Origin of the sequence: Nocardia crassostreae (genome assembly GCF_001613405.1) — a bacterium.
GTDB lineage: Bacteria > Actinomycetota > Actinomycetes > Mycobacteriales > Mycobacteriaceae > Nocardia > Nocardia crassostreae.
Genome location: NZ_BDCH01000012.1, coordinates 339,378 through 397,048 on the forward strand (window position 1 = coordinate 339,378; position 57,671 = coordinate 397,048).

At 68.0% G+C, this 57,671-nt stretch carries 42 protein-coding genes and 4 pseudogenes (2 of these 46 cut by a window edge); 24 read left to right on the forward strand and 22 right to left on the reverse strand.

What is annotated here, in order from left to right:
* The 3 genes from NC4_RS08405 to NC4_RS08415 form a co-directional block, all read left to right on the forward strand.
* A protein-coding gene (locus tag NC4_RS08405; RefSeq protein ID WP_067534652.1) for an alpha/beta hydrolase crosses the window boundary here: on the forward strand, positions 1 to 48 show its final stretch. 867 nt of this gene lie to the left of the window's left edge; the window shows 48 of its 915 coding nt (coding positions 868-915); its start codon lies beyond the left edge, outside the window; its stop codon occupies positions 46 to 48.
* A 173-nt stretch (positions 49 to 221) separates the two neighbouring features.
* Positions 222 to 2,012 (forward strand): AMP-dependent synthetase/ligase, encoded by a 1,791-nt coding sequence (locus NC4_RS08410; protein WP_067534654.1) that lies wholly within the window; start codon positions 222 to 224, stop codon positions 2,010 to 2,012.
* A 96-nt stretch (positions 2,013 to 2,108) separates the two neighbouring features.
* Positions 2,109 to 2,528 (forward strand): VOC family protein, encoded by a 420-nt coding sequence (locus tag NC4_RS08415; RefSeq protein WP_067534657.1) that lies wholly within the window; start codon positions 2,109 to 2,111, stop codon positions 2,526 to 2,528.
* Between the two features lie 218 nt (positions 2,529 to 2,746).
* On the opposite strand, the gene NC4_RS08420 is transcribed toward NC4_RS08415, so the two are convergent.
* Positions 2,747 to 3,406: an alpha/beta fold hydrolase gene (locus tag NC4_RS08420; protein ID WP_369690703.1), complete on the reverse strand. Its 660-nt coding sequence runs from the start codon at positions 3,404 to 3,406 to the stop codon at positions 2,747 to 2,749.
* A gap of 87 nt (positions 3,407 to 3,493) precedes the next feature.
* Between NC4_RS08420 and NC4_RS08425 the strand changes: the two genes are divergently transcribed.
* The 3 genes from NC4_RS08425 to NC4_RS08435 all read left to right on the forward strand — a co-directional run bounded on the left by NC4_RS08425 (position 3,494) and on the right by NC4_RS08435 (position 6,833).
* Positions 3,494 to 4,057, forward strand: coding sequence for a CGNR zinc finger domain-containing protein (locus NC4_RS08425; protein ID WP_067534660.1), 564 nt, complete (start codon positions 3,494 to 3,496; stop codon positions 4,055 to 4,057).
* 314 nt (positions 4,058 to 4,371) lie between these two features.
* Positions 4,372 to 5,967, forward strand: coding sequence for a molybdopterin-dependent oxidoreductase (locus NC4_RS08430; protein ID WP_245721564.1), 1,596 nt, complete (start codon positions 4,372 to 4,374; stop codon positions 5,965 to 5,967).
* Positions 5,968 to 6,212: 245 nt separating this feature from the next.
* Entirely contained in the window at positions 6,213 to 6,833 is a 621-nt protein-coding gene (locus NC4_RS08435) for a Uma2 family endonuclease (RefSeq protein ID WP_067534663.1), read from the forward strand.
* A gap of 20 nt (positions 6,834 to 6,853) precedes the next feature.
* Here NC4_RS08435 and NC4_RS08440 read toward each other — a convergent pair.
* Both NC4_RS08440 and NC4_RS08445 read right to left on the reverse strand, forming a co-directional pair.
* Positions 6,854 to 8,328: pseudogene (locus tag NC4_RS08440) on the reverse strand (DHA2 family efflux MFS transporter permease subunit).
* 7 nt (positions 8,329 to 8,335) lie between these two features.
* Positions 8,336 to 8,944, reverse strand: a complete 609-nt coding sequence (locus NC4_RS08445) for a PadR family transcriptional regulator (RefSeq protein ID WP_067535976.1) — start codon at positions 8,942 to 8,944, stop codon at positions 8,336 to 8,338.
* 263 nt (positions 8,945 to 9,207) lie between these two features.
* Between NC4_RS08445 and NC4_RS43850 the strand changes: the two genes are divergently transcribed.
* Positions 9,208 to 9,333: a hypothetical protein gene (locus tag NC4_RS43850; RefSeq protein WP_281186259.1), complete on the forward strand. Its 126-nt coding sequence runs from the start codon at positions 9,208 to 9,210 to the stop codon at positions 9,331 to 9,333.
* Positions 9,334 to 9,399: 66 nt separating this feature from the next.
* Here the strand turns inward: NC4_RS43850 and NC4_RS08450 are convergent, their stop codons facing one another.
* The 5 genes from NC4_RS08450 to NC4_RS08470 all read right to left on the reverse strand — a co-directional run bounded on the left by NC4_RS08450 (position 9,400) and on the right by NC4_RS08470 (position 19,683).
* Entirely contained in the window at positions 9,400 to 13,170 is a 3,771-nt protein-coding gene (locus NC4_RS08450) for a multifunctional oxoglutarate decarboxylase/oxoglutarate dehydrogenase thiamine pyrophosphate-binding subunit/dihydrolipoyllysine-residue succinyltransferase subunit (RefSeq protein WP_084528690.1), read from the reverse strand.
* 113 nt (positions 13,171 to 13,283) lie between these two features.
* Complete coding sequence (locus tag NC4_RS08455; protein WP_245721565.1) at positions 13,284 to 17,018, reverse strand: ABC transporter ATP-binding protein; 3,735 nt, start codon at positions 17,016 to 17,018, stop codon at positions 13,284 to 13,286.
* Positions 17,019 to 17,146: 128 nt separating this feature from the next.
* The gene (locus NC4_RS08460; protein WP_067534672.1) at positions 17,147 to 17,935 is read right to left on the reverse strand and encodes an ABC transporter permease; all 789 of its coding nucleotides are present in this window, start codon (positions 17,933 to 17,935) and stop codon (positions 17,147 to 17,149) included.
* 16 nt (positions 17,936 to 17,951) lie between these two features.
* Positions 17,952 to 18,896: an ATP-binding cassette domain-containing protein gene (locus NC4_RS08465; RefSeq protein ID WP_067534675.1), complete on the reverse strand. Its 945-nt coding sequence runs from the start codon at positions 18,894 to 18,896 to the stop codon at positions 17,952 to 17,954.
* Positions 18,897 to 18,966: 70 nt separating this feature from the next.
* On the reverse strand, positions 18,967 to 19,683 hold the full coding sequence (locus NC4_RS08470; protein ID WP_067534678.1) for a hypothetical protein: 717 nt from the start codon (positions 19,681 to 19,683) through the stop codon (positions 18,967 to 18,969).
* A 126-nt stretch (positions 19,684 to 19,809) separates the two neighbouring features.
* On the opposite strand from NC4_RS08470, the gene NC4_RS08475 reads away from it, so the two are divergent.
* Positions 19,810 to 20,646, forward strand: coding sequence for a helix-turn-helix domain-containing protein (locus tag NC4_RS08475; RefSeq protein WP_157554390.1), 837 nt, complete (start codon positions 19,810 to 19,812; stop codon positions 20,644 to 20,646).
* Between the two features lie 4 nt (positions 20,647 to 20,650).
* Positions 20,651 to 21,067: a VOC family protein gene (locus NC4_RS08480; RefSeq protein ID WP_067534684.1), complete on the forward strand. Its 417-nt coding sequence runs from the start codon at positions 20,651 to 20,653 to the stop codon at positions 21,065 to 21,067.
* Between the two features lies 1 nt (position 21,068).
* On the opposite strand, the gene NC4_RS08485 is transcribed toward NC4_RS08480, so the two are convergent.
* Complete coding sequence (locus NC4_RS08485; protein WP_245721566.1) at positions 21,069 to 22,094, reverse strand: glutathione S-transferase family protein; 1,026 nt, start codon at positions 22,092 to 22,094, stop codon at positions 21,069 to 21,071.
* Positions 22,095 to 22,135: 41 nt separating this feature from the next.
* Between NC4_RS08485 and NC4_RS08490 the strand changes: the two genes are divergently transcribed.
* Together NC4_RS08490 and NC4_RS08495 are read left to right on the forward strand one after the other, a co-directional pair.
* A complete protein-coding gene (locus NC4_RS08490; protein WP_067534690.1) occupies positions 22,136 to 22,741 on the forward strand; it encodes an enoyl-CoA hydratase/isomerase family protein in 606 nt (201 codons plus the stop codon).
* Between the two features lie 116 nt (positions 22,742 to 22,857).
* Positions 22,858 to 24,071: pseudogene (locus tag NC4_RS08495) on the forward strand (class I adenylate-forming enzyme family protein).
* A 9-nt stretch (positions 24,072 to 24,080) separates the two neighbouring features.
* Here the strand turns inward: NC4_RS08495 and NC4_RS08500 are convergent.
* Positions 24,081 to 24,815 (reverse strand): tyrosine-protein phosphatase, encoded by a 735-nt coding sequence (locus tag NC4_RS08500; RefSeq protein WP_067534693.1) that lies wholly within the window; start codon positions 24,813 to 24,815, stop codon positions 24,081 to 24,083.
* A 358-nt stretch (positions 24,816 to 25,173) separates the two neighbouring features.
* Here NC4_RS08500 and NC4_RS08505 point away from each other — a divergent pair, with 358 nt between their 5' ends.
* Positions 25,174 to 25,653 carry a TetR family transcriptional regulator gene (locus NC4_RS08505; protein WP_245721567.1) on the forward strand — a complete coding sequence of 160 codons (480 nt, stop codon included), beginning with the start codon at positions 25,174 to 25,176 and terminating at the stop codon, positions 25,651 to 25,653.
* 97 nt (positions 25,654 to 25,750) lie between these two features.
* Positions 25,751 to 26,926, forward strand: a complete 1,176-nt coding sequence (locus NC4_RS08510) for an amino acid deaminase/aldolase (RefSeq protein ID WP_067534699.1) — start codon at positions 25,751 to 25,753, stop codon at positions 26,924 to 26,926.
* A 37-nt stretch (positions 26,927 to 26,963) separates the two neighbouring features.
* Here NC4_RS08510 and NC4_RS08515 read toward each other — a convergent pair whose 3' ends face one another.
* Positions 26,964 to 30,206 carry a DEAD/DEAH box helicase gene (locus tag NC4_RS08515; protein WP_245721568.1) on the reverse strand — a complete coding sequence of 1,081 codons (3,243 nt, stop codon included), beginning with the start codon at positions 30,204 to 30,206 and terminating at the stop codon, positions 26,964 to 26,966.
* A 392-nt stretch (positions 30,207 to 30,598) separates the two neighbouring features.
* Here NC4_RS08515 and NC4_RS08520 point away from each other — a divergent pair, with 392 nt between their 5' ends.
* Complete coding sequence (locus tag NC4_RS08520; RefSeq protein WP_067534705.1) at positions 30,599 to 31,321, forward strand: alpha/beta hydrolase; 723 nt, start codon at positions 30,599 to 30,601, stop codon at positions 31,319 to 31,321.
* A gap of 121 nt (positions 31,322 to 31,442) precedes the next feature.
* A complete protein-coding gene (locus tag NC4_RS08525) occupies positions 31,443 to 31,970 on the forward strand; it encodes a gamma carbonic anhydrase family protein (protein WP_067535977.1) in 528 nt (175 codons plus the stop codon).
* On the opposite strand, the gene NC4_RS08530 is transcribed toward NC4_RS08525, so the two are convergent.
* Positions 31,954 to 32,586, reverse strand: coding sequence for a phosphoribosyltransferase (locus tag NC4_RS08530; RefSeq protein ID WP_067534708.1), 633 nt, complete (start codon positions 32,584 to 32,586; stop codon positions 31,954 to 31,956). The genes NC4_RS08525 and NC4_RS08530 overlap by 17 nt on opposite strands.
* Positions 32,587 to 32,706: 120 nt before the next feature.
* Positions 32,707 to 33,510, reverse strand: a complete 804-nt coding sequence (locus NC4_RS08535; RefSeq protein ID WP_067535980.1) for a carbon-nitrogen hydrolase family protein — start codon at positions 33,508 to 33,510, stop codon at positions 32,707 to 32,709.
* 236 nt (positions 33,511 to 33,746) lie between these two features.
* On the opposite strand from NC4_RS08535, the gene NC4_RS08540 reads away from it, so the two are divergent.
* On the forward strand, positions 33,747 to 35,540 hold the full coding sequence (locus NC4_RS08540) for a DEAD/DEAH box helicase (RefSeq protein ID WP_067534711.1): 1,794 nt from the start codon (positions 33,747 to 33,749) through the stop codon (positions 35,538 to 35,540).
* 65 nt (positions 35,541 to 35,605) lie between these two features.
* Here the strand turns inward: NC4_RS08540 and NC4_RS08545 are convergent, their stop codons facing one another.
* A complete protein-coding gene (locus NC4_RS08545; RefSeq protein WP_067534714.1) occupies positions 35,606 to 36,304 on the reverse strand; it encodes a hypothetical protein in 699 nt (232 codons plus the stop codon).
* A gap of 194 nt (positions 36,305 to 36,498) precedes the next feature.
* On the opposite strand from NC4_RS08545, the gene NC4_RS08550 reads away from it, so the two are divergent.
* Positions 36,499 to 37,668 (forward strand): acyl-CoA dehydrogenase family protein, encoded by a 1,170-nt coding sequence (locus NC4_RS08550; protein ID WP_067534717.1) that lies wholly within the window; start codon positions 36,499 to 36,501, stop codon positions 37,666 to 37,668.
* Positions 37,669 to 37,677: 9 nt separating this feature from the next.
* Positions 37,678 to 38,649 (forward strand): annotated as a pseudogene (locus NC4_RS08555) (acyl-CoA dehydrogenase family protein).
* 27 nt (positions 38,650 to 38,676) lie between these two features.
* On the opposite strand, the gene NC4_RS08560 reads toward NC4_RS08555, so the two are convergent.
* The 5 genes and pseudogenes from NC4_RS08560 to NC4_RS08585 form a co-directional block, all read right to left on the reverse strand.
* On the reverse strand, positions 38,677 to 39,192 hold the full coding sequence (locus NC4_RS08560; protein WP_067534720.1) for a hypothetical protein: 516 nt from the start codon (positions 39,190 to 39,192) through the stop codon (positions 38,677 to 38,679).
* A 601-nt stretch (positions 39,193 to 39,793) separates the two neighbouring features.
* The gene (locus tag NC4_RS08570; RefSeq protein WP_067534723.1) at positions 39,794 to 40,747 is read right to left on the reverse strand and encodes a hydroxymethylglutaryl-CoA lyase-like TIM-barrel protein; all 954 of its coding nucleotides are present in this window, start codon (positions 40,745 to 40,747) and stop codon (positions 39,794 to 39,796) included.
* Positions 40,744 to 41,961 (reverse strand): annotated as a pseudogene (locus NC4_RS08575) (CaiB/BaiF CoA transferase family protein). The gene NC4_RS08570 and the pseudogene NC4_RS08575 overlap by 4 nt, the downstream one beginning before the upstream one ends.
* A gap of 112 nt (positions 41,962 to 42,073) precedes the next feature.
* On the reverse strand, positions 42,074 to 42,997 hold the full coding sequence (locus tag NC4_RS08580; protein WP_067534726.1) for a TauD/TfdA dioxygenase family protein: 924 nt from the start codon (positions 42,995 to 42,997) through the stop codon (positions 42,074 to 42,076).
* Between the two features lie 91 nt (positions 42,998 to 43,088).
* Positions 43,089 to 43,859 carry a deoxyribonuclease IV gene (locus NC4_RS08585; protein ID WP_067534729.1) on the reverse strand — a complete coding sequence of 257 codons (771 nt, stop codon included), beginning with the start codon at positions 43,857 to 43,859 and terminating at the stop codon, positions 43,089 to 43,091.
* Positions 43,860 to 44,196: 337 nt separating this feature from the next.
* Between NC4_RS08585 and NC4_RS08590 the strand changes: the two genes are divergently transcribed.
* The 5 genes from NC4_RS08590 (at position 44,197) to NC4_RS08605 (ending at position 51,141) form a co-directional block, all read left to right on the forward strand.
* Positions 44,197 to 46,020 carry a serine/threonine-protein kinase gene (locus NC4_RS08590; protein ID WP_067534732.1) on the forward strand — a complete coding sequence of 608 codons (1,824 nt, stop codon included), beginning with the start codon at positions 44,197 to 44,199 and terminating at the stop codon, positions 46,018 to 46,020.
* 7 nt (positions 46,021 to 46,027) lie between these two features.
* Entirely contained in the window at positions 46,028 to 46,576 is a 549-nt protein-coding gene (locus tag NC4_RS42280) for a serine/threonine-protein kinase (RefSeq protein WP_245721569.1), read from the forward strand.
* A 78-nt stretch (positions 46,577 to 46,654) separates the two neighbouring features.
* Positions 46,655 to 47,755 (forward strand): serine/threonine-protein kinase, encoded by a 1,101-nt coding sequence (locus NC4_RS42285; protein WP_245721570.1) that lies wholly within the window; start codon positions 46,655 to 46,657, stop codon positions 47,753 to 47,755.
* Positions 47,756 to 47,842: 87 nt separating this feature from the next.
* Entirely contained in the window at positions 47,843 to 48,616 is a 774-nt protein-coding gene (locus NC4_RS08600) for an ABC transporter ATP-binding protein (protein ID WP_067534735.1), read from the forward strand.
* Positions 48,616 to 51,141: an ABC transporter permease gene (locus NC4_RS08605; protein WP_067534738.1), complete on the forward strand. Its 2,526-nt coding sequence runs from the start codon at positions 48,616 to 48,618 to the stop codon at positions 51,139 to 51,141. Before NC4_RS08600 ends, NC4_RS08605 begins: the two co-directional genes overlap by 1 nt.
* A 694-nt stretch (positions 51,142 to 51,835) precedes the next feature.
* On the opposite strand, the gene NC4_RS08615 is transcribed toward NC4_RS08605, so the two are convergent.
* From NC4_RS08615 to NC4_RS08625, 3 genes are all read right to left on the reverse strand, one after another.
* The gene (locus NC4_RS08615) at positions 51,836 to 54,142 is read right to left on the reverse strand and encodes a TPR repeat domain-containing protein (RefSeq protein ID WP_157554392.1); all 2,307 of its coding nucleotides are present in this window, start codon (positions 54,140 to 54,142) and stop codon (positions 51,836 to 51,838) included.
* On the reverse strand, positions 54,139 to 54,468 hold the full coding sequence (locus tag NC4_RS08620; protein WP_067535986.1) for a hypothetical protein: 330 nt from the start codon (positions 54,466 to 54,468) through the stop codon (positions 54,139 to 54,141). The genes NC4_RS08615 and NC4_RS08620 overlap by 4 nt, the downstream gene beginning before the upstream one ends.
* Positions 54,469 to 54,579: 111 nt before the next feature.
* Positions 54,580 to 54,888 carry an Rdx family protein gene (locus tag NC4_RS08625; RefSeq protein ID WP_067534747.1) on the reverse strand — a complete coding sequence of 103 codons (309 nt, stop codon included), beginning with the start codon at positions 54,886 to 54,888 and terminating at the stop codon, positions 54,580 to 54,582.
* Positions 54,889 to 55,300: 412 nt separating this feature from the next.
* Between NC4_RS08625 and NC4_RS43855 the strand changes: the two genes are divergently transcribed.
* Positions 55,301 to 57,671: the 5' portion of an SWIM zinc finger family protein gene (locus tag NC4_RS43855; RefSeq protein ID WP_067534750.1), read on the forward strand. The gene runs 647 nt beyond the window's last position; 2,371 of the gene's 3,018 nt are visible here — the first part of the coding sequence; its start codon is at positions 55,301 to 55,303; its stop codon lies beyond the right edge, outside the window.

Here is a 57,671-nt window from a genome sequence, read left to right on the forward strand (position 1 = left end):
TTCCTGCGCCAAGCGCTGCGACCTGCGCAAACCAGGTCGGTGGGATAGGTCGTCGAGTGTCGGCCCGCACACGGACGACCCCGCGCCGTCCGTAGGATCAGGGCCTGATTCGCCGCGACGGTGCGGTCATGCGTCCCGAGGCCCGAGTGTGCCCTCCGCCGGACGTTGCCGTGGAGCGTGGCGTACATTACTTGCCAGTAACGCACTGTGGAAGGGCAACGATGCGAGAGTTCGAAGTCCCGGCTTCTTACACCATCCCGGAGAGCGCCAACATGTCGGACGGGGCGTTCCGACACGCTGAGCAGACGCCGAATCTGGTTGTTTTCAATACTCCGAACGGCAGCGGCGGCTGGAACGACGTCACCGCCGCGGAATTCGCGAAGACGGTGACGAGCGTGGCCAAGGGCCTCGTCGCCTCCGGTGTCGAACTCGGCGACCGCGTCGCCATCATGGCCGCCACCAGCTACGACTGGGTCGTGCTCGACTTCGTCATCTGGGCGGCGGGCGGCTGCACCGTGGCCATCTTCGACAGCTCCTCGGCCGAGCAGTGCCGGTGGATCCTCTCCGACTCCGCCACCAAGATCACGGTGGTCGAGAACGCCAAGCACCGCGCCACCATTGCCGAGATCGAGGGCGGACTGGGTGAGCTGAAGGAGGTGCTGCAGCTCGACAAGAGCGCCATCGACGATCTCATCGCCCGCGGCGCCGACCTCGACGATGCCGTGGTGCACGAGCGCCGCGCCCAGGTGCGGGCCGCCTCCCCGGCCACCCTGATCTACACCTCCGGCACCACCGGGCGGCCCAAGGGCGTCATGCTCTCGCACGCCAACCTGTACGCCGAATCGGCCGCCGATCGCGCGGCTATGAGCGAATTCCTGCGGCCGGGCCGCAAGTCGCTGCTGTTCCTGCCGCTGGCCCACGTCTTCGCCCGCGCCGTCGCGCTGGCCGCCTTCGACGCCGGCGTCACCGTGGCGCACACCTCCGACTGGACCACGCTGGTCGAGCAATTCGGCCAGTACAAGCCGGATTTCATCCTCTCGGTGCCGCGCGTATTCGAGAAGGTCTTCAATGGCGCCAAGCAGAAGGCGCACGACGGCGGCAAGGGCAAGATCTTCGACTACGCCGCCGAGGTCGCCATCGCGTACAGCGAATCGCTGCAGAACGGCGGGCCGGGCCTGGTGCTCAAGGCCAAGCACGCGCTGTTCGACAAGCTGGTGTTCAGCAAGCTGCGCGAGGCCATGGGCGGGCAGTGCAGCTCCGCGGTCTCCGGCGGCGGTCCGCTGGGCGCGCGACTGGGCCACTACTTCCGCGGCGCGGGCGTCACGATCTACGAGGGCTACGGTCTGACCGAATCCACCGCGGCCGTCAGCGTGAACACCCCGCAGTGGATCAAGGTCGGCTCGGTCGGCCGCCCGCTGCCGGGGCATGCCGCCAAGGTCGCCGAGGACGGCGAACTGCTCATCAAGGGCCCGGTCGTATTCAGCGGCTACTGGAACAACCCGGAGGCCAGCGCCGACGCCTTCGCGGACGGCTGGTTCAAGACCGGTGATCTGGGCGCCATCGACGAGAACGGCTTCATCTCCATCGTCGGGCGCAAGAAGGAAATCATTGTCACCGCGGGCGGTAAGAACGTCTTCCCGGCCATGCTCGAGGACTCCCTGCGCCAGCACCCGCTGATCAGCCAGGTCATGGTGGTCGGCGACGGCCAGCCGTTCATCGGCGCGCTCATCACCCTGGATCAGGAAGCGCTGCCGGGCTGGAAGGAGCGCAACGGCATCTCCGCCGACACCACCATCGAGCATCTGATCGAGAACCCGGCGCTGGTGGCCGAGATCAACGAGGCGGTGGCCACCACCAACAAGCTGGTCTCCCATGCCGAGGCCATCAAGAAGATCCGCATCCTGCCGATCGACTGGACCCAGGAGGGTGGCGAGCTCACCCCGAAGATGTCGCTCAAGCGCAATGTCGTCATGAAGCAGTACGCCGCGGACGTGGACGCGATCTACGGCTGACAGCGATGAATTCCGGCGGCGGCCGTCGTCCCCATTACGGGGGCGGCGGCCGCTGTCGTTTCCCGGACGTTCGACAACCGCGAGGAGAGGAACACCGTGAATCTGAATCCGTATCTGTTCTTCAACGGCAATGCCGAGGAGGCGTTGACCTTCTACCAGAGCGTCTTCGGTGGCGAGCCGCAACTCACTCGCTTCGGCGAGATGGGTGACGGCGCAAGCCTTCCGGCGGAGGCCAAGAACCTGGTCGCGCATGTCGCGCTGCCGCTGCGCGGCACCGCCCATGTGCTCATGGGCTCGGATTGCCCGCCCGGCCAGACGGTCAATACCGCCAATCCGGCCTACTCTGTCTCGGTCGATCTGGACGATCGGGAGGAGGCCGAACGCGTATTCGCCGAGCTCGCGGCGGGCGGCGAGGTCTCGCTGCCCTTCGGAAAGACCGAATGGGCCGAGGGATTCGGCATGCTGACCGACAAGTTCTCGGTGCCGTGGATGGTCGGTTACACCCCGACCGCGTAACCGGTCCGGGCCGCGGGGAGGCGGTCCAGGAAATCGGCGATGAGACCGGCGATTTCGCGCAGATGGGTTTCCAGCGCGAAATGGCCGGTGTCGAACAGGTGCAGGTCGGCGTCGGGGACGTCGGCCAGGTAGGCGTGCGCACCGGGCGCGGGGAAGAACGGATCGTTCGCGCCCCACGCGATCAGCGTCGGGGGCCGGTGCGTGCGCAGCCAGGACTGCTACTCCGGGTAGCGGGCCACATTCGAGTGGTAGTCGAAGGCGAGGGCGACCTGGGCCTCCTTGCGACCGGGTAGGTCGAGGTAGTGCTGATCCAGGGTCCAGCTGTCGGGGGACAGCAGGGCCGGATCGGCGACGCCGTGCTCGTATTGGCCGCGAGTGCCCTCCAGGGTGAGCAGCCCGCGGATGGTGTCCTCCGCGCCGTCCTGGTCCGGCCGCAGGGCGACGAAATCCTTTGCGCCATCGGACAGCCCGGCCTCGTAGGCATTGCCGTTCTGGACGACGAGGCCGGTAATCCACTCCGGGTGGCGGGTGGCGATCCGGAAGCCGACAGGTGCGCCGAAATCGAAGACGTAGACGGCGAACCGGGTCAGACCCAGGCGCTGGACGAAGCCCTCGGTGATATCGGCCAACCGGTCGAAGGAGTAGTCGAAATCCGCAGGGGCGACGGTGTTTCCGAAGCCCGGGTAGTCGGGGGCGATGAGGCGGTACCGGTCGCCGAGGGTGTCGATGAGGCGGCGGAACTGGTGCGAGCCCGAGGGAAAACCGTGCAGCAGCAACAGGACCGGGGCGTCGGGCCGGGTGGGAACGGATTCGCGATAGAAGACCTCGACCCCGTCCACGTCGATGCTCTGATGCCGGACCACGGGCAGCTCACTCATGATTCACATGCTTTCTCGATGCGATGTTGCATTAGTTCTAGCCTATTCGCTTCTAATGAGTCAACACCTCGAGTTAGCATTAGTGCCGTGAGCGATCTCGAACCCTTGATCGGCGAACCGCTGGCCCTCGACCTGGTCAACACCAGGCCGGTCGACGCCGACCTGCTCGCGACCCCCGACCAACTGGCCGCCTGGGTGACGCGGCAATCCGACCGCCTGGCCGAGCCGCCGCCGACCCTGTTCGACGAGGCGGATCTGGCCGCCGTCCACGCGGTACGGGATCACACCGCGGCTGCCCTCGCCGCTCTCCTACACGGTCGCCGCCCGCCCGCCACCGCCGTCGACGGACTGGTGGCAGCCCAATCGGTGGCCCCCGCCATCCGGGTACTGGATTGGGACGGAACAGCATTCGTCGCCACCTCGACCCGGGTCGGCCCCGCCGGTGTCCGACTGGCCGCGGCCCTCGCCGAAGCAGCCGTCGACCTCCTGACCGACCCGGCCATCACCAAACTGAAATGCTGCGCCGCCGACGACTGCGTCATGCTCTTCCTCCCCGCCCACCCCCGCCGCCAATGGTGCTCCCCCGCCCGCTGCGGCAACCGCGCCCGCGTAGCCCGCTACTACCAGCGCCACAAACCCGCCACCAACTAGCCCCGCCCGACCCAACCATTCCCCGCAGTGCCCGATCAGCGTCGGACCGCCGCCGCGAGTGCTTGGCGACTACGGGTCCACCACCTTCACACGCCGGGCGAGCATAGGTCCGCCGTCTGTGGGTGCCGGGCGAGTGCAAGGTCCGGCTTCGGCTGGCACGGTTCGGCACCGGCGAGTGCCGAGCGGGGGTGAGGGGCTGTCTGGAACCGGCGCGTTGGGTTCTCAACCGGCGGGGACCAGCTGTGCGGGGTCGTCACCGTTCCGTCACACCTGGAGTGGGTGCATCGGGCGAATCCGGCAGTAGGGTTCGGTTCGTGACCAATCGCGGGCTGCGAGTAGCGAGTGGAATTGTGGCGGCCGGTGTGATTCTCGGGGTCGCCGAACTGGTGTCCGTGCTGATCAGCCCGGACAGCACGCCCTTGCAGGCGGTGGGGGACTGGGTTGTCGACAACACGCCGGATGGGGTGCGTGAGTGGGCGATCGATCTGTTCGGGACCAGTGACAAGCTGGTGCTGTTCGTCTCGATGGGTGCGGTGGCACTGGGGGTCGCGGCGCTGGCGGGGCTGCTTGAACGGGTGCGGCGGCCGATCGGTTCGGGGATCTTCGTGCTTTTCGGGCTGGCCGCCACGGTCGCCGCGCTGACCCGGCCGCCTGCCGCGTGGACGTGGGCGGTGCCGTCGGTGCTCGGCGTGTGGGCGGGAATCGCGGTGCTGCGCATGGCCGCTCGGCGGATCGCCACCTATGCAGAGGTCGCGTCCGGGGTCGGGGGCGACTCCGGGACCGAACCGGTCGACGGCGTGAAATCCGGCGGGGCGCAGGCGGTGACGGCGGCCGATGTCGAGCTGGAACGGCGGCAGGTGGTGCGCGCGATCGCCATTGCCGCCGCGGCCGGGGTCGGCGCGGGGCTCGCGGGGCGGTTGTTCGGGTTGCAGTCGCGGGACGTGTCGGGGGAGCGGGCGGGGGTGCAGTTGCCTTCGCCGTCGGGGCCCATGACGGGTGTGGATCCGGCGGCGGATCTGCGGATTCCGGGGCTGGCCTCCTATGTCACGCCGAATGCGGACTTCTATCGGATCGATACCGCGCTGACGGTGCCGCAGGTCAGCAAGGAGAGCTGGTCGCTGCGCATTCACGGCATGGTGGATCGCGAAATCACGCTCACCTACGCCGATCTCGCCGCCCGCACCCCGGTCGAACGGCTCGTCACCCTCGCGTGCGTCTCCAATCCGATCGGCGGGGATCTCGTCGGCAATGCTAAATGGCTGGGGTATCGGCTCGATGAGCTGCTCGCCGAGGCGGGACCGCATCCCGACGCCGATATGGTGTTGTCCCGCAGCATCGACGGCTGGACGGCGGGCAGCCCGCTCGCGGTCATGACCGACGGCCGTGACGCCCTGCTCGCAGTCGGCATGAACGGTGAGCCGCTGCCGGTCGCGCACGGCTATCCGGCGCGGCTGGTGGTGCCGGGACTGTACGGCTATGTCTCCGCCACCAAATGGGTGACCGAGCTGGAGATCACCAGATTCGATCGCGCCGAAGCGTATTGGACCAAGCGCGGCTGGTCGGAACGCGGGCCGATCAAAACCGCCTCGCGCATCGACGCGCCCGCTGCGCGCAGCCGCCTCGATGCCGGACGGATCACCATCGCCGGGGTGGCGTGGGCGCAGCATCGCGGCATCAGCGCGGTCGAGGTGCGCATCGACGACGGCGCCTGGCAGCCCGCGCGGCTCGCCGCCGAACCGACCATCGACTCCTGGCGACAGTGGGTCTACGACTGGGACGCCACGCCCGGCGAGCACACCATCTGGGCGCGCGCCACCGATGGCACCGGAGCGGTGCAGACGGACCAGCGCCGGGATGTGGTGCCGGACGGGGCAACCGGACACCCGTCGGTCACCGTGCGAATCAGCTGAATCATGCCTGTGCCGCCGCTCCGCGAATTCAGCGCACGGCCTGGGTGCCGTCGAGCGTTGCGCACGCGTGCCGCCGGTTGGTTGCCACCATTATTTCGGGCGTACCCGGTGAGTTACCCCGACCTCACGAGATCAGGTGTCACGTTTGCGCACGAACATCGTGGCGAAAGTTCCGAACGGCCGTTTTCATAGCGCTTGCGGTTTAGGATCGGCGCGGCCAGTCGTCGCCCACCAAGGGGGAACGCATGTCTGGAGTTATCGAATGGGCGCGGGCGGAAAACCTGCAGCCCGAACCGATCACGCTCGATGTCTGGAAGAAGTTGCCCCGCGACTTCTGCCGGTTGGTCGAGGTGGTGAACGGTGATGTGGTGCGGGCCGAGGCGCCCGCCCAACCGCATCGGAATGCCGCACAGCGGATCGCCTCCATGCTGGAGGCCGCCGCCGAAACGCATATGAGCCGCTACAACGACGGCTGGCTGTATGTCGGCCTCGATCAGGATGTGCTCCTGTGGGAGCTACCGCGAGTCACGGTGCGGCGTCCGGATATCGCGCTGTTCTCCTGCTCGCCCACCGATTCCGGGCTGCTGTCCGCCGCCCGGGTCAAGATCGCCATCGAAGTGGTGTCGCCGGTGACCGAACGGATCGACACGGCGGATAAACAGGCCGAGTACGCGCTGGCCGGAATCCCCTGGTACTGGCTGGTTTATATGGATCGGGACCGGGTGAGCGCCATCCAGACCCATGTGCTGGTGCTCGGCCACTATCGACCGCACCGGCGGCTCACGCACATTGCGGGGGAGACCGTCCTCGATATGCCGATCGAGATCCGCATCGACTGGACCCGGCTGTTCGGGCTCGTCTACTGACGGTCTCACCCCGCGTCGGCTTAGTTCGCCAGATCCGCCTTGGCGGGTGCGGGCGGCTGCTTCCGATCGCCATCGGGATGCCCGATGAACAGCGCGGAGGCCACCACCCCGAGCAGCAGGATCACCGCGGGCAGATACATGGACTGGCTCAGCGCCGTGCTGACCTTGTCGAGAATCTGCTCGGGCATCGTGGTCGCGCCCGCGCCGCCCTCGCCGATGGGTCCGCTCGCCAGCCCCTGCGCCGCGAACCGGGACGACATGAGCGCGGCCACCGCGGCCGATCCGAGCACCGAACCGACCTGGGGGTCGTGTTGTAGATGCCCGCGCCCGCACCGGCCTGCTGCACCGGCAGATTGTGCGTCGCGGTGGTGGCCAGGGGCGCCCAGATGCAGGCATTGGCAATACCGGCGACGCCGCCGATGACCAGGAAGACGGCGATCGACGAATCCGGTGTCATGAGCCCCGCGAAACCGAAGACCGTGGCCGCGAAACCCGCGAACCCGATGGTCGGAATCACGCGCGGCGGCATGCGATCCGAGAGCTTGCCGATGATCGGTGCGAAGACGCCGGTCAGAATGGCCATGGGCGCGAGCACCAGGGCCGACCTGGTGGGGCTCAGATCCCGGACCGCCTGCAGATAGAAGTAGAACGGCACGAAAATGGCCGTCACCGCCGCACCCATGGCCGCGATGGCCAGGTTCGACAGCGCGAAGTTGCGATCCTTGAACAGGCTCAGCGGCACTAGCGGTTCACCGGTATTGCGGGACTGGTTGACCACGAACAGCGCCAGCACCACCAGGCCGCCGATGATCAATGCCCAGATGAGGCCGTCCCAATCCCGGTTATTGCCTTCCTGAATGCCGAAGACCAGCAGGAACAGGCCGATACCGCTGAGCGCCACGCCGACCAGATCGAACTTGTGCTCATGCGTCGGCAGCGCGGGCACCAGCCAGACCGCCAGCGCGAAGGCGATAATGCCGACCGGGACGTTCACGTAGAAGATCCACTCCCAGCCGTGACTGTCCACCAGGAACCCGCCCAGGATGGGGCCGACCAGGGGGGCCAGCCCGGCCACGCCGCCCCACAGGCCCATGGCCGCGCCGCGCTTGTCCGGCGGGAAGGTGCGGGTGATGACGGCCATGGTCTGCGGTGTCATGAGCACAGCGCCCAGGCCCTGTACGGCGCGCGCCGCGATGAGCATGTCGATGCTGTCGGATCGTGCGCACCACAGCGAGGCGAGGGTGAACACCGCTAGGCCGATGAGGTAGATGTTCTTGGGCCCGAAGCGATCTCCGAGCCGCCCGGTCACCAGCAGCGGTACCGCATAGGTGAGCAGATACGCGCTGGTCACCCAGATGACGCTGTTGATATCGGCGTGCAGGTCCCGCATGATCGCCGGATTGGCCACCGCGACGATGGTCATGTCCAGCAGGATCATGAAGAACCCGACGACCAGCGCGTACAGCGCCAGCCACGGATTGCGTTGTGTGGACATGGGTTTCCTAACTGGGTCGGGTGGTCGGGGCCGGATCGGTCGGGTCCCAGGGCAATTCGCCGCTCTCCAGCTCGGCGATGAACGCGCGCAACCAGTCGGCCTCGGTGCAGGCCCGCGATCGCAGGAATTCGAGCACCACCCAGAACCGGCGCGGCACTTCCCGTTTCGCTGCCCAGTCCCGCATGGCCTCCAGTTCGGTCTTCCGGCCTTCGAGCCAGGTGATGCGCTCGTTGAGCAGCGTGCTCACCTCGTCGGCGGGCAGGGTGTGTGATTCGGCGAGGGCGACCGGAAAGATCGGGTATTCCTGGACGGGGCGGCGCAGGATGCCGGTGATCCGTTCCCGCAGCGCCACCCGCCCGGCCTCGGTGATCCGATAGGTGGTGCGCTCCGGCCGATTCCCGGCCCGGTCGGTGCCCTCGGCCACCACCAGTCCGCTGTCCGCCAGCCGCCCCACCCCGTGATACAGCGATCCGGGTTTGACCTTGATCAGTTCGTCCTCGTGCCGATTCATCAGCAGTTGGTACATCTCATAGGGGTGCATCGGCTTCTCCTCCAGCAGCGCGAGCACCGCGATCGCCAATGGCGTCAGCCCCGCTCCCGCCTGCTTCTCACCCACCGCCGAACCTCCCTTTCCGCCCGGAGGCCCGGTGTCACCCACCCACCGATTCCTCCGCACCAAATATTCCATGTGGAATATACGACATCGAAATACCCCGGGCAACCCCCGCCTCACTGGACTACGGGCCGACTCACTGCACTGTGAGTCGGCCCACTGGATACACGAAATCCCTTGTCGCGGAGCATTTCACGGCGAGCCCCCACCAAAAGCCCCCAGTACCATCACCTTCCGCAAGGGAAGTAACAGAAGGAGATTTCGCTATGTCGGACCAGGAAAACTCGACCCAGGAAGTGACCGCCGCCGAAGGCATGGCCGCCATGATGGCCGCCTGGAACATCCAGTCCCCGGCCGATGCCGCGGAGACCAAGGACGTCGAGGACAAGTAGTCCCGAAAACGGCGCGGGGCCGGATCTCTCGGGAGAGATCCGGCCCCGCACTGGGATTCGGGGAGGCTACACCGTGGGTGCGAAGGCTTCCTCGACGATTTCCTGCTGTTCGACGGCATGGACCTTGGAGGAACCCGAGGACGGGGCCGACATGGCGCGCCGGGAGATGCGGCGCAGTTTCCCGAAGCGGGCCGGGAGGATCTCGGGAAGATTGAGGCCGAAGAAGGGCCAGGCGCCCTGGTTGGCCGGTTCTTCCTGGACCCAGACGAGGTCGGTGGCATTGGGGTAGCCCTCGAGCGCCTCGTTCAGGCGGAACTTCGGAATCGGGTAGAGCTGCTCGACGCGGACGATGGCCACATCGTCGCGGTTGTTCTTGTTCTTCTCCGCCACCAGCTCGTAGTACAGCTTGCCGGAGGTGAGCAGCACGCGCTTGACCTTCGCGCGGTCGCCGTCGCCCGACTCGTAGGTCGGCTCCTCGAGGACGGTGCGGAACTTGTTGTCCGTGAAGTCCTCGACATCCGAGACGGCGGCCTTGTTGCGCAGCATGGACTTCGGGGTGAAGACCACCAGCGGGCGGCGGATGCCGTCCAAGGCGTGGCGGCGCAGCAGGTGGAAGTAGTTCGACGGCGTGGACGGGACCGCCACGGTCATCGAACCCTCCGCGCAGAGCTGGAGGAAACGTTCGATACGACCGGAGGTGTGGTCCGGACCCTGGCCCTCGTGACCGTGCGGCAGCAGCAGCACGACCTCGGAGAGCTGGCCCCACTTGGCCTCACCGGAGGAGATGAACTCGTCGATGATGGTCTGCGCGCCATTGACGAAGTCGCCGAACTGCGCCTCCCACAGCACGAGCGCGTCCGGGTTGCCCAGCGAGTAGCCGTATTCGAAGCCGACGGCGGCGTACTCCGACAGCGCCGAATCGTGCACCGCGAACCAGCCCGGGTTTTTGGAGCCGATGTTGTGCAGCGGGGTGTACTCGCCACCGGTCTTGCGGTCGATGATGACCGAGTGCCGCTGGGTGAAGGTGCCGCGGCGGGAGTCCTGACCGGTGAGGCGCACCGCGCGACCCTCGTCGATCAGGGTGCCGAAGGCCAGCAGTTCGGCCATGGCCCAGTCGATCTTGCCCTCGTAGGCCATCTCGCGACGCCGCTCCATGACCGGCTTGACGCGCGGATGCACCGTGAAGCCCTCGGGCGAGTTCACGAACGCGTCGCCGATGCGCTGCAGCACCGTCTTGTCCACGGCGGTCACCAGGGTGGACGGCATCTGCTGCTCGTCCTCCACCGACTCCGACGGCTCCGGCGGGTACTTCTCCAGCTCGCGCACCTCGTTGAAGATCCGCTCCAGCTGCCCCTGGTAGTCCCGCAGGGCGTCTTCGGCTTCCTTCATGGAGATGTCGCCACGACCGATCAGGCTCTCGGTGTAGGACTTGCGCACCGAGCGCTTGGTGTCGATGACGTCGTACATGTGCGGCTGCGTCATGGACGGGTCGTCGCCCTCGTTGTGCCCGCGGCGGCGGTAGCAGATGAGGTCGATGACGACGTCCTTCTGGAACTTCTGCCGGAAGTCGACGGCCAGCTTGGCCACCCACACACAGGGCTCCGGATCGTCGCCGTTCACGTGGAAGATCGGCGCGCCGATGAACTTCGCGATATCCGTGGAGTATTCGGTGGAGCGCGAGTACTCCGGCGCGGTGGTGAAGCCGATCTGGTTGTTCACCACGATGTGCACGGTGCCGCCGGTGCGGTAGCCGCGCAGACCCGACAGGTTCAGGGTCTCGGCGACCACACCCTGTCCGGCGAACGCCGCGTCACCGTGCAGCATGAGCGGCACGACCGAGAACGACCGCGCCTCTTCACCCTTGGTGACGAGGTCTTCCTTGGTGAGCAGATCCTGCTTGGCGCGAGCCAGACCCTCCAGCACCGGGTCCACGGCCTCGAGGTGCGAGGGGTTGGCGGTCAGCGACACCTGAATGTCGTTGTCGCCGAACATCTGAATGTAGGTGCCCTGTGCGCCCAGGTGGTACTTCACGTCACCGGAGCCGTGCGTGGCGGCCGGGTTCATATTGCCCTCGAACTCGGTGAAGATCTTCGAGTAGGGCTTGCCGACAATATTGGCCAGCACGTTCAGGCGGCCGCGGTGCGGCATACCGATGACGACCTCGTCGAGGGCGTGCTCGGCGCACTGATCGATGACGCCGTCCATCATCGGGATGACGGCTTCGGCGCCTTCGAGCGAGAAGCGCTTCTGGCCAACGTATTTGGTGGCCAGGAAGGTCTCGAACGCCTCGGCCGCATTGAGCCGGGACATGATGTACTTCTGCTCGGCCACGGTCGGCTTGGCGTGCTTCTGCTCGACCCGGTCCTGAATCCACTGCAGCTGCTCGGGATCGAGGATATGGGTGTACTCCACGCCCACGTGGCGGCAGTAGGCGTCGCGCAGGATGGACAGCACATCGCGCAGCTTCATGCGCTCCTGGCCGTGGAAGCCCGCGACATTGAACTCACGATCCAGATCCCACAGGGTCAGCCCGTGCTGGGTGACATCGAGATCCGGATGCGAGCGGAACTTGTCCTTCACCAGCCGCAGCGGGTCGGTGTCGGCCATGAGGTGACCGCGGTTGCGGTAGGCGGCAATGAGCTCCTGCACGCGGACGCTCTTGTCGATACCGCGTTCCTTGATGTCCTTGCGCCAGCGCACCGGCTCGTAGGGGACACCCATGCCGTGGAAGATCTCGTCGTAGAGCTCGTCGGAGATCAGCAGGTTGTGAATGGTGCGCAGGAAGTCGCCGGATTCCGCGCCCTGGATGATGCGGTGATCGTAGGTCGAGGTCAGCGTCATGAGCTTGCCGATGCCGATCTCGGCCAGCTGCTCATCGCTCATGCCCTGGAACTCGGCCGGGTACTCCATGGCGCCCGCGCCGATGATCGCGCCCTGGCCGGGCATCAGGCGCGGCACCGAGTGGTTGGTGCCTATGGTGCCCGGGTTGGTCAGCGAGATGGTGACACCGGCGAAGTCGTCCGCGCCCAGCTTGCCCTGGCGCGCACGGCGGACGATGTCCTCGTAGGCGGTGTGGAACTGCGCGAAGTTCATCGTCTCGCAGTTCTTGATGGCGGCGACGACCAGCGTGCGGTTGCCGTTCTTGCCCGGCAGGTCGATGGCCAGACCGAGGTTGGTGTGCGCGGGGGTGACCGCGTTCGGCTTGCCGTCGACCTCGGCGAAGTGCCGGTTCAGGTTCGGGAACGCCTTCACGGCCTGCACGATCGCGTAACCCAGCAGGTGGGTGAAGGAGATCTTGCCGCCGCGGGTGCGCGCCAGATGGTTGTTGATGACCAGCCGGTTGTCGATCATCAGCTTCGCGGGGATGGCGCGCACGCTGGTGGCGGTCGGGATGGTCAGCGAGGCCGACATGTTCTTGACAATGGCGGCGGCCGGTCCGCGCAGCACCTGCGTCTCGTCCTCGGCCGACGGCTTCGGGCCACCGGAGGTGGGCGCGGCGTTCGACGTCGGAGCCGGAGTCGTCTGCGGAGCACGCACCTGCGCGGGCGCCGGAGCCGGGGCCGGGGCGGGAGCCGGGGCGGCGACAGCGGGAGCGGGCTGCGGAGCGGCGGCAGCGGGGGCCGGTGCCGGGGCGGCCGGTGCGACCTGGGTGGTGGGGGCCGGTTGGCTGTTACCGGCGTCGCCGGTGTTCTCCGGCGTGTAGTCAGCGAGGAACTCGTGCCAGCTCTCATCGACCGACGACGGGTCTTGCTTGTACTTCTGGTACATCTCGTCGACGAGCCACTGGTTCTGTCCGAACTGGGATGTTGAGCTGCTCACAGCAGGTGTTCGCCTCATTTCGTTCTTCGCGCTGCGACGTTTGTGACGTGCCCGGCACGGGTAATCGGCGGATGCGCGCCGATGAGCCCCCTCTGAGGATATGCCCATCGCTGTTCACTCATGGGCACGGACTACCACCGAGCGGACACATCTTCTCGTGACGACTCGTCCTCGCTCGAGAATATTCCCTCCGTGGCCCGCGCCGCAGCCCACAGTCGGTTGTACGTTCCGCGCGCCGCCAGCAGTTCTGCGTGCGTCCCCATTTCGGTGATGCGCCCGTGCTCCACGACGGCGATCCGATCGGCCTGCGCGGCGGTCGCCAGCCGGTGCGCGACGATGACCGCGGTCCGGCCCCGCATCACCGATTCGCTGGCTACCAGCACCGATGCCTCGGCCGCCGGATCCAGCACGGCGGTGGCCTCATCCAGGAGCAAGAGGTCCGGGCTGACCAGTTCGGCGCGGGCCAGCGCGATCAGCTGGCGCTGCCCGGCGGATAGTCCGCGACCCCGCTCGCCGACCGGTTGCCGCATTCCCAGCGGCAATGCCTCGATGGTTTCCAGCGCGCCGACCGCCGCGGCGGCCGCTTCGATCTCCGCCGACTTCGCAAAAGGTTTGCCAAATGCAATGTTGCTGGCGACGTCGCCGGTGAATAAGTGAGCTTCCTGTGGCACGACTCCCAGCCGCGATCGGAAGTCGGTGAGCTTGTAGTCGCGGATATCGATGCCGTCCACGCGAATCGTGCCGGTTCGCACAGGATTCGCAGCATCGTGATCCGCGGCCGATTTCGCGTTCTCCCGCGCGGTATTCGCCGCGGTGTGAACCGCATCACCCGAGCCGTGCAACGTGTTCTCGTCTCGGGGCATGTCGTAGAGCCGCGCGAGCAGTTTGACGATGGTCGACTTGCCCGCGCCGGTGGCGCCGACGAGCGCCAGGCTGGTGCCCGCCGGGATACGCAGGTCGAGCCCGTCGAGGGCGGGCCGCGACGCCCCCGGGTACCGGAAGCGCACCTCCTCGAAGACCACATCGCCGCGCAGACCGCCGTCGACGCGCACCGCGTCGGCGGGATCCGGCGCGATGGACGAGGGTGTGCGCAGCAGTTCGCCGATGCGCCGCAATCCGACCCGCGCCTGCTGATACCCGTCGAACAGCTGTGACAGCTGATGGATCGGGCCGAACAGCAATTGCAGGTACAGCACGAAGGCGACCAGCGTGCCCGCGCTGGTGGCGCCGTCCGCGACCTGGCTCGCGCCCACGAAAACCACCGCGGCCAAGGCCAGATCGGCCCAGGCGCCGACGAAGGCGAAGAACACCGAGATGGCGCGCTGGGCCAGCATCCGGCTGTCCCGGTAGCGCTGCGAGTACTCCGCGAAGCGCCGCGCCGCCACGGCCTCGTGCCGATTGGCCTGCACCACCCGCAATCCCGCCACGTTCTCGGCGAAATCGCCGTTCACGGTGGCGGCATGCTCCCGGGAGGCGCTGTAGGCGGCATTGGAGGCGCGCCGGAACAGCCAGGTGGCCACCAGCAGCGGCGGCAGCGTCGCGAAGATGACCAGGGCCAGCTGTGCGTCGATGAGCACCAGCGCGCCCGCGATGCCCACCACCATCAGCAGCGCGATCAACGCGTCCGGCAGACCCGTCTGCAGGAAGGTCGACAGCGCGTCGATATCCGTGGTCATCCGGGTCATGATCTTCCCGGACAGTTCCCGCTCGTAGAAGTCCAGCCCGAGTCGTTGCAGATGCGCGTAACTGCGCACCCGCAGCCCGTACAGCGCCCGCTCCCCGGCCCGCGCGCCCCACACCAGCGCGGTCGACGCCACCACCCAGCCGAATCCGGCCAGCAGCGCCCCCACCAGGGCCGCCCGCGCCAGCGCGCCGCCGTCACCGCCGCTCACGCCATTGTCGACGGCATAGCGCACGATGGTCGGGAACCCCACGCCGACAACGGCATCCACCGCCAGCAGCGCCACCATCCCGGCCACCAGCCAGCGCACCGGCCGCAGCGCCCGCGCCAGCCGGAATCCCGGATCGGGCTCCCGCAACTCCTGGTCGTCCAACCCCGGCCCCTCGACCGCGGCGGGCAACCGCAGCAGCGCCCGCCGGACCTCCTCCGGAGTGTCCGGATCAACCGTGTCATCGGCCTGCTGCTCCGAACCCCCGCCGGACAGCGGAGCCGAGCCTTCCGGCTCGACCCGAGGCCGGTGCGTGCCCGGCAGGCGGATGACGCGGTCGGCGCGGGCGAGGGTGGATTCGCGGTGGGCCAGGATGAGGGTGGTGCGGCCCGAATTCGTGGGCAGGGCATCGAAGATGGCGGCCTCGGTGAGGGCGTCCACGGCGGAGGTGGCATCGTCGAGAACGAGGATGCGCGGGTCGGTGAGCAGGACCCGGGCCAGGGCGATGCGCTGGCGTTGACCGCCGGACAGGGTCAGGCCGCGTTCGCCGACCACGGTGTCGTAGCCGTCGGGGAGCGCTTCGATGAAATCGTGGGCGGCGGCCTGGCGTGCGGCGGCGCGGATTTCGTCGTCGGTGGCTTCGGGGCGGCCGAGCGCGATATTGGCGGAGATGGTGTCGGACAGCAGGAAGGCCTCGTCGAAGACGACGCCGATGGCCGAGCGCAGCTCGGTGGCGCGCAGCTCCGCGATATCGGCGCGGGAATCACTGCCGGAGAGCGTGATCCGGCCGGATTCGGGTGCGTAGAAGCGGGGCAGCAGCAGCGACAGGGTAGACTTGCCGGATCCGGCGGGCCCGATGATGGCGACCGTCTCGCCCGGCGCGACCGTCAGGTCGAAATCGCGCAGAATGTGGCGGCCGGAATCGAATCCGAAGGTGAGCGCTTCGATTTCGATACCCAGCGGCCCGTCGGGCAGCGCCACCGGATGCCGGGGATCGACCTGCTCGGGCGCGCTGTCGATGACCTGATTCACGCGTTCGGCCGCGGCCCGGGTCAGCTGCGCCATGACGATGACCATGGACACCGTGCGGGTCGCATTGGTCATGGTGCTGACATAGGCGACGAAGGCCAGGAAGGTGCCCAGCCCGATGACGCCGTCGAGGGCCAGCATGCCGCCCATGGCGATCACGCCGACCAGACCCAATTGCGGAATCATGGCCAGCGTCGGCGCGAACCGGGCATCGATGCGCGCCGCCCGCATGCGTTCGGCGTACAGCCGCCGCCCGTGCCGCTCCAGCAGATCCACCATCCGGGCTTCCTGCCCGAAGCCCTTCACCACCCGCACGCCGGTGACGGTCTCCTCCACGTGCTGGGCCAGATCCGCCGCCCGCTGCTGGGCCGACCAGGTGGCGGCGTACAGCTTGGGCCGCACGCGATAGACGACCACCGCGAGCAGCGGAACGATCAGCAGGGCGGTCAATGCCAATGGCGGTGAGAGCCAGAGCATCACGCCCGCCGCGAGGACGAATTGCAAGGCCGCCAACGAGGACCACGGCCCCATGGCCAACAGCCCCTGCACCAGCGTCAGATCGCTGATGGACCGGGAGACGCCCTGCCCGGTGCGCAGGGCGTCCTGGCCGGGCCCGTCCAGGCGTTGCAGCGCGCCGAGCAGGTCCACCCGCAGTTCGTGCTGCACATCGAGCGCCAGCCGCCCGGCGAACATACGGCGGCTGAGGCTGGCCAGGAAACGTCCGGCGGCCAGCACGGCCAGCAGCCCCGCCATGGACGCGATGATCTCGGTGTTCCCGGCCACGGCCCCGTCGAGGGCCCGCTTGGCCAGCAGCGGCCCGGTGACCTCCACGACCGCGCCGAGCACGACCGCGAGGCCGATCCCGGCCAGCAGCCAGGGATGCTGCCTGCTCCGCTCCCACAGTCGCCGCAGCCACCCGGCCGCAGCCTCGTCGGACACCCTCCCCATCACCCCATCCACCTTCGCACTCATCAACAGCGGTAACGACCGCTATACCCCCGATTTGTTCCCACTCCCGCCAACCACTCGAGCACCCAGTGTGCCCCGGGCCACCGACAGGTGAATCGATCTCGCTGTCAGAGATCGCGGCGGGTGAAGAACCACCACGCCGCCGTCACCGCGGCGATGGTCCACAGCACCAGCACCACGATGGCGGCCGGGGTCGGGGCGATGAACACGCCGTCGTCGAACTCCCCGCCGCTGATGGTGCCTACGGTGGCCGAGATGGGCAGGATGGTCGCGGCGCCCGGCGTGCCCACGGCCCGCGCGGTCACCCACACCAGCGGCTCGAGCACGGCCGCGCCCAGTACGGCGGCAATGGCCTGCGCCGGGGAGCGCAGCAGCAGGCCCAGCGCCGCGCCGATCACCGACCAGCACACCGCGGCCAGCAGCGCACCGCCGAGAATGGCCAGGAAACCGGCGCCGATACCCAGCCGATCCCGCCCGAACAGCAGCATGGCGGCGCCGCCGAGCAGTTCGGTGAACAGCATGAGGCCCAGTGAGATCGTCGCCACCACACCGAGTTTCGAGCCGAGCAGCACATTCCGGTCCGGGGTGAACAGCGCTGCGGTGTCGATCGTCCGATACCGGTACTCGCTGCCCGCGGCAATGGCCCCGAAGATCGCCGTCAGTACCACCGAGCCGATGAGCGCCACCGCCACCGCCGTCGCGGACCAGCCGCCGCTGAAGATGAGTTCCCCGCCCTCCAGAGTGGATTCGAGGAACAGCCCCATGGCCGTGAACGCGAACAGGCCACCGCCGAGCACGATGGCGGCCAGCGTCCAGTTCAGCCGCAGCGAAACGACCTTGCGGACTTCGGAGTTCACCGCCCGCAGCACGGAATCCGGCACAGCGGTGAGGATCATCGGGAGACCTTTCGTGTCAACGCGGCATTCCGTAGGCGGTCGGTGACGGGTAGGCGGGGGCCGCCGGTCGGGTCAGGGAGGCCAGGACCTGGTCCGGATGAATGTGCTCGGCCATGACCTCGGTGAGCTGGACCCGCGCCGCCGCGGCGGCCGCCTCCACCTGCGACAGGGTGGCCTCGGCAATGGCGAGGCGGCCGTCGGGGCGCATGATGGCGTCGGTGAAGCCCTGTGCCGCAAGGGCGGTGGCCAGCGCGATGGGGCTGGAGGCCTTGACCAGGATGCGGTCCGGATGACTGCGGCGCAGCCGGGCCGGGCTGCCCTGGTAGGCGATTCGGCCCTGGTTCAGCACGATGAGCTCGTCGGCCACGGAGACGACGGCGGTGAGCGTGCGCGCCGTCAGCAGCACCGTGCCGCCGCGGCGCGCATGGGAGTGCAGGAATTCGTTGAGCCACCCGCCCTCCGCGGGATCCAGGCCCGCGGCCGGATCGTCGAGCAGCAGCAGCGGTGGATCGCCCAGCAGCGCGATGGCCAGCGCCAGCCGGGTGTGCGCACCGGCGGGCAGCGTCGACAGCCGTTGTCCGGCAACGGTATCGAGGCGCATCAGGGTCAGCAGCTCCGCCACCCGGGTGTCGGAGACCCCGGCGGCGGCCGCGAAGACGCGTAGCTGCCCGGTGACCGTGCGCGCCGGATGCAGCCCGCGCGGCGAGAGCACGGCGCCGACGGCCTGCCGCCCAGCGCGGACCCCGGAACCCGGCCCGCCCACACTCGCGGTGCCCGCGGTCGGCCGCAGCTGCCCCAGCAGCATGCGCAGCACCGTGGTCTTCCCCGATCCGGGCGGCCCCACGAGCGCGGCGATCCGGCCCGCGGGCACCACGAAACTCACCTCGTCGACCGCCGTGACGGTCCCGAACACCTTGCTGAGTCCGCCCGCGGCGAAGGTGAGCGGCCGTGGTCCGCTCATGCTGTGTCCTTTCGGGCATGAGCGGAGCGCTGCGTGGTTATGCTGCGCGGCCGCCTCCGCGCTTGACCACTCATGCCTGTAGTTTCCGGGGCGCGGCTTCCACGGCGGGCAGCGGATCGGCATCGATGACCAGGGGCTTGGGCCAGCTCGCGGGCGGCGCGCCGAAGGCCTTGCGCGCATTGTCGATGGTGTGACGGCCCATGGCCCGGTTGCCGAATCCGCCGATGGCCGCGCCGATTCCGGCCGGGATCACCTTGCCCAGCATGAGCGCGCTGCGCTTGGCCAGGAACTGGACCATGAATCGCTTGAGCAGCGAATCGTTCATGGAGCTGATGCCGGGAATCTTGTTGGCCAGCAGATTGCCCCAGTTCTTGGCGGAGTGGCCGACGCTCTTCTGCACGATCTCCATACCGCTCTCGCCGAGCACGACGGCCAGCACCAGCGCGCGGCGGCGTTCCTTGTCCTCGGGGGCGACCCCGTGCACCGCCGCCACCGCGAGGGTGAACACCGCGGAGGCCTCCAGGAAGAACGCGGTCTCGGCGCTCATGGCCGTGAGCGAGGCGACGGTCCCGACCCCGGGCACGGCCGCGGTCGCGCCCACGGCGGTGCCGCTGGCGGTCACCGTAGTGAGGTAGAGCTTCTCGAGCCGCTGCAGCACCTGCGCCGGAGTGTCATCGGGATGACTGCGCCGGGTCCGCTCGACGTACTTGGCGACGGCGGGCGCCTGCACCTGCGCGCCATTGTCGAGCAGCGAGACGACCGCCTTCTCGAGCCCGGACTTGAACATCGACTATCCCTTTATTCGCACGGTCCTCCGACCGAAACTCTATGGCACCGGGTCAACGAACCGCGAGACGTACCGGTTCCGTTTCGGCGAGGCGCGCGGTGCGGCGGGGGAGCATACGGTGAGTTCGTGGCCGGTGTGTCGGAGGGCGCGAGCGGGTTGCCCGACCCGCGTCTACGGGCGTATGTCCTCGGGTACGAGGGCTATCTGTTGCGCGGGTTCGATCCGGGGACCCACGTGGGGATGCCCGCGCGGGTGCTTACCTTGATCATCACCATCGACGAGCCGATCGAGGTGCCCGTCTCGTCGCATCCGGAGCAGGCGGGCGGCGCCTGGGAGATGCTGGCCAGCGGGTTGACCGTGCGGCCCGCGGTGATCGCGCACAACGGGTATCAGCACGGGATTCAGGTGGATCTGACGCCGCTGGGGTGCCGGGCGCTGTTCGGGGTGCCGACGGCGGCGCTGGGGTCCTGGATCGTGGACCTCGGGGAGGTGCTGGGACCGGCGGGGGAGTTGCGGGAGCGGCTGGCGGCCACGCCGACCTGGCCGGGGCGGTTCGCCGTGCTGGACGAGATTCTGTTGCGGCGCATTCATCCGGTGCCCTGGGATTCGGAGTTGTCGCATGCCTGGACGCTGCTGTCCGGCCCGGATCCGGCGGTGCGGGTGGCCGCGGTGGCCGATGAGATCGGCTGGAGCCGACGGCATCTCGGCAATCGGTTCAGCGCCGAATTCGGGGTGACGCCCAAGGACGCGGTGCGCATCGCGCGATTCGAGCGCTCGCATCGGTTGCTGCGGCGGCCCGATCCGCCGCCGCTGGCCGAGGTGGCGGCGCTGGCCGGGTACTACGACCAGGCGCATATGGCCCGCGAATGGCGGGAGCTGGCGGGCATGCCGCCCTCGGTGTGGCGCGAACGCGAGGTGTTCCCATTCGTCCAAGACCAACTACCCGCCGAGCAACCAGGCTAGGCGTATGACCGATTCGACAACCTCAGTACAGACCGCCATTGTGTGGCCGACCTTGAGTTACCGCGATGCCCGCGCCGCCATCCGATTCCTGGAGCAGGCCTTCGGGTTCGAGACCACCGCCTGCTACGGCGAGGGCGACAGAGTCGACCATGCCGAGCTGGCGTGGCCCGGGGGCGGGGCCCTCATGCTGGGCTCCGTACGCGAGGGCTCCGCCCTGAAGGATCTGCCGCCCGGCGTCGGCTCCGTCTATATCGTCGTCGACGATCCCGATGCCCTGTATGCCCGGGCGAAAGCCGCGGGCGCGACCGTGATTCGCGAGTTGACCGATCAAACCGATTACGAGTCACGCGATTTCGTGTGCCGCGACCCGGAGGGCGTCTACTGGAGCTTCGGCACCTACGCGGGCGAGCCGCGCCGGTAGCTCAGACCGGGGCGTGACAGGCGGGCACGCGTTCCGCCGCGACCGGCGGTGGCGTGGGAGTTCCGTCTCCGAAGGGATTGCCGCCCAAGGCTTCCCGTCCGTGCGGCGTGAGCCAGTTGGCCAGGTCTGGCCCCCTGGGCACGATCCGAGTGGGATTGATGTCGGTGTGCACGATGTAGTAGTGCTGCTTGATCTGGGTGAAATCGACCGTATCCCCGAATCCGGGGGTCTGGTACAGATCCCGCGTGTAATCCCACAGCACCGGTAGCTCGGTCAGTTTCTGCCGATTGCATTTGAAATGCCCGTGATAGACGGCGTCGAAGCGCACCAGGGTGGTGAACAGCCGCACATCGGCCTCGGTAATGGTGTCGCCCACCAGGTATCGCTGTCCGGCGAGGCGTTCGGACAGCCAGTCCAGCGCCGTGAAGAGCCGATCGTAGGCGGCCTCGTACGCCTGTTGATCACCCGCGAAGCCGCACCGGTACACGCCATTGTTGACCTCGGTGTACACCCGCCGATTCACCGTGTCGATCTCCTCGCGCAGATCCTTCGGATACAGCTGCGGCGCACCGGGCCGATGGAATTCGGTCCACTCGGTGGAGAAGTCGAGGGTCATCCGCGCATAGTCATTGGTGATCACCTGACCGGTCGGCACGTCCACAATGGCGGGCACGGTGATCCCGCGCGGATAGTCCGGATACCGCTCGAGGTACGCGTCCCGCAGAAAGTGGATCCCCAGCACCGGATCCACCTCGCCCGGATCCAGATCGAAGGTCCAGCTGCGCTTGTCGTGCGTCGGCCCGCACAGCCCCAGCGACAGCGCCGATTCCAGCCCGAGCAGCCGCCGCACGATGAGCGTCCGATTGGCCCACGGACAGGCCCGCGCCGCCACCAGCCGATACCGGCCCGGCTCGACCGGATACCCGTCGCGCCCGTCGGCGGTGATGCGGGTGGTGATGTAGTTCGTGTCCCGTTTGAACTCGCCCGGTTCGACGTAGGCCCCGAGTTCCGATGCGGAGGTGGTCACGTCACCCATAGTGGCAGACGCCATGTCGTAGATTCGGGCGCATGACTGACACGAAGCCCACCCGCCTGGGGTACATCACCACCGAAGGGGGCGCGCGGGCCGCGGTGCTGACCATCGACCATCCGCCGCTGAACCTCTTCGACAAGGCGCTGCCCTGCCCGGTGGTGTTCGCCGCGCACAGCCTCACCCTGACCGCCGCCTTCGAGATCGCGCTGGCCTGCGACATCATCCTGGCCGCGCCCAAGGCCAAGTTCGGTCTGGTGGAGACCGTGGTCGGCCTGACCCCGTCCATGGGCGGCCCGCAGCGGCTGGCCGAGCGCGCCGGGTCCGGCCGCGCCCGCGAATTCGTCATGACCGGCGATCTCTACGACGCCGCCACCCTGGCCGACTGGGGCGTGGTCAATGCCGTGCACGAGGATGTCGACACCGCGGCCCGCGCCCTGCTGGCCCGACTCGCCGACGGCCCGACACGCGCACACGCCGCGACCAAGGAGATCATCGGGGCCTGGCGTTCCGGCGGTGTGGCGCACGCGGATTCGGTGGCGCCGCAGGTCTCCGGGCAACTCTTCGGCACCGAGGACCTGCGCAATGCCGTCCAGAGTTTCCTGGAAGTCGGTCCGGGGAAAGCTACTTACACGGGGCGCTGACCCGTTTCGCCCCCGTAAGGACTCCACTACGTTTGCCGACAATCCGCCCACAGATGTGATGTGCATCATATAGTCACTCATGCCTGGCAGGGCTCGAGGGCACTCGGAGGGATTACATGTCGCAAATACTGGTGGAATACCCGAACACGCGAAATGCCCGGTGCGACAACCCTCTTGCGCGCGGTGCGGACGGCATCCTGCGATACGGCAACCTGACCCCTGCTCTCACCGAGCTACTCGATATCCAGGTGCACACCTTCTCCGCGCGGGAGGCGGTGGTCGAGATCGGCGGCCCCCGCCTCACCTACCGCGAGCTCTGGTACTCGGCCTCGCGGATCGCGGGCGGGTTGCAGGAGCACGGCATCGGCTACGGCGATCGCGTCGCGGTGCGCATGCCTTCCTGGGCGCGCTGCTCTCCGGCGCGGTCCCCGTGCTGGTGCACGACGGCCTGCCGGATGCGGTGGCGGACCGCGTGATCCGCGATGCCTGCGCCGACTACATTCTCGACGGCGGCGGCAGCGCGGCGGGCTACCGCGAGGCGCTGCCCGATGCGGCGGCCTTCATCGACGACGGCGCGTCGCTGAGCGAGCTGGCGCTGCTCTGCTACACCAGCCCGGGGCTGGAGGGCGGCCCGCGCGGGGTGGAGCTCACCAACGAGAACCTGCTCTCCGCCATCCGTTCGGTGGTCGGCGCGCTGGAACTGCCCACCGAGGGCCTGCGCAATCTGGTGCTGCTGCCGCTCGCGCACGCCAGCGGCTGCGTGGATCAACTGCTCCCGACCTTCGCCGTCGGCGGCACCGTGGTGCTGGCGCCCGATCGGGCGGCCGTTCCGGAAACCCTTGTGGCCGAGCGCATCGATATGGTGTCGGCCACCCCGCGCATCTTCGCCGGGCTGCTGCCGGACCTGGCGGGCCTGCGGGTCGAACGGGTCCGCCAGGTGTGCAGCGCCGGGCATCGCACCGAACTCGCCGCCGCCGATCCGAATACCGCCGAATCGGTGGCCGACACCCTGCGCGAGGTCTTCCCCGCCGCCCGGCAGTGGTCGGTCTGGGGCGCGACCGAGACCAGCGGCATCGGCTTGGCCCGCGATGACGGCGCCCCGGCCCGCGACATTCTCGGATTCGCCTTCGGCGGCACCGAATTGGCGCTGTGGGGTCCGGAGGCGGCCACCGGGCACGGCGAATTGCTCTGCCGCGGCCCGAATGTCACCCGCCGCTACTGGAACGATCCGCAGACCACCGAGTCCCGTTTCACCGGACCGTGGTTCCACACCGGCAATCAGGTCAGCATCGACCAGGACGGGCTGGTGCGCCGCGCCCTGGTCGACTGACGGCCGATTTCAGTCGAGCAGCCGGGCGCGCAGCGCCGCGCGGTCCTCGGGCGTGAGGCCGATCTCGGCGAGGTAGCCGTCGATGCCGCCGTACATATCGGTCATGGAGTCGGTGGCCGAGGCCAGGTATTCGGGCTTCACGCCGAGCAGGTCGTCGGAGAGCTCCTCGTTCATATCCGCGGTCATGTAGGCGCGCAGCGTGGGCACCGCGTCCTGGCTCAGCAGATAGTCGGCGTAGACGTCGTCCTCGGTGACATCGACCGCGCGCAGCAGCGTGGCCACGGCCCAGCCGGTGCGGTCCTTGCCCGCGGCGCAGTGCACCAGCGCGGTGCCGCCCAGCACCGAATCGGCCAGGGCCTTGATGGCGGCGTTCGCCTCCGGCATGGCCGGGAACTCCCGGTACACCTCGAGCATGTGGGCCGCGGCGGTGGAGTGCCGCCGCGCCTCGTGCGGCGGCGTCTCGCCTATGCGGACGTCGAAGGGCGTGACGTGCAGGCGCACCGATTCGGGCAGCGCGTCGTGGCCGATGAAGTCGATCTCGGCGTGGCCGCGCAGATCGTGCACATCGGTGACCCCGAGCGCGAGCAGGGTGGCGCGTCCGGCATCATCGAGCCTGCTCAACTGTGCGGACCGGAGTAGCGCGCCCGCACGGACCGTGGCGCCGCCGGTGGTGCGGGCGCCGCCCACATCGCGGAAATTGAAGGTGCCGGAGATGCGGAATTGGTCGGGGCGCGCAGCAGTCACCCGCTCAGGCTAGCGGTTGACCGGGCAAGCCTCCTTGCCTGTGGGTTGCCGCACATCCACTATCTTTACGTTGAACAATGTTCATAAAATACCAATCGGTCCCAATGTGGTTGCGACCAGGCGATCGAATAAATTCGACGATTCCCATTCGATCGCGGGCGCGTCCCAATTAGGTAACAAAACAATCTTGGGGTACGAAAACCCCTATCAAAGCTGGTCTCGAAGCCAGAAAACGACGTAGCATCGATACCTGTTGAACGGGTACGCCGAGGTCCTGCTCGGGGATCAGTGCTGATCAGACCCGTTGAGCGAGCCGCGCGGGCATGTGCGCGAGCTCTTTCGCCCTAGGGAGTCGTCGTTGAACGCAAGTGGAGAAATCGTCCAGGTCGGACTGCGTCCGGCCATGATCGAGGCCATCGAGAAAGCGGCCGCATCTCTCGACTTCACCGGCAATCGTGCGTTGCGAATCCTGCTGCACGCGGGTGTGAGCACGTTGTGGCCGATCTTGAAATCGGCTCCGGACAGGCAGATTCAAGCCTATGAAGCCACCCTGGTCGCGCTGCGCAGGCGGTGGGAGAACCAGACCATGTGCATCCCGGACCCGGAGGCGTCGGCGACCTTCCGCGGGCTCGATGCCGCGGTCACCGAATTCCTGCAGCTGTGCGCGCAGCGTTCGGGCACCCAGTGGCTGGAGCCTTGCGATGCCATTGCCGCCTATCTGGTGGCGGTGATCCAGGGCATGGTGCTGCGCTGGCTGGCCGATTGCGATGACGAGACATCGCTGGTGGTCCTGGACGATCTGGTGCAGTACTTGTCGACCAAGGCCGTGGATCTCTGAGGTAATCCGATACGTCTTTCCGTACCCCGTTCCCGGTTGTGGCACCGATCCGGGCGATTTGCTGGACGCATGACCAGTTTCGTGATCGAATGATCGGGTGACCGATCCGTCGCCGATTACCGGGCTGCACGCGGCCACAGCCGAACTCGACGCGCCGCTGGCCGCCGTCGACCTCGCCGCCCTGCGTGCGAATGCCGCCGATCTGGTGCGCCGCGCGCGCGGGGTGCCGATCCGGGTGGCCAGCAAATCCGTTCGCTGCCGCGCGGTCCTCGAAGAGGTGCTCGGCAGCGAGCTCACCGCCGCCGGGGGATTCGCGGGCATCATGGGTTACGCACTCCCCGAAGCCATCTGGCTGGTCCGCCAGGGCGCGCGCGATGTGCTGCTCGGCTATCCGACCGCCGACCGGGCCGCGCTGGCCGAACTCGCCGCCGATCCGGTGCTGCTGGACTCCATCACGCTCATGATCGACGACACCGCGCAACTGGATCTCATCCGCGCGGCGGTGGGTGAGCGGGTCGCGCCCCGGGTGTGTATCGATGTGGACGCCTCGCTGCGCATCGGGCCGCTGCACCTCGGCGTGCGGCGCTCGCCGATCCGGACGCCGGAACAGGCCGCGCGCCTGGCGGGGGCGGCCAAGCGGCGCGGGTTCCGCGTGGTCGGCGTCATGACCTACGAGGCGCAGATCGCCGGGCTTCCCGATACGAATCCCGCTGTGCGCCTGGTGAAGAAGGCGTCGGCCATGGAGATCCTGCGACGTCGGCGGCGGGTGCTGGACGCGGTCCGCGGCGAGGTCGGCGAGCTCGAGATCGTCAACAGCGGCGGGACCGGGTCCATCGAGGTGAGCATCTCCGATCCGGATGTCACCGAGGTGACATCCGGATCGGGGCTGTATCTGCCGACGCTTTTCGACGGCTACCGCAATCTGGCGCCGCGGCCGTCCATGTATTTCGCCCTGCCGGTGCTGCGCCGCCCGGCGGAAGGGATCGCCACCGTGTTCTCCGGCGGGTACATCGCCTCCGGTCCGGCTGGCGCCTCGCGGGTTCCGAAACCGGTGTGGCCCTTGGGTTTGGGGCTCATCGGCACCGAGGGCGCGGGTGAGGTGCAGACGCCGTTGACCGGCTCCAATGGGCTGACCATCGGCGACCGCGTCTGGTTCCGGCACGCCAAGGCCGGGGAGCTGTGCGAGCGGTTCACGCAGGTGCACCTGGTGGAGGCCGACGGGTCGCGCACGGCGGTGCCGACCTATCGCGGTGAAGGACAGTGCTTCGGCTGAGTTCGGTTCGGCTGAAAGTGCTTGGGCCGCTTCGCCGCTAGACTCGATCCAGCTGTAGTACCGCCGCCAGGTCGGAGACCTCCGCCGTGGTCGCGGGCAGGTATTCGGTGAGCAGCGGGGAGCGCACGATGACCGCGGCCCACATGGCGCGGGAGATGGCGCTGGTCAGCCAATGGCGTGAGAGCAGCGCGCCGATGCCGTGCGGGGCGTCCTCGGGGGCCGAGGTGGTCATGGAGACCAGGACCACGGCGGCCTCGCGGCCCTGGAAGTGGTCGGCGGTGCCGACCAGCACATCCTCGATTCTGGCCCGGGACAACAGGGTTCGGATGCGCGCCACCTGGGCGTGATAGGGGGCGACGACCAGGATGTCGTGCGGGTGTAGGCGGCGGGTGACCGCGCCGGTCTGCCAGGGCAGGCCGAGCAGGGTGCGGACCTGGCGCACGATCTCGCGGGCCTCCTCGGCGGATTCGGTGCTGTTGCCGTGATGTTCGACCGTCACGGTGCGCACGCCGGGCGGCATGCCGTCGAGTTCTCTTGCCAGGGTGACGGTTTCATTGGAGCGCAGGCGATTGTCGTAGCGCAGCCGGGAGACCGGGCCGCTCATGCGCGGATGCATGCGCCAGGTGCGGTCCAGGAAGTAGCCGAAGGCGGCGGGCAGGGTGCGATGCGCGCCGACCAGGCGGCCCAGCGCCGATTCGCCCACCGGCTCGGGATGCGCGCCCTGTCCGGCGGCGGGCGCGGGATCGCCCACCAGCAGCAGATTCCGGGCGCACACCGCGACCGCCACCGCCTCGGCCAGCGGGAATTTACCCGCGTCGGCAATGACCAGCAGGTCCAGGCCCGCGCGGGCGATGCGCTCGGCATCGGCGAAATCATTCGAAAGTCCGCCCACCACACAACCATTGACCGCATTGTCGAGAAAGCGCGAATACCGGGGCGCCTCGATGGGCAGCCATTCCGGGGCGACGGATTGCGCATCGGCCTTGGCCACGAGCTCGGGTAGCACGCCAACCTGCACCACCGCGTCGAGCATGTGCTCGACCACGGCGTGCGAGCGGGCGACCACGCCGACGCGCCACTTGTACCGGGTCACAAGCCTTTCCACCACGCGGGCGGTGGTGTCGGTCTTACCCGTGCCGGGCGGGCCCTGCACCGCGATATAGGAGTTCTCCAGATCGAGAATGGCGGCGGTGACGGCGGCGGCGTGATCGCCGAACACCTCCGGCAGCGTCTCACCGGAGCGCAGCCGCGGCGGGCGGCGGCAGAGCAGGTCGAAGACGGCGGTATCGGGGACCTGCGGCAGTGTCACCAGCAACTGGTGCGCGGTGTCGTCTAGGGCTTCGGCCAGGAATTCCTGGCGGCCCTGCGGGCAGGGCGCGATGGCGGCGGGCAGATCATCGTAGGGTTCGCAGCCGTCGGGCAGCAACTCCACGATCCGGACCACATCCTCGAAATTGGTGTCGAGGGAGCAGCCGAGCACGGTGGCGTGCGCCAGGGCGCGCTGTCCCGGCGCGGCGGTCATGCCCTGCACCGGCCGGTCGTACAGCGTGAGCACCCGCGTCCCCGGCGGTGGCGCATTGCCGGTGCCGAGTCGCCCGGTGAGCGTGAGATATCGGCGCATGGGCCGGTGACCGGTGCTGTGCCACTTGGTGTCCACCGCACCCCAGTCCGCGATCAGCACGCCCGGGGTGTCGGCCCACTCCTCGACCGGATGATCCAGCCGATCGTCGTGCGCCCAGCGCAGCGGACGGCCCTCGCGCCGGTGATATCCCAGCGCGGCCGCCATGAACGCCGCCGCCACCTGCGCCTCGCACCAGTGTCCCCGCTGCCCGGTCTCCGCGAACGCCCGCGGCGCCGCCTCGACTTCGTCCGGCCCGGTCTCCCAATAGTCGTAGGCCATCCGCCGCACCGGCCGCACCCGGTGCTCGGCGGCCAGCCGTAGCAGCCAATCCCGAAGTCGCACAACGGCCTCGGGTCCGCTTCCGGCCTCGGCCTGATTGGGCGGTAGTTGATGCAGATCGTAGGACCGCTCGCCGACCAGCAGCGCCGCCCGCACCACCGGATACAGATCCACCAGCGCGGGCAGCACCTCCGCGACCATGTCTTCACCGTCGGCGTGCCGCTCACCCAGTGCACTCAGCAGCGGCCGCAACCCCCCGCGATAGTGATGAATCCGCATCCCCGGAAACGCCCGCTGCCGCTGCGCCAGCAATTCCAGCAGCGCCCACCCGTCGTCCGCCTCCACCGCGCCCCCGGAATCCGATTGCGCCCCGGGCTCGTCCACCCGAATCCGGAACACCACGGGCGCATCCGCCGGATCGGCTGGATCGAGCGGAACCCCGCTCCGCCGCAACTCATCCCAGCCCGGATCGCTCCCGAACCCGCCGTCCGAACAGTCCTCGGCAGCGCCGATCCCGAGGCGACTGTCGCCCACATCGGGCGCATCGCCGACAGGCACGACCGACCCGAGTGCGGTTGCCACGACGGCTGATTCGAGCTCGGGAATGTCGTGGCCCGGCCCGTCGGCGGGCGCGGCATCGTGGGGGACAACGTCGTCGGTGCCGCGTTCGCCGGTGGCGGTCTGCTCGTGGAGGTCCGCTTCGTCCGGCGCGGTGGAGGGCGCGGCGGTGCGGCCGGTGGCGCTCGGGCTGTGGTCGCCGGGGTTGACGAGGCGGGGGGCGGTGGCGGCGCTGTCGAAGACGGAGCTGTGGGCGCGGATGCTGATGATGAGGTCGCCCGGGGTGGGGGTGGTGCGGGGGCCGGGGTCTGGACCGGGGATGCGGGTGCTGACGAAGAGGTCGCCCGGGGTGGGGGCGGCCAGGGCGGCCAGGGCGGCGGCCACGGTCAGCAGGGCGGTGACGGCGGTGCGCCGGGTGGCGACCGCGGCGGGCAGGTAGTCGTGCGCCTCGGGGGTGCTGTCGAGCAGCAGGAAATCACAGCGGGCGGCGAACTGCCCGTCCATCAGCACCGCGCCCGCGATCGCGTCGGCGCGCGCGTCCATGGCGGCGCGGGTCCGTTCGTGCGCGGTCGCCAGTGCCGCAGCGGTTTCCGTCGGATCCAGGCCTGGGGTCGGCTCCACGGCGCGCACCCGCACCACGCCCGTGCCGTACCTGTCGCGCAGATCGGCGAGCTTGTGTTCCACGGTCTGGTCGCGGGCAGGGGTCACCGCACCGGTCGCATGCGGCGCGACCGGCGTCACCAGTCCCAGTTCGGCGTCGAGCGCGCGCAAGAGCGCGAACTCACAACGCGCCGCCGACACCAGGTCTCCGGTGCTGCACACGACACGATCACCGAACAGAATCAATCGCGGCCCTCCTGTGCCTTTCCGCCGACACCCCGCACCCGGACACGCGTCCTTGCGTGTGCGCCGCACCCTCCGCGGCGGCCGCGTCGCGCATCGCACGACGACCGAGTCGCGCAACAGCGTAGCGACTGGCGCGGACGTGGTGTGCCGCCAGGTGGGCCGCGAGGTGCTCCCGCTCCCGCCCGCGCATCCGCACGTCAACCCTGGTTTTGCGGGCGGTGTTGGGAGACAACACGACTCGTGTTCACATTAGCGCGGCGCGGGCGTCGCGCGCCCGGTCCAGCGCGTGAAACCCCATCGGCCATTTCGGCGTGTCGCAGTTCCGGGAGCGGTGCGGACGGCGGTCCGGCGTTTGCGAGAATCGCCCGATGCCGTACTTCGATGGCCCCCGCGGGCAGCTGCACTTCCGCCGGTGGCCGGTCGAGCATCCGGCCGCGGTGATCGCACTGCTCCCCGGTATCGGACAGCACAGCGGCCACTACCACCGCTTCGCCCGCGCCCTCGGCGCCGCGCACATCGAACTGTGGACCCTGGACACCTCAGGCCACGGCCTCAGCGAAGGCGATCCCGAACACCCGGGCGCTTTGCCCGAATTGTCCGCTGACGCACACGCATTCCTCGACCTGATCCCCAGTACCTTCCCACTGTTCCTGATGGGCCACTCGCTCGGCGCGGCCACGGCCGTGCACGTCCTGGGGGACCCGGCTGTCGCACTCCCGTCCGGGCTCATCCTCTGTGGGACCCCGGAGGTGGTCCCGCGCGGCGGATCGCCGAAGTCCGCCCGCGCGGCTGCTCGCGCCCCGCGCCGCCCTGCCGCGCGGCTCCCGCTTGATTCCCGTGCTCCCGCCACCGCGACACCCGCTCCACCGCGCCGCGAACCCACACTGCCGGAATCAATTCCGGTCCTGGTCGTGCACGGCGTCGACGACCGCCGCGCCCCGATCGCCCCGATCCGCGAATGGGCCCACCGGATATCCGCCGACCTCCGCGAATACCCCGATGCCGGGCACGACTTGCTTCACGAGCCGGTCAACCCACAGGTCACCGCCGACATCACCGACTGGGTCCTGACCTGCGCCGCGCACACCTGACCCGGCCGGGCGCCGAACCGGTTCGGGATGGCGGGGGCTGCGGGTTGCGGGCGCGCCGGACGCTGCCGACCTGGCCGGTATTACGAACCATTAGGGACGGCAAGGGTTTAGCGTGGCGGGCGTGCCACTCTATGAATTCGAAGGTAAGCGGCCCGTCGTCGATCCCAGTGCCTTCATCGCGCCGACTGCCACGCTGATCGGCGACGTGCGGGTCGAGGCGGGGGCCTCGGTCTGGTACGGGGCGGTATTGCGTGCGGACTTGGCGCCGATCATTATTCGCGAGCGGGCGAATGTGCAGGACAATGCCGTGATCCATGTGCCGGAGGACGTTCCGGTGGAGATCGGTGCGGGGTCGACCATCGCGCACTCGGTCGTCTTCCATGGCGCGACGCTCGGGGCGGAATCCATTGTGGGCAATGGCAGCACGGTCCTCGATATGGCGAAGATCGGTAGCGGCACCATGATCGCGGCGCACTCGCTGGTGCCGCCGGGGGCGGTCATTCCGGACAATGTGCTGGCCGCCGGATCGCCCGCGCAGGTGAAGAAGGAGATCGCCGGTACCCCGGCCGAGATGTGGGTGAAGATCAATCCGGGGTACTACGCCGAGCTGGCGCAGCGACATCTGAAGGGGATCACCGAGATTCGCTGAGCAGGTCGACGACTTCCTCGTCGGTGAGCTGGTGGAAGTCGCGGTAGGCCCCGCCCACGCCGCCGAGGAAGCGCGGCACCAGCGGGCAGATCACTTCGTCGGCGAGGGCCCGAATGCGGTGCAGCGCTTCGGCGGAGGACACCGGCACCGCCACCACCACGCGCCGCGGCTCGTGCAGCCGGGCGATCTCGCAGGCGGCGGCGACGGTGGCGCCGGTGGCCATCCCGTCGTCCACGATCACCGCGATGCGGTCCTTCAACGGCAGCGCCGGGCTGGCCGCCCGCAGCACCTGCCGCCGCCGCTCCAATTCGATCCGCTCCAACCCCTCGATGGCCGCCACCTGCTCGGGCGTCACCCCGGTATGGCGCAGCACATCGTCATTGAGCACCCGCACCCCGTCCTCGCCGATGGCCCCCATGGCGAGTTCGGGTTGCCACGGCACCCCGAGCTTGCGCACCAGCAGCACATCCAGATCCCCGCCGATGGCGTCGCGCACCGCCGCGGCGACCGGAACCCCGCCGCGCGGCAGTCCCAGCACCAGCGGATCCGCCGCGCGCAGGTGCCTCAGCACCCCACCCAGCGCGCGCCCCGCGCCGCCCCGATCCTGGTAGATCATTGCAGTTCAGTGTAGTTGCCCACCCGCGCCCACCGGGCCGCGCGAAGTGAAACGACATCCACCGGGGACTGGTGGCGGGGGCTTCTCGCGCAATGCCGCCACCAGTTCCCGGTGATCTTGTCAGCCGGTGATGGTGAAGCGGCGCAGGGCGAGGCTGGGGTTGGTGGTGCGGACCTCGTGCAGGTGGGCCAGATCGATGCGGGCGGTGGCTATTCCGGCCTGGTCGCCCAGTTCGGCCAGGACGGCGCCGGTGGGGCCGACGATCATGGAGGCGCCTGCGCCGAGCGGGGCGCACTGGTCGGCGGCGGCCACGAACACGGTGTTCTCGATGGCCCGGGCGCGTAGCAGGGTGGTCCATTGATCGATCTTGTTCGGGCCCGGGATCCATTGCGCCGGGAGCAGCAGGACCTGGGCTCCGGCGGCGGCGACGCGGCGACAGCCTTCCGGGAAGCGGAGATCGAAGCAGGTCTGCATGCCGAAGACGACGCCGTCGACGGTGAAGGTCTGCGGCGGGTCCAGCGGTCCGGCCAGCAGGTAGTCGGATTCGCGGGCGCCGAAGGCGTCATAGAGGTGCACCTTGCGATAGATCGCGGCGAATTCGGCGTCGGGGGAGGCCGCGACCAGTGTGTTGTAGGCGCGATCGGCGGGCTGGTCGCCGCCGGGCGCCTCCAGTACGCCCGCCACCAGGTGGACGCCGAATTCGGCTGCGATACCGCGCAATCCGCTCACGAACGGACCGGTCAGCGGTTCCGCGGCGGCCACCACGCGGGCGTCCAGGCGGCGCACCGCGAACATGGAGTATTCGGGGGCGATCACCACCTTCGCGCCGAGTTCGGCGGCGGCGCGGACCTCCGCGCGCAGGGCGGTGAGATTGGCCACGGTATCGGCGCCCGGACCGAATTGCGCCACCGCGATATCCACCACACCGCCGGGGGCGTTCGCCCCGGGTGTGCCGGGAGCGGCGGCCGGTTCGGCGGCGGCCGCCGTCATCCCGCCCGAGCTGCCCGGTTCCGTGGCGGGAAGGTGGCCGGTCACGTAGTTGCGGACCGGGGCGGATTCGGTGCGGCCGAGCCCGGCGGGCGAGTTGTCCGATTGCACGACGTCCAGCGTATTCACCCGATGGTCGGACCGACCAGGCTCAGGCAGTAAACTCCTGGTCAATGAGTACCTCACCGGCCGACAGCGTTCCCAGCGACGACGAGAGGGACGCGAACGGCCCGTCCTTCGCCGATCTCGGCATCGATGACCGCATTCTGCGGGCCATCGCCGATGTCGGCTACGAATCGCCGTCGCTTATCCAGGCAGCGACGATTCCGCCGTTGCTCGACGGCGCGGATGTGGTGGGTCTCGCGCAGACCGGCACGGGTAAGACCGCCGCGTTCGCCATTCCGATCCTCATGGGGCTGCAAGTGTCCGGCAAATCGCCGCGGGCGCTGGTGCTGGCCCCGACGCGGGAGCTGGCCATCCAGGTGGCCGAGGCTTTCCAGCGCTATGCCACCCATATTCCGGGTCTGCACGTGCTGCCCATCTACGGCGGCCAGAATTACGCGGTGCAGCTGTCCGGGCTCCGGCGCGGCGCGCAGGTCGTGGTCGGCACGCCGGGCCGTGTCATCGACCATCTGGAGCGCGGCACCCTCGACCTGACCGAGCTGCAGTACCTGGTGCTCGACGAGGCCGACGAGATGCTGAAGATGGGCTTCCAGGACGATGTCGAGCGCATCCTGCGCGACACGCCCGACACCAAGCAGGTCGCGCTGTTCTCGGCCACCATGCCGACGGCCATCCGGAAGATCTCCAAGCAGTATCTGAAGGATCCGGTCGAGATCACGGTCAAGTCCAAGACCTCGACCAACACCAATATCACCCAGCGCTGGGTGCAGGTGTCCTATCAGCGCAAGCTGGACGCGCTGACCCGCATCCTCGAGGTCGAATCCTTCGAGGCCATGATCATCTTCGTGCGCACCAAGCAGGCCACCGAGGAGCTGGCCGAAAAGCTGCGCGCGCGTGGGTATTCCGCTGCCGCCATCAATGGCGATATCGCGCAGGCGCAGCGCGAGCGCACCATAGGGCAGCTCAAGTCCGGTGTGCTCGACATTCTGGTCGCCACCGATGTCGCGGCCCGCGGTCTGGACGTGGAGCGCATCTCGCATGTCGTCAACTACGACATTCCGCACGACACCGAGTCCTATGTGCACCGCATCGGCCGCACCGGCCGCGCGGGCCGCAGCGGTGACGCGCTGCTGTTCGTGGCCCCGCGCGAGCGCCGCCTGCTCGACGCCATCGAGCGCGCCACCCGCCAGCAGGTCACCGAAATGCAGCTGCCCAGCGTGGAGGACGTGAACGCGCAGCGCGTGACCAAGTTCGGCGATGCCATCACCGAGAACCTGGCGAACGCGAATCTGCCGCTGTTCCGCAAGCTGATCGAGGATTACGAGCGCGAGCACAATATTCCGCTGGTGGATATTGCCGCGGCGCTGGCGGTCGGGTCCTACGACGGCGACAACTTCTTCATGGAGCCCGATCCCGAACCCGCGCCCCGGGAACGCAGGGAGCGGGCGCCGCGCTCGTTCGACGATCGGGATCGCGGGCCGCGTGAGCGCCGGGAGCCGTCGCGGCACCGGGCCACCGGGGCCGAGCTCGCCACCTACCGGATCTCGGTCGGCAAGCGGCACAAGGTCGCGCCGGGCGCGATCGTCGGGGCCATTGCCAATGAGGGCGGCCTACGCCGCAGCGACTTCGGCCATATCAGCATTCGCCCGGACCACAGCCTGGTGGAACTGCCCGCCGATCTGTCGAGCGAGACGCTGAATGCCTTGAGCCGCACCCGCATCAGCGGTCAGCTCATTCAGTTGCAGCTGGATCAGGGCCCTCCCGGACAGCGCTCCATGAGCCGCGCCCCGCGCCGGGAGGGCGGCTACAAGCGGCAGGACACCCGCCGCAAGCCGCGCGCCTGACACACCGGCTCGAAACGACGAATGCCGCGCATCCCCTCGGGATGCGCGGCATTTCGTGTATCAGGTCAGTTGGCGGGCGCCGCGGAACCGGTGCCCGAGCCCGTGCCGGAACCGGTGTCGACCGGCGCGGCCGCGGGATCCTTGGGCGGTTCGGGGACGGTGAACAGGCCGATGGTCGGCAGCACCGCGCAGCGGGCGGCCGGATAGTCGATGCTGCCCCACAGGGTGGCGATCACGGTGCCGGGACCGGAGTCGACGGTCTTGGCCAGCGCGGGCAGGCCGTACTCGGTCAATTCGTCGAGGCCGTTGATCCCACTGCGGCCATTGGCCAGATTGAGCCAGACCACGCTCAGCCCGGACGCCAGCGGCATACCGGAGTGCGCGGGGGTGGCCTGGAAGCGCACCATGCCCTGCGGGACGGTGATGGAGGCGTCGGGGCTCACGGTGGCCGAGGCGACGGTCATGGTGAAGGGCATATTGGAGCCGCAGCCGATGGTCGGCGCCTGGTAGCCGAACGGGGTCCAGGCGATATTGCTCAGCTTGGCGGCCGAGATCAGCTGCGCGCCCTTGGCCGTCGTTTCCACCGCGGCCTTGGCGTCGGCATTGTCACCTGCGGCGACGGTGAGTTGCTCGATGGCGATCTCGACCGGGGACTTGGCCGGTTCGGCCGGTTCGGCCGCGGCGGTGGTCGCGCCGAGGACCGCCGCGCTGGCGGCGACGGCGACGACCGATGCGACGCGCCGGGAGAGGGTCCTGCCGTTCACTCGTGCTGCTCCTGCGAATTCGAACTCGGATACCGGATTTCGACGACAACCCGCGATCCGGATCTCTCGGCAACGTACCAGCTTGCTGTGCCGGGCGTCATCCGAGCCCGCCCGGGACTGTGATGCAGCCGACAGGCATTCTATTACCGGGTAGTAAGTTTGTCGTTGACACGACAGCAACGCTGGGAGATGCCATGAAGCTTGCCCTGTCACCGGACGAGGTGAAATTCCGGGACGAACTCAGGGAGTTCTACCGGACCGAGATCCCCGCCGAGATTCGTGAACGCGTCAAGTACGGTCGCGAGCTGTCCCGCGACGATATCGTCACCACCCACAAGATCCTGAACGCGCACGGGCTCGCCACGCCCAAGTGGCCGGTGGCATGGGGCGGCAAGGACTGGACACCCATGCAGCGCCACATCTGGGAAGACGAGATGCAGCTGGCGTCGGTGCCGGAACCGCTGACCTTCAATGCCCAGATGATCGGCCCCGTGATCGCGCAGTTCGGGTCGGAGGAGCTCAAACAGCGCTTCCTGCCGCCGACCGCCGCCCTCGACATCTGGTGGTGCCAGGGCTTTTCCGAGCCGGACGCCGGTTCGGATCTGGCTTCGCTGCGCACCACGGCGGTGCGTGACGGGGACTCCTACATCGTCAACGGGCAGAAGATCTGGACCACCCTGGCCCAGTACGCCGATTGGATCTTCTGCCTGGTGCGCACCGATCCGAATGCCAAGAAGCAGGCGGGCATCTCGCTGCTGCTCTTCGATGTGAAGACGCCCGGGGTGACCATTCGCCCGATCAAGCTGATCGACGGCCATCACGAGGTCAACGAGGTCTTCTTCGAGAATGTCCGGGTGCCCGCCGATCAACTGGTCGGGGAGGAGAACATGGGCTGGACCTACGCCAAGTTCCTGCTCGGCAACGAGCGCACCGGCATTACCGGCGTCGGCCGCACCAAAGTGAAGCTGGGTGTGGCGAAAGAGTATGCGGCGCAGACCCGCTCCGGATCCGGCACGCTGCTCGAGGATCCGGTGTTCGCGGCCCGCGTCGCCGAGCTGGAGAACGAGCTGCTCGCGCTGGAGCTCACGCTCATGCGCGTGGTTTCCAATTCCGCCGACGGCAAACCGAATCCGGCCTCCTCGGTGCTGAAGCTGCGCGGTTCCGAACTCCAGCAGGCCGCCACCGAACTGCTGCTGGATATCGCCGGACCCGACGCGCTGCCCGTGCACGCCGCGGACATCGCCTCGCCCGCCTGGGCGCAGCGCACCGGTCCCGGCTATCTCAACTACCGCAAGACCACCATCTACGGAGGCTCCAGCGAGGTGCAGCGCACCATCATCGCCTCCACCATCCTCGGATCGTGAGCCGCCGCCATGGATTTCGAACTCACCGATGAACAGGTCATGCTGCGCGACACGGTCCGGGACCTGTTGGCGCGCACCTACGATCCGGAAAATCGTCTGAAGGTTCTCGACACCGATCTCGGCTGGAGCCGTCAGGTCTGGTCCTAGCTCGCCGCCGCGGGGACCTCCGAGCAGCGGCAGCGCATCCTGCCCGAGGTGGTCGCCGGGACCAAGCTCCTCGCCTTCGCTCACGAGGAGCCCGGAACCCGCTGGCCCGCAACCGAACCCACCACCACCGCCGTCCCCCAGGGCGACGGCTACCTGCTGACCGGCATCAAGAACCCGGTCCCGCACGGCGATTGCGCCGACCACCTGGTGGTCAGCGCCAAGCTGCGCGACGGCGGCACCGGCCTGTTCCTGACGGCCGCCGACGCCGCGGGCGTGACCCGCACGTCGTACCGCACCTTCGACGAACGCCGCGGCGCCCAGATCGAATTCACCAGTGCCCCCGCCGAACTCCTCTCCGGCGGCGACCCCCAGGCCGCCCTGGCCATCGCCACGGCCCGGGCCCAAGCCTCCCTCTGCGCCGAATCCCTCGGCGCCATGGAGGAATCCCTGCGCCTCACCACCGACTACCTCAAAACCCGCCAACAGTTCGGCGTGACCCTCTCCAAGTTCCAAACCCTCGCCCACCGCGCCGCCGACATGTACGTCTCCCTGGAACTGGCCCGCAGCATGAGCCTCTACGCCACCGCCGCCCTCGAAGACGCCGTCCCAGATCCGCTGATCGCCTCCCGAGCCCGCCTCCAGGTGGGCCGCTCCGCCCGCCACATAACCCAGGAATCAATCCAAATGCACGGCGGCATAGGCATAACCACCGAATACCCGGTGAGCCACTACGCGGCCCGCCTCACCGCCATCGCCCGAACCCTGGGCGGCGACCTCGAACACCTCCGAGTGCTCACGGATCGAGTGGCCGACCACACCCTCGTCGAGTTCTGACCCGTCCGCGATCGTCTCCGGCGAGGTCTACTCCGGGCCGTCGCCGGGCGGGAGGGGGCGTTCGGTGATCTCGACCGTGGGCGGGGGCTCCGGATCGAGGATGGTGGAGGGTTCCGTTGTGGGACGGGGGGATTCGACCGTCGTCTCGGGGGTGGTGGTGCGGCTGGGGCGCGGGCGGGTGGTGCGGGAGGTGCTGGGGTCCGCGTCTTCCGGGGCGTCCGATTCGGTGGTGGACGGTTCGGTGCTGGTGGTGGTGCGGCGGGGGAGGGGGCCGGAGGCCACGCGCCAGGTGGGGGAGGGCGGGATGATCACGGCGGGGGTGGTGGTGCCCGAGGAGCGGGAGATGCTCGGGGCGGCTTGGAGATCGGCGTTCAGCGGGGGCGGGGGGACGTAGGTGTCCTGGCGGCCGAGGCCGCAGGAACCTATCAGGACGAGGCCCAGCGACACTACGCCCACCGCGGCGGCCGCGCCCTTCACGGGGGCGGGTAGGCGGCGCAGCGGGAGGTCGCCGCGCTCGTCCGCGTCGGCGTTGCTGCCGTGCATTGGTGGCACTCCTGATTCGTCTCGAGTGGGCTCACCCTAACGGAGGCGGTGACTCGGGGCCAGGCGGGCGGTCGGTCTTGTTCGGCGCGCGAGAGGGCCGAATTGCGGGCTACGAAAATATCTCAAACAGCGATGATTCAGATATCGAATTAGTAAAATCAGCGTGTTGACCGCACGTGTCGTATGGACTTTTCGTTGCCGAGCCGTAATGTGTGTCCAAAGTTACACGTGAGACGCTCGAAATTTGCCGAAGGACGCGCCGCGGATTCGCGCGGATTCGGCGAGCGTCATCGAGGAGTGGATGATGGGTGCTTTTTCGACATCTCCGCTGCGCGTGCCCGCGCGGGCCGGGGAACCGGCGGCCGCACAGCCGTCGCGGTGGTCGGCAATTCTGGCCCGGACCGTGGCGTGGCTGATCTTCCTAGGTGGAGTCGCGGGCGCCGTCCTCGGGATTGCCGGTCTACATGTCGAAATCACCGTTGCGGGATTGATTCTCGCCTGCACTGCCGGATTGGTATTGCTGAAGTTGCGCGCGGATAGAGCTAACACTTAGCAAACAATTGGAATGAATGGGCGGCGCTCCTATTTGCGCCGCCGCGAATCACTCCGGCGTGCGAACAACCCATTCGAAAGCCTCGGCCTTGGAGCGACTGCCCTCGGCCGCACGGGAACGATTGGGTTCGCCGAGTTCATTCAGCAACTGCTCGGACAACCCGACCAGCGCCGCCAACGCCTGCGGTGTGAACCACCCTGGACGCGTGGCGAAGAGCAGATCCTCGCTCGAGGTGTTGCCGGAGGCGCCGGGTGCGAACGGGCAGCCGCCCAGCCCGCCCAGCGCCCCGTCCACCACGCTCGCGCCCGCGGCAATGGCGGCGAGCGAGTTCGCCACGCCCATGCCCCAGGTGTCGTGGCCGTGGAAGACGATGCGGTGTTCCGGTGTGCCCCAGCGTCCCCCGGCATGGCCGCCGGGACCGGTGGCGGTGACCGCCGACACCAGCGCCGCCACCTGACCCGGATGCGCTTGGCCGAGCGTATCGGCGAGGACGATGTCCGCGGCGCCCGCCGCGCGGGGATCGGCCGCAATGGCCAGCACCCGCTCCGGATCCACCGGTCCGTCGAACGGGCAGGTGAAAGCCGTTGCCAGGCACAGCTGAATGCGCCCGTCCGCAGCCTGGGCGAGGCGCACGGCATCCGGCATGGCGGCCAGGCTGTCCTCGGTGGTGCGGCCGATATTGGCCTTGTTGTGGGCATCGGAGACCGAGAAGCAGTACTGGAAATTGCGCACCCCGGCCGCGGCCGCCTTCTCCACGTGCCGGGGCGTGGCCACCCAGACCCAGCAGCGTCGCAGCTCCTTGGGTGTCAGCGCGGCCACCAGCTCGAGGGTATTGGCCATGGGCGGCACCAGATCCGGCCGCGCCATGGAGCCGATCTCCAGTTCGGGCACGCCCAGCGCCAGCAGCTCGCGCACGATCTCGAGCTTGCGCTCGGTGGGCAGGACCTTCCCGGTGAGCTGCAGCCCGTCGCGCAGCGTCACATCACGCAGGATCGCGGTCACCGTTCCTCCAAACCGTCGATCTCGTTGTCGGACATGCCGAGCAGCTCCGACAGCACCTCGCGGGTGTGCTCACCCAGATCCGGGCCGACATTGCGAATGGCCAGCGACTGTCCGCCGATGACCGGCACGATCCCGGTGAACCCGACCTCCTTGGGCTCCGGCTCGCCGACATCCACGCGGAAGGGCTGAATCATATTGCGCGCCTTGTACTGCTAGTCGGCGACGATATCGGCCGCGGTGTAGATGGGACCGCACGGAATCGCGGCCTCCTCGAGCAGCTTCAGCGCCTCGGCGCGGGTGTGCAGCCGCGTCCACTCGGCAATGGAGGCGTCCAGCCGCTCGCGATTGTGCCAGCGTCCGGCATTGTCCTGCAACTCCGGATCCGCGGCCAGATCGGGACGGTCGATGACCTGCATATAGCGCTGGAAGATGGCATCCCCATTGCCGCCGATGATAATGCTGAACCCGTCACTGGTCGGATACGCATTGCTGGGCGCGATGCCCTCCATGCGCCCGCCCACCCGTTCGCGATTGATGCCGTAGGCGAGGTAGTCCGGGACCAGCGATTCCATGACCGACAGGATCGACTCGTTGAGCGCGACATCGATAATGCGCTGCTCCAATGGAACCCGCTCCACCCGCTCGCGCTGGAACAGCGCCATGACGGTGCCGAAGGCGGCATAGATACCGGCGATGGAATCGCCGATGGAGACCCCGGTGCGTACCGGCGGCCGATCCGGATCGCCCACCAGTTCGCGCAGCCCGCCGACCGCCTCGGCGACCGCGGCGAATCCGGGTCGGTTGGCCAGTGGACCGGTCTGCCCGTACGCGGAGATCCGGGTGATGACCAGATTCGGATTGGCCGCGTTCAGCACCTCCGGCCCGAGTCCCCACTTCTCGAGCATGCCCGGCCGGAAGTTCTCCAGCAGCACATCGCACTGCTCGAGCAGCCGCAGCACGATCGTGCGCCCGGCCTCGGTGCGCAGATCCAGGGTGATGGACTTCTTGCTCCGGTTCACGGTCCGGTACAGCATCGAGGTGTCCCCGCCGTGTAGCCGCCAATTCCGCAGCTCGTCACCGGTTTTCGGGCGCTCCACCTTGATCACTTCGGCCCCGAAGTCGCCGAGAATCCGTCCCGCCGTCGGCGCGGCGATGTAGTTGCCCAACTCCAGCACTCGCACCCCGTCGAGCGGCCTGATCTCCTCGATGCTCACAGGACTGAACGATAGCGGCCGATGCGACGGTCGAGAGGGTGTCCGCCGCACCGGCCCCGGACCCCTGGTCGCGATGCGCGCAAGAGCACCGCGGGCCAGGGGATGCCTTCCATCATGCCGCGCGCGGCGCGACCTCCTCGATGATCGAGTAGTGCTCGGCATTGCCGCTGACGACGGCGCTCTCGTCACCGTGCACGCCGACCGGCACATCCCCGGCCAGGGTGATGCGGGTCAGCCGCCGCGGCTGACCGTCGTAGTCGTCCACGGCATAGTGCTGGGTGGCGCGGTTGTCCCAGATGGCGACATCGCCCAGCTGCCAGTTCCAGCGAGTGGTGTTCTCCAGCTTGGTCACCCGGTATTGCAGCAGCTGGAACAGGGTCTGGGATTCGGCGGTGGTGAGGCCGACGAAATTCTTCACGAAATGCCCGAGCAGCAGCGCCCGCTCCCCGGTCACCGGGTGCACCCGCACCACCGGGTGCTCGGTTTCGTAGTAGGTGGACTCGAACCCCTCGCGGTAGGCCTTGCCATGGGCGTTCTCGGAGACGGCGTCGGTGCGATCGGCGGCGTAGTCGTAGGCATTGGTGTGCCGCGCCCGCAGGTTCTCCACCAGCACCTTCAAGGGCGCGGGCAGCGAGTCGTAGGCGGCCACGGTGGACGCCCAGGTGGTCGACCCGCCGTAGGAGGGCAGATGCACCGCGCGCAGGATGGACGCCTTCGGAATCCGATCCACGAAGGTCCAGCTATTGGCGCGCCCGTACTCCGAATCGATGGGCAGCGACTTCACGCCCTTGGAGGTGACGGTCGGATGCGGTGTCGTCGGCGTGCCGAGCAGCTGCGCGAACTCGTACTGCCCGTCCTCGGTCAGATGCTCCTGCCCGCGGAAGAAGATGACCTTGTGCTTGTGCAGGGCATCGCGAATGAGCGATACCGTCTCGGAGTCCAGATCCCCGCTCAGCCGGACGCCGTCGACGCGGGCCCCGATCTTGCTGCCGAGCTGTACGACGGTGGCGGTGGCGGTGGCGTATTCGACGGACATACATGGCCTTTCGCTCGAGCGTTTGCGTAGCTCGAGCACACCAGCAGCCCCGCCGGTGAGACAGGTTTAGCGTCAGCCGGATCGAAAGCCGTCAGCCCACCTGCTCGCGCAGGAACTCCAGATCCTCGGCCACGCCGTCGGCCGGGGTCTCCAGCACGATCGGGGCGTCCACCGCCTTGCACACATCCACCAGCAGCTGCGGATCGATGGTGCCGTCGGCCAGATTCGCATGCCGGTCCGCGCCCGAATCGAACTCGTCGCGGGAGGAGTTCAGGTGCACCAGATCGATGCGGCCGGTAATGGACTTGATCCGGTCCACCACGCCGAGCAGCTCCTCGCCGCCCGCCCAGGCATGACAGGTGTCCAGGCAGAATCCGGCCCCGAAATCGCCGACCGCCTCCCACAGGCGGGCGATATCGTCGAAATGCCGTGCCATGGCGTGATTTCCGCCCGCGGTGTTCTCGATCAGGATGGGCACCGCGAAGCCGCCCTTGTCCTCCTGCCGCTGGAACAGCTTGCGCCAGTTCAGGATCCCCTCGACGAGCTCCTCGTCGGAGCGCACGTGCCCGCCGTGCACCACCAGCCCGAACGCCCCGAGGTCGGCGGCGGCCTGCGCCTGGAGCGCCACCGCATTTCGCGAGGGCATGCGCAGCCGGTTGTTCAGGCTGGCCACATTGATCTGATAGGACGAGTGCACCACCACATCGATGGGGCTGGCCTTGATCTCCGCGGCCAGTGGATGCGGTGTGGGCTTCTCCCAGCTCTGCGGATCCACCACGAACATCTGGATGACATCGGCGCCGAGTTTCTCGCCCGCCCCGATGGGGTCGCTGTCATTGCGTACGTGAGCTCCGATGCGCATGACCGTCAGCCTATCGCTGCCCACCGACAGGAGACGTGGGTCACGCTCTGTTTACACAAGATCGTTCCGGGGCCACCTACAAGAGATCGTTCAGTGTTGCGTAAGCGCGATGCGGATAGATAGGTGGATAAGTATCCGAACAAGGCCCGATCCAGGGGGTGAATCGACTTGCTGGCCAATGGCACCGGCCGCCCCTACGACGTAAGTACGGCGGCATCCGCCCCCTGCTATGGTTCTGGTGTTTTCCGGATCGGCCCGAGCGCGATCACGCCGATCGTTTGCGGTATGTCACGCCCCGGTGGGTCCCGGTGCGCGACGTGGGAAGTGGGAGCAAGTCATGCTGTCCAACGGTGACGTTTTCGCCGGGTATGTCATCGAGCGGCAGCTGGGCCGCGGTGGCATGGGCTCGGTGTACGCGGCCAAACATCCGCGTCTGCCCCGGATGACGGCGCTCAAGCTGCTGAATCGGGAAATGGTCTTCGACAAGGAGATTCGCGCGCGCTTCGAACGCGAGGCGGACCTGGTCGCCCAGCTCGACCACCACAATATCGTCACCGTCTACGATCGCGGGCTCGAAGACGGGCAGCTGTGGATCTCCATGCAGTACATCGACGGCGTCGACGCCGCCAGCGTGAATCCGCTGAGCCTGCCGCCGGAACGCGCCGTGCAGATCATTGCCGAGACCGCCGACGCGCTGGACTACGCGCACCGCAACCAGGTGCTGCACCGCGATGTGAAACCGGCCAACATCATGCTGGCCCGCTCCACCGGCGGTAAGGGCGAACGCGTCTACCTGACCGACTTCGGCATTGCCCGGCTGCGCGACGAGAGCACCCACCTCACCCAGACCGGCACCTTCACCGCGACCCTGGCCTACGCCTCCCCGGAACAGCTGACCGGCTCCGCGCTGGACGGGCGGTCGGATCAGTACTCCCTGGCTTGCACGCTGTTCTGGCTGTTCACCGGCGCCGGGCCGTTCTCGGCCACCAATCCCGCCGCGGTCATCCAGGGGCATCTGCAGAATCCGCCGCCGCCGCTGAGCAGCGCCCGGCCGGGCCTGCCGCCCGCCCTGGACGCGGTGCTGGCCAAGGCCATGGCCAAGCGGCCCGAGGAGCGTTTCGACACCTGTAGCGATTTCGCCGCGGCGGCCCGCCGCGCGCTGGCCTCGCCCAGTTCGCCGGTCATGCCGCTGGTGAATCCGCGCACCGCGCCGCCCATGCCGGTCATGGGGCAGCACACCGCCGGGCCGAATCCGACGGCGGGGCAGCCCATGCCCGGACCGTCCATGTCCGGTATGCCCGTCGGGCAGATGCCGACCGGCGGTCCCATGCCGGCCTCCGGGCCGCGGCACGCCGCCCCGAACGCGTATCAGACCGCGGTCAATACGGCCACGCCGCCGCCGCAGCCGGTGGCCAATACCTACGCCGGGAATCCCACGAATCAGTACACCGCCCCGCCCGGGACGTATTCGTACAACACCCCTTCCGGTCCGCCGCCGGTCGCGCCGCCCGGCATGCCGATGGGCCACGGCCGTCCGCCCGGTCCGCCGCCGGGCAAGTCCAATGCCGGGCTGATCATCGCCGCCGTGCTCGGCGTGGTGGTGCTGCTCGTCGTGGGCGTCGTGGTGGTCCTCGCGGCCAGTGACAGCGGGAGCGGCGGGACGACCACGGCATCGTCGACCACCACCACGACGGTCACCGACAAGCCGGTCTCCGCGGACACCCTCATTACGGAGTTCCCGCGCATGCTGCCCGCCTCCACCACCGGCGATGTCGGCTACAACAGCGCGACCTGCTGGACCGCCGACTACAGCAGCCCGCCGGACAAGTCCGAGGGCGAGCCCGATTTCGGGAACTGGGCCGTGCAGTGGCGCTGCTTCGGCGGCGGCGACAATGCCGATCCGTTCTACCGCTTCTACGCCTACGATTCGGCGGCCGATCTGCAGTCGGCGGTGAACGGCCTCACGGCGGACTCCGAGTCCAGCGACACCAATGGCGGCAAGACCTACACCAACTACCAGTTCACCGATCTGTCCCGCCCGCGCATGGTCACCGTGTTCACCGGTGACGGCGACCGCGCCCAGGTCCTCATGTACACCGACGGTGTCGTGGGCAGCATGGACGAGGTGCTGCGCTGGTGGCGGTCGGCGCCGCTGAACTGAGGCCGGATTGCTGCGCAGCGGTGAGGTTTTCGCCGGTTATCTGATCGAACGCGAGCTCGGCCGCGGCGGTATGGGTGCGGTGTATCTGGCGCAGCACCCGCGCCTGCCGCGGCGCACGGCGCTCAAGCTGCTCAATCGGGAGCTGTTCGGGGACGCCGAGATCCGCTCCCGGTTCGAACGGGAAGCCGATGTGGTGGCGCGGCTGGAGCATCCGCGCATCGTGCCGATCTACGATCGCGGCGTCGAGGGCGATCAGCTGTGGATCTCCATGCGCTATATCGACGGCTCCGATGCCGCCGGGCTCGATGCCGCGAATCTGCCACCGGCGCAAGCTATCCGAATCATCGCCGAGACCGCGCAGGCGCTGGACTACGCGCACCGCAAGGGCGTGCTGCACCGTGATGTGAAACCGGCCAACATCCTGCTGGAACACGATGACGGCGAGGAACGGGTCTTCCTGGCGGACTTCGGCATTGCCCGGCTGCTGGAGGAATCGGTCAAGCTCACCCGGACCGGGTCCTTCACCGCGACGCTGTCCTATGCCGCGCCGGAATAGCTTTCGGATCTGCCGCTGGACCATCGCTGTGATCAGTACTATCTGGCCTGCACGCTGTTCCGGCTGCTGACCGGCACCGTGCCCTTCGCCGCCACCAATCCGGGCGCGGCCATTCGCGGGCATCTGTACGATCCGCCGCCGGTGAGCGCGCTGCGCGCGGGCCTGCCGCCCGCCCTGGACGCGGTGCTGGCGCGGGCCATGGCGAAGAATCCGGCGGCCCGGTTCGACTCGTGCACGGAGTTCGCGACGGCGGCCGAGCAGGCTCTGCTGGGTTCCGGCGGGTATGCGCTGGTCGGGCAGCGCCCGGCGACTCCGACCGGGTATCCGGTGGTGGCGGCCAGTCCGTATGCCCCGACGGTCGGTTCGCAATCGGTTCCGATCGGATTGCAATCCGCGCCGAAAAGAACTTTCTACAGTCCGAACGGACCGCACGCGGCGAATGGAACCCAGGCCCCGCCGTCCCCGGCGGTGCCGCCGCAGCGCAGATCGTGCACGCGCGGGTGCCTGATCGTGATCGTCGCGGTGGTGTTCGCGCCCATACTCGCGGTCGGCGGTTTTCTCGTGCTGATTGACCGGTCGAGCAACTACGAATCGCCGCCGACGAACAGCACTCCCACCGAAACGGTCGCGCCGACGGAGCCGCCGACCACGCCGTCGACGACCACGCCCGAGGCGAGCCCGGCGGCCGGGCCGACCGAGCAGCAGGGCGCGGACGCACTGGTGCTGGCCAATCTGTTCCCGGATATGCTGCCGCCCGATCCGGACCCGACGCTGACCTTCAATTCCGGAACCGGCTATCAGAGCGCCGGGTGCCTGACCTACGGCAAGGCGCAGCCGTCGACCTCGACCGGCAGCGATGATCCCGACCTCGGTGCGTGGCGCACGATGTGGAGCTGCTTCGGGGGCAATGCCAAGGCGGCCTATCAGTTCATGCTCTACCCGTCGGCGGCCGAGGCGCAGGCGGCCTTGGACGCGCTACTGGCGAATACCAGGTCGACCACCACGATCGACGGGCACACGTATACGAACTACCTGCTCAGCGGGAGCGACGAGTATCGGCCGCGCATGGTGACCGCCTTCGAGGGCGCCGGGCGCGGCGTGGCCCTCATGTACAGCGCCGGATACGTCGCCACCGAAGCCGAATTCCTGCACTGGTGGAACAACGCCCCGATCGGCTGATCATTCTTTTTGTGGAGTCTGTGAGGGTGTCGCTCTCCGGGGGATCCCGGATGGCGCGCATCCGGCATTCTCTACACACTGGACAGCATGACTTCGAACGTCTCGGATTCCGTCACCCTCGACAAGGGCACGGCCGCGGTCGCCGCACGGGCGACCGATCTGATGAAGACCTACGGATCGGGTGATACCCGGGTCCAGGCCTTGGCAGGGGTGACAGCCGAGTTCGCGCGGGGCGAGTTCACTGCCATCATGGGACCCTCGGGCTCCGGGAAGTCGACGCTCATGCACTGCCTGGCCGGGCTGGACGCCGCCACCTCCGGCACCGTGCACATCGGCGATACCGATCTCACCAAGCTCTCCGACAAGCAGATGACCAAGCTGCGGCGCGACCGCATCGGGTTCGTCTTCCAGGCGTTCAACCTGGTGCCGACGCTCACGGCGCTGGAGAACATCACGCTGCCGCTGGATATCGCGGGTCGCAAGACCGATGAGGAATGGCTGTCCACGGTGATCAAGCGGCTCGGGCTGGGGGATCGGCTCACGCATACGCCGAGTGAGCTCTCCGGCGGTCAGCAGCAGCGCGTGGCGTGTGCGCGGGCGCTGGCGGGGAAGCCGGACATCATCTTCGGTGACGAACCGACCGGCAATCTGGACTCGCATTCCTCCGGCGAGGTGCTGAACATTCTGCGGGCGGCGGTGGACGAGTTCGGGCAGACCGTGGTGATCGTGACGCACGATCCGCGCGCGGCCTCCTACGCCGACCGGGTGGTGTTCCTTGCCGACGGGCAGATCGTCGACGAATTGCGGGCTCCCACCGCCGAATCCGTGCTCGACAAGATGAAGTCGCTGGAGACCGTCTGATGTCCGGTAAACCGATGCGCAAGGTGGTCTTGCGCAATCTCGCCGCGCACAAAGTGCGATTGGCGCTCACCCTGCTCTCGGTGGTACTTGGAACCGCCTTCATCGCAGGGTCTTTCGTATTCACCGATACCTTGCAGCGCACCTTCGACGGGATCTTCGCCAATCAGGCGCAGGGCGTCGATGTGCGGGTGCAGCCGAAAGAGTGCCAGTCCCTTGGTGTTCCGAATACGGATGTCGAGAAGATCGCCGCCATGGACGGCGTGCGCGCGGTCGCGCCCAGCGTGAGCGGGCCCGTCGTGCTGCTGAAGTACGGCAAGGCGGTGCAGACCGGCGGTGCGCCCAGCTTCGGCATGTCGTATTTGCCGCCGGACAAGGCGATCGCCGAACCCGACACGTTCATCGAGGGCGTGCCGCCGAGCAAGGCCGGTGAGATCGCCATCAACCAGGGCGGCGCGGACCGGGCCGGACTGCATGTCGGCGACACCACCAAGGTGCTGATCCCGTCCAAGGGCAATATCGACGTCACCGTCTCCGGTATCTACGAATTGCCGGGCAATACCGGCGGATTCATCAATCTGCTGTTCGACGACACCCAGGCGCGGCAGCTGTTCACCGACGGCTCGCACGTCGGCTACGTCGATATCGCCGCCGAGCCCGGGGTCGACCCGGACGCGCTGCGCGACGAGATCGCCAAGGCGGTACCGGGTTACAAGGTGCAGAACGGCGATCAGGTGCGCGAGGACATGAAGAAGGAGGTGGAGGACGCCCTCAAGTTCATCAACTACTTCCTGCTCGCCTTCGGCTCCATCGCGCTGATCGTCGGCACCTTCATCATCTACAACACCTTCTCCATGCTGGTCGCCCAGCGACTGCGGGAGCTGGCGCTGCTGCGGGCGGTGGGCGCGAGCCGCGGACAGGTCGGCGCATCGGTGGTGGCCGAGGCGACGGTCATCGGAATCATCGGCAGCGCACTGGGACTCGTGGCGGGCGTGGGCCTGGCCTTCGGGCTCTCGGCGCTGCTCAATGCCTTCGATCTCGGGCTGCCCACCGGATCCATGTCGGTGCAGCCGCGCACCATTGTGGTGGGCATGCTGGTCGGTGTGCTGGTCACGGTGATCAGCGCCTACGCGCCCGCACGGCGGGCCGCGACCATTCCGCCGGTGGAGGCCATGCGCTCCGAACTCGGCGCGTACGGGGAATCGCTGTGGCTGCGCACCATTGCCGGTGCGGTGCTGGCCGTCGCCGGTGTGGTGCTGGTGGTGCTCGGGGCGCGGAACACCGGCGGCAATGCCGCGCTCACCGTCGGAATCGGCGCGCTGGCACTGATTTTCGCGGTGCTGTTCGCCTCACCGGCCCTGTCGCGGCCGATCCTCGGCGCGCTCGGCTGGCTCACCCGGCCGTTCGGGCCGGTCGGGCGGATGGCGCGCAACAATGCCCATCGCAATCCGCGCCGCACCGCCGCCACCGCCTTCGCGCTGACGCTGGGGCTCATGCTGGTATCGGCCATCGGCATGCTCGGCGCCTCCGCCAAGGCCAGTGTCGGGGAGCTGGTGGACAAGGGCGTGAAGGCCGACTACATCCTGGCCGGGCCGCCGCAGAGCTTCATCGGGGTGCCGCTGGCCGCCGGACCGGCCGTGCAGGGCATCGAGGGCGTGCGCGATGTGGTGCCGCTGCACGCGGTGGCGCTGAAGGTCGGCGACGACCAGGTGTTCGGCACGGTGCCGGAGGGGCCGCTGGATCAGGTGCTCAGCTACGACATCCTGCAGGGCAGCGATCAGTTCGGTGACAACGGCATCATGGTGTCGGAAACCGTTGCCGGTGAACGGAACTGGAAGGTCGGGCAGACCGTCGAGGTGACCAGCCTGGACAATAAGAAGTACCAGGTCACCGTGAACGGGGTCTACAAGGACACCCAGCTGCTCGGGCCGCTGGTCGCGCCGATGGCGCTGTACAACCAGGTCATGCCGGTGAACTTCCGCACCAACTTCCTGGTGCTCATCACCGCGCAGCCGGGTGCGGATCTGCCCGCCATGCGCACCGATCTCGAAAAGGCCATGGAGCCCTATGCCATCGTGCAGGTGCAGGATCGTGAGGACTTCAAGGGCGCGCAGGGCCAGCAGATCAACACCATGCTCGCCATCCTCTACGGCCTGCTGGCGCTGGCGGTGGTGATCGCCATTCTCGGCATCGTCAACACCCTGGCGCTGTCGGTGGTGGAGCGCCGCCGCGAGATCGGCATGCTGCGCGCGGTGGGCATGCAGCGGCCGCAGGTGCGGCGGACGATCTACCTGGAATCCATGCTCATCGCCATCTTCGGCGCGGTCATCGGCGTGGTGCTGGGGCTGGGCCTGGGCGTCGGATTCCTGCGCACCCTGCGGGATCTGGGGCTCGAGCAGATCACGGTGCCGTGGGGCCAGATCGTGCTCATGCTCGTCTGCTCCGGCATTGTGGGCGTGCTCGCGGCGCTGTGGCCCGCGGTGCGCGCCGCACGGACGCCACCGCTGGCGGCTATTGCCGATCTGTGAAACGAACGGCCGGTCACAAGTGGTGACCGGCCGTTCATCGTTTCGGGATTCGCGGGTTCACCAGGGCGGTGCTGCGATCCTCGACCCCCAAGTGTCATCAGCCCAATCCTCGTAACTGACTTCATCCTCGAACCCTGGTGCGCCTGTTCCGGCGTCGGCTCGCGATGCCGAATCTTGCTGCTGTTGCGCGAGTTCAGCCTCCGCTCGCGCCCACATCTCCCTGTATTCAGGCGGAAGATCATAGTTGACGGAATCGCTCACTTTTCGGTCTCCGGATTCGTCCAATCGAAGCCATGCGATCTTCAGCGAGACTCGCTGCATTCTTGATTGCGTTTGTCGAGGTAATCGTTCTGCATTTGCTCTCCTACGTCGGAATCTCCGTCGACAATGTTCAACAGGCCGGTCACGTTCGCTCGATTCCGCTCGACGTCACTCAACTTTCCGGTGGTGAGGGCTTCCCAGGGTTTGAGCGACCCGTTCTCGAAGAGGCTGGGATACCGCTGCTGCAATTCTGATGGGATCTACATGCGGCTGAGGGCGTCGTAGTTCAACCGGGCAAAGTCCGGTGCGGTCTCGGTGCATATTGCAGGCTTCTCGGTGGCTGGCGCGTTCTCGGAGCATGCCGCCGTCGCAGCGAAGGTAATCAATATTGCCGCAGCGAAGCCCGCTACGCGCATTTTCTCGAGAGTTTTCATTATCCTCCGCTGTTCGGTTTCTTGGCTCGTGCAGGCAATCCTTCCGCCGCCTTCTCGTAGGCGTCCCGCATCTGTTCACCACTATCGGGCTCACCGTCGATTGCGTTGAGTACGGCGGTTAGGTTCGCTCGATTTGTCTCAACCTCGCCAAGTTGTCCGGTCGTGAGATCATGCCACGACTTGAGTGAACCGTTTTCGAATAAATTAGGGTACTTCTCTTGCACATTAGGTGGGATCGCTGCCTGGGTGAGAATGTTGTGGGTCCGGAATATGTCATCGGGCCGGGTGTGTTGAGGGTCGTCGCTGGCCTCTGGCTTCGGGCCGATCATCGACTCCTTGACGGGGTCCATCTGTCCATCGGCGAGGTCCCAGATGATGTCGCCCAACAGCGGGATGCGCTTGGTCGCAATGGCTACGCCAGACTTGCCGGTATTGAAGATTCGTTCCTTCTCCTGGTAGGCATCATCGGCCGCCTTGTCCGCAGCTTCTACATCGTCTTTGGCTTCCTGGTAAAGCCCAGCATCGATCAGGCCATCGATCCGTCCGGCCGTTTCGATGTTCGCCAGGGCATTCTCGGAGACCGGATCGTGCGCGAACTCGACCTCATTGGCGCGCGCAGCCTTCGCCGCTTCATGGTTGAAGATCTGGGCGGCTTCATCGTCGGTGTTCATCAACGCGAAGACGTTCCGAGCACCCCGATACGATCCGTTCGAGTCGGGATCGAGCCAGCTTTTTCCGTTCTCTACCGAAGTCTCGAAGCCACGAATATCCGACCGGTCCCCACCTGCGAGTTCTTCGATGTACGGGCTCATGCTGGTTGCCAGTTGTCGGATCAGCAGGGGATTTTGTTCGCCGACGGATTCGCTCTTGTTGCCGGACATGTCGGAGAGCTTTTTCCAGGCGTCATCGCTGGCTTCGTACTGTGCCACGGCGCTCATGATGTTGCCGACGCGTTCGGCGTCTTTGACATCGACCTTGTTGTTGGGGTCTTCCACCGTCGCGGCTCCGTCGTCGAAGGCGAACAGCTTGGCTGCGGCCGCGCCGTCGTCGGTCCAGTCCAGCGTGTGGATATTGCTGATGAACCGCTGACCGGATTCTCCGTTGGTGACAACATCGCACAGCGCGGCCTTGTCGTCGCCCACAGCGTCGAAGATCGTTTGCGCTGCCTGGGCGGTGACGTCGTCAGTGCGCGCAAATGGGTAGTTCTTCGCGATCTCGCTACGAGTGTCCATATAGGCGCCCGCTTTTTCCAGCAGAGCCTGGTCTATTCCGCTGCCGACTCGCAGACTTGGGTCGCTGGCCCCGGCGATCTGAGCCAATGCGGTGGTCTCGGCGAGATCGTCGGTTCCGATAATCAGGCCCTGTTGCCCACCGGCAATGGTGAGCAGATTGTTCTTGCGAGTCAGGGATTCCCGCATCGTTGCGGGCAGCTGGCCCAGTCCGCCTACCCCGTTGTTGGGTAGGTCCTTGTCATCGTTCTGCACTGGTCCGGCCGACACCTTCGGGTTGGACACGATCTGCAACGAGTTGGCCAGCGCCTGCTGCGCGTCGGGCGGCAGCTGGTCCATGATCTGCTGAATCTCCTGCGGGCTCTTGCCATCCAGTGAATCCGCGATCTGGTTCAGATACTCCATCTGCGAAGCGGGGATCACGGCGGTGTCGCCCGCACGGAGAGCGTCGATCTGTTCCTGCGTCAGCTCACCCGCCTCGAGAAGCCGCTGCAATGCCACATCGCTCAGTTGTGCCGGGTTGTCCGCCAGCACTGCGCCATCGTTCTTCCCCTGCTCCGCGCCCAAAGCCGCAGCGGAGGTGAAGGCCGCCGCCAACCCGGCACGCGCGGCGTTCAATGCATCCCGCACCGCTCCATCGGCGACCATCGCCGCATAGGCGTTGTCCTTCAGATCGCGGGAGAACTCGTCGACTGCTGTCTGGTCGGTGCCGTCGGGTGCGGTCACCACCAGGGTCGGCCCGACCTGCCAACTGCGACTCTCCGGCTCCGACAGCAGGTTTCGGGCTCGTTGCAGCGGCTCGTTGATTTCGGTGTATCCCTGCCGGGCGCGAGTGGCCAGTGCGTCGAGCTTGTCGCTCAGGGTCCGCATGGTCGTCAGATCCGACTCGGCGCGGGCTTGGGCAGCCTCCGCGGACTTGCCCTCCCAATGGGTCCCGTTCACCTGGGTGACCGCATTGCGGTACTTGGTGAACGCGGTTTCAAGATTGTCACCGGTCCATACCCACGTGGCGGCGTATCGATTGAGCACTTGCGGATCGGCGGTGCGCAACCACTCCAACGGGGTCAACGCAGTCACCGCGCGCCTTCCACCGTCCAGTCGCCGGTGGCCTGGTTGTACAACGTCACGAATCGGTCGACCGACGATTCTTCCGCGCTGGCGAACTCGCTGACGGCGTTGATCATCACATCCCCGGTCTCGCTCAACCGCTCTTTCGCAGCCGGAATCAGCGAGTTGTCGACGAGATCGACCATGATCTGCCCGGCCGCCACCCCGGATAGCAACGGCTCGTCGGGTGCCGGGCTCTCGGCTTCCTTCGGCTTGGCTTGCGCCGCCTCTTGTGCCAGGCCGTGCAGTGTGGTCCCTAGCTTTCCTAGGATTTCCAGATCAGCCTTGAAAGTCATGCGTCCCCCTCGCCCCCCACTGCTGGCAAGAAAGAACTCCCCGCTCAGGAACGTACAACACCTGAGTAGTTCGATCAACTAACCGAACGCCTGCCTCCTGCCCCCGCCCGCTCAGTCGGCTGGCGCGGCGGTCCCGCCCGTCGTGCCAGCGGCCTTGTCGGCGTGACCGAGCGAGCGGCCGGGGGCGACCCGGTCGCGGACGCGCTGTTTGAGGACGGCGATGTCGGGAAAACCGCCGTCGGTCTTGCGCTCCCAGATCTGCTCACCGTCCACTGTGATGCGGAAGACACCGCCCTCGCCGGGCACAAGGGCCACCTCCGAGAGATCGGTGGCGAAGGTGGACAGCAACTCTTGAGCCATCCAGCTCGCGCGCAGCAGCCAGCGGCACTGTGTGCAGTATTCGATCGCGACGCGGGGCATACCGGGCACCCTACCGTGGGCGCGGTGTGCGGTCAGGGGGTGAGCAGGCTGAAAAGACTCAGGATATTCAGCAACAGCGAACTGGCATTGAGGGCGATGGCGGAGCCTGTGACGAGAATGCTCAGGACGGTCCAGGGACTCATGTGCGGCTCCTTCGATCTGACGATGTCCGGGCTTGCTCAACGGTAACTCCGCGGCATGATTCTGGAATATCGAATGTGCCTTTTGTGCCTATATTTTCACATTAGGCGGAAGTGTTTCACATTCGAATACAGTGAAATGCCAGCAATTCAGGACGCTGCTCCCGACACCTTTCCGCGCCGAAACCCCCAGTGCGCCAGCGCTGTTGCCGTTACCCCCGAACTTGTCGGTGCCCTGCGATAGAAACATGGCAACGAAGGAAGGGGGATCGATGACCACCGCCTGGACCGCCGATCAGATCGCGGCGATCGCACCCGATGGCGCATCGCTCACCGCGGCCCGCAAACTGGGTGGCAAGTGGACCACCAGCGGCCGCCACGAGACCACTTTGTGGGGCCTGTGCAAGGGTAGCGGCAGCAAGCCGTATCAAACCATCGTCGATATTTCCGGCCCGGCCTACAAATGTTCCTGCCCGAGCCGGAAATTCCCGTGCAAGCACGCGCTCTCGCTTTTGCTGTGCTGGTCCGAGGGCGCGGTACCGGCCGCGGACGCGCCCGCCGATTTCGCCGCCGAATGGCTGGCGGGCCGCGCCGCCCGCGAGGCGAAAAAGGCCGCGCCCGAAGCGAAGTCGCGCCCGGCCAACTCCGCCACCGCGGATCAGCGCCAGGCCCGCGTCACCGTGGGCCTCGCCGACCTGGACACCTGGCTCACCGACCAGGTCCGCACCGGTCTGGCCCAGGCCGACCGCTCGCACCACGCCTTCGAAACCGTGGCCGCCCGCATGGTCGACGCCCAGGCCCCCGGCGTGGCCCTCACCCTGCGCCGGTTGCCGCGCCTGGCCACTCGCTCCGACTGGCCCGGGCAACTATTGCGCGAATACGCCCGCCTGCACCTGCTCGCCACCGCGCACCGCCGCCTGGCCGACCTCTCCCCCGCCCTGCAATCCAGCATCCGCACCCATATCGGCTACCCGGTCCCCGCGGAATCCGTGCGCGCCGAACCCGCCGTCCGCGATCACTGGATGGTCCTGGGCCTGCACAGCTCCGTCGAGGACAATCTGCACACCCGCCGCGTCTGGCTGCGCGGCCGCACCACGGCCCGCTGGGCCCTGCTCATCGACCACAGCCACGGCAGCCCCAGCTTCCCGCCCGACACCCCGCCCCTCGGCTTTCAAGTAGACGCCTACCTGCACTTCTACCCGAATGCCGCGCCCCTGCGCGCCCTCTGGGGCGCCCGCCACGCCACCCCCGAACCCGTCACCACGTCGACGCCACACCGTTCCGCCACGGCGACAGCTGATCCCGTCGCCGCAGGCGGTACCGCGCCGACCACCGTGCTCGGTGCCGGGAACGAGGGTTCGGCAGCTGACGACGGCGTCTCGGATCTCCGCTCTGGTGCGGCGGGCGAGGCGCGGTCAGGGAGTATCGCGGCGGCGCTGGCGGAGCATGCGCGGGCGCTGGGGGCCGATCCCTTTCTGCGCGGGTGGCCGGTCCTGCTGACGGACATCGTGCCGGTGCGGGGTGAAAAGGGCTGGTATGTCGTGGAATCCGAGGGGGCGTCGCTGCCGGTCGCGATCGGCGATGGCGAGCCGTGGCGGTTGCTGGGGTTCTCCGGCGGGCATCCGGTCACGCTGATCGGTGAATGGACCGTCGACGGTCTCGTTCCCGTGGCGGCGCTCGCCGCCGGAGCAGTGGTGGATGTGCTTGTCGGGGACGGTAGTTCGCGCGGCATGCCGAGCGGGATACCGATCGAGTTCGACGGCGGCGCGGGCGGGGCGGAGCTGGTGTCCACCGCACTGGTCGGGACGGCTCGCCGCAGTGGCGAGCAGACAGGGCTGGCCGCGCCGGTGGCGGCGGTCGCCGGGCGACTGACCCGGGAACCCGCGGCTGCCTTGCTCGAATCCGTTGCGCTGCAGGACTGTTTCGCACGCGGCGGGTTCATCGCCGGGTCGGCGGACCGGGACGGCGTCGCCGACGCGGATCCGCGGCCGTTGCTGCCGCAGGCCGCAGCGGCCCGGCTGGCCGCCCTGCTCAGTGACAATTCGCCATTCCTCGAGGAATGGTTCGCCGTCGCGGCCGAGCGGGACTTCCGGGCTCCGGACGCATTGAGCAGAATCCTGTTGGATCGGGCCAAATCACTTGCACCGCACCGGGAACCGCTGCTGCGACTGGCGGGGGCTCGGGGCCGGTGGCTGGCCGGGCAGCATCCCGGATGGCGCACGCTGGTGCGGGCGGCGGCCGAGGACGAAGGGGTGTGGGCGCACGGGCGAGCCGCCGAGCGGCGGGCCTGGCTGGCGCAGTTGCGGCAACGGGATCCAGGGGCGGCGCGGGCCGCGCTGTCCAGCAGCTGGGGCACCGAGTCCGGGCCCGGGAAAATGGAATTGCTGGCGGTGCTGGCCGACGGGCTGTCGCTCGAGGATGAACGGCTGCTGGAGGAGGCCCTCGACGATCGGCGTGCAAAGGTGCGGCGGCTGGCGGCGGATCTGCTCGGGCGACTGCCGGATTCGGCGTTCGCGGGGCGGATGGCCGCGCGGGCCGGGGCCTGGCTGAGCTTCGGGCAGCGGTTGCGGCAGCCGCAGTTGACCACCACCGGGCCGGGGGTGCTCGATGATGCCGCGCGGCGCGATGGTGTCGGGGATGCCT

Coding starts and splice junctions, on each gene's coding strand:
- NC4_RS08540 (WP_067534711.1), top strand. CDS start 33,747: ATGAGTACCTCACCGGCCGACAGCGTTCCCAGCGACGACGAGAGGGAC.
- NC4_RS08590 (WP_067534732.1), top strand. CDS start 44,197: ATGCTGTCCAACGGTGACGTTTTCGCCGGGTATGTCATCGAGCGGCAG.
- NC4_RS08460 (WP_067534672.1), bottom strand. CDS start 17,935: ATGATCCTCACCGCTGTGCCGGATTCCGTGCTGCGGGCGGTGAACTCC.
- NC4_RS43850 (WP_281186259.1), top strand. CDS start 9,208: ATGTCGGACCAGGAAAACTCGACCCAGGAAGTGACCGCCGCCGAAGGC.
- NC4_RS08530 (WP_067534708.1), bottom strand. CDS start 32,586: ATGATCTACCAGGATCGGGGCGGCGCGGGGCGCGCGCTGGGTGGGGTG.
- NC4_RS08450 (WP_084528690.1), bottom strand. CDS start 13,170: ATGAGGCGAACACCTGCTGTGAGCAGCTCAACATCCCAGTTCGGACAG.
- NC4_RS08585 (WP_067534729.1), bottom strand. CDS start 43,859: ATGCGCATCGGAGCTCACGTACGCAATGACAGCGACCCCATCGGGGCG.
- NC4_RS08465 (WP_067534675.1), bottom strand. CDS start 18,896: ATGAGCGGACCACGGCCGCTCACCTTCGCCGCGGGCGGACTCAGCAAG.
- NC4_RS08550 (WP_067534717.1), top strand. CDS start 36,499: ATGAAGCTTGCCCTGTCACCGGACGAGGTGAAATTCCGGGACGAACTC.
- NC4_RS08435 (WP_067534663.1), top strand. CDS start 6,213: ATGTCTGGAGTTATCGAATGGGCGCGGGCGGAAAACCTGCAGCCCGAA.
- NC4_RS08605 (WP_067534738.1), top strand. CDS start 48,616: ATGTCCGGTAAACCGATGCGCAAGGTGGTCTTGCGCAATCTCGCCGCG.
- NC4_RS08620 (WP_067535986.1), bottom strand. CDS start 54,468: ATGACTTTCAAGGCTGATCTGGAAATCCTAGGAAAGCTAGGGACCACA.
- NC4_RS08600 (WP_067534735.1), top strand. CDS start 47,843: ATGACTTCGAACGTCTCGGATTCCGTCACCCTCGACAAGGGCACGGCC.
- NC4_RS08625 (WP_067534747.1), bottom strand. CDS start 54,888: ATGCCCCGCGTCGCGATCGAATACTGCACACAGTGCCGCTGGCTGCTG.
- NC4_RS08490 (WP_067534690.1), top strand. CDS start 22,136: ATGACTGACACGAAGCCCACCCGCCTGGGGTACATCACCACCGAAGGG.
- NC4_RS08410 (WP_067534654.1), top strand. CDS start 222: ATGCGAGAGTTCGAAGTCCCGGCTTCTTACACCATCCCGGAGAGCGCC.
- NC4_RS08560 (WP_067534720.1), bottom strand. CDS start 39,192: ATGCACGGCAGCAACGCCGACGCGGACGAGCGCGGCGACCTCCCGCTG.
- NC4_RS08480 (WP_067534684.1), top strand. CDS start 20,651: ATGACCGATTCGACAACCTCAGTACAGACCGCCATTGTGTGGCCGACC.
- NC4_RS08455 (WP_245721565.1), bottom strand. CDS start 17,018: ATGGGGAGGGTGTCCGACGAGGCTGCGGCCGGGTGGCTGCGGCGACTG.
- NC4_RS08420 (WP_369690703.1), bottom strand. CDS start 3,406: ATGAGTGAGCTGCCCGTGGTCCGGCATCAGAGCATCGACGTGGACGGG.
- NC4_RS08580 (WP_067534726.1), bottom strand. CDS start 42,997: ATGTCCGTCGAATACGCCACCGCCACCGCCACCGTCGTACAGCTCGGC.
- NC4_RS08470 (WP_067534678.1), bottom strand. CDS start 19,683: ATGTTCAAGTCCGGGCTCGAGAAGGCGGTCGTCTCGCTGCTCGACAAT.
- NC4_RS08520 (WP_067534705.1), top strand. CDS start 30,599: ATGCCGTACTTCGATGGCCCCCGCGGGCAGCTGCACTTCCGCCGGTGG.